Annotated in this window: 48 protein-coding genes (1 of these 48 cut by a window edge); 27 read left to right on the forward strand and 21 right to left on the reverse strand. The window is 70.5% G+C overall.

Going from position 1 to position 56,533, the window contains the following annotated elements; genetic code table 11:
• Positions 1–153: 153 nt before the first annotated feature.
• The 3 genes from ACH4U7_RS38000 to hmgA form a co-directional block, all read right to left on the reverse strand.
• Positions 154–1,392, reverse strand: a complete 1,239-nt coding sequence (locus ACH4U7_RS38000) for a type ISP restriction/modification enzyme (RefSeq protein ID WP_398532323.1) — start codon at positions 1,390–1,392, stop codon at positions 154–156.
• Between the two features lie 149 nt (positions 1,393–1,541).
• Positions 1,542–2,291 (reverse strand): GntR family transcriptional regulator, encoded by a 750-nt coding sequence (locus tag ACH4U7_RS38005; protein WP_398532324.1) that lies wholly within the window; start codon positions 2,289–2,291, stop codon positions 1,542–1,544.
• Positions 2,288–3,622 carry a homogentisate 1,2-dioxygenase gene (gene hmgA / locus ACH4U7_RS38010; RefSeq protein ID WP_398532325.1) on the reverse strand — a complete coding sequence of 445 codons (1,335 nt, stop codon included), beginning with the start codon at positions 3,620–3,622 and terminating at the stop codon, positions 2,288–2,290. Before hmgA ends, ACH4U7_RS38005 begins: the two co-directional genes overlap by 4 nt.
• An 85-nt stretch (positions 3,623–3,707) precedes the next feature.
• Between hmgA and ACH4U7_RS38015 the strand changes: the two genes are divergently transcribed.
• From ACH4U7_RS38015 to ACH4U7_RS38045, 7 genes are all read left to right on the forward strand, one after another.
• Positions 3,708–4,352 carry a TetR/AcrR family transcriptional regulator gene (locus ACH4U7_RS38015; protein ID WP_089513462.1) on the forward strand — a complete coding sequence of 215 codons (645 nt, stop codon included), beginning with the start codon at positions 3,708–3,710 and terminating at the stop codon, positions 4,350–4,352.
• Between the two features lie 87 nt (positions 4,353–4,439).
• Positions 4,440–6,683: a molybdopterin oxidoreductase family protein gene (locus tag ACH4U7_RS38020; protein WP_398532326.1), complete on the forward strand. Its 2,244-nt coding sequence runs from the start codon at positions 4,440–4,442 to the stop codon at positions 6,681–6,683.
• Between the two features lie 260 nt (positions 6,684–6,943).
• Positions 6,944–8,371, forward strand: coding sequence for a CitMHS family transporter (locus ACH4U7_RS38025; RefSeq protein ID WP_398532327.1), 1,428 nt, complete (start codon positions 6,944–6,946; stop codon positions 8,369–8,371).
• Positions 8,372–8,374: 3 nt separating this feature from the next.
• On the forward strand, positions 8,375–9,694 hold the full coding sequence (locus tag ACH4U7_RS38030; protein WP_398532328.1) for an MFS transporter: 1,320 nt from the start codon (positions 8,375–8,377) through the stop codon (positions 9,692–9,694).
• A gap of 70 nt (positions 9,695–9,764) precedes the next feature.
• Positions 9,765–10,391 carry a TetR/AcrR family transcriptional regulator gene (locus ACH4U7_RS38035; RefSeq protein ID WP_398532329.1) on the forward strand — a complete coding sequence of 209 codons (627 nt, stop codon included), beginning with the start codon at positions 9,765–9,767 and terminating at the stop codon, positions 10,389–10,391.
• Between the two features lie 43 nt (positions 10,392–10,434).
• A complete protein-coding gene (locus ACH4U7_RS38040) occupies positions 10,435–10,908 on the forward strand; it encodes a hypothetical protein (RefSeq protein WP_398532330.1) in 474 nt (157 codons plus the stop codon).
• A gap of 222 nt (positions 10,909–11,130) precedes the next feature.
• Entirely contained in the window at positions 11,131–12,204 is a 1,074-nt protein-coding gene (locus ACH4U7_RS38045; protein WP_398532331.1) for a protein kinase family protein, read from the forward strand.
• Positions 12,205–12,416: 212 nt separating this feature from the next.
• On the opposite strand, the gene ACH4U7_RS38050 is transcribed toward ACH4U7_RS38045, so the two are convergent.
• Positions 12,417–12,689 (reverse strand): hypothetical protein, encoded by a 273-nt coding sequence (locus tag ACH4U7_RS38050; protein WP_398532332.1) that lies wholly within the window; start codon positions 12,687–12,689, stop codon positions 12,417–12,419.
• A gap of 218 nt (positions 12,690–12,907) precedes the next feature.
• On the opposite strand from ACH4U7_RS38050, the gene ACH4U7_RS38055 reads away from it, so the two are divergent.
• Entirely contained in the window at positions 12,908–13,510 is a 603-nt protein-coding gene (locus ACH4U7_RS38055; RefSeq protein WP_398532333.1) for an ArsR/SmtB family transcription factor, read from the forward strand.
• Positions 13,511–13,763: 253 nt separating this feature from the next.
• Here the strand turns inward: ACH4U7_RS38055 and ACH4U7_RS38060 are convergent, their stop codons facing one another.
• Together ACH4U7_RS38060 and ACH4U7_RS38065 are read right to left on the reverse strand one after the other, a co-directional pair.
• Positions 13,764–14,495: a 5-formyltetrahydrofolate cyclo-ligase gene (locus ACH4U7_RS38060; protein ID WP_398532334.1), complete on the reverse strand. Its 732-nt coding sequence runs from the start codon at positions 14,493–14,495 to the stop codon at positions 13,764–13,766.
• Positions 14,496–14,511: 16 nt separating this feature from the next.
• The gene (locus ACH4U7_RS38065; RefSeq protein WP_398532335.1) at positions 14,512–15,828 is read right to left on the reverse strand and encodes a transcriptional regulator; all 1,317 of its coding nucleotides are present in this window, start codon (positions 15,826–15,828) and stop codon (positions 14,512–14,514) included.
• Positions 15,829–16,701: 873 nt separating this feature from the next.
• Here ACH4U7_RS38065 and ACH4U7_RS38070 point away from each other — a divergent pair.
• Positions 16,702–16,905 (forward strand): hypothetical protein, encoded by a 204-nt coding sequence (locus ACH4U7_RS38070; protein WP_398532336.1) that lies wholly within the window; start codon positions 16,702–16,704, stop codon positions 16,903–16,905.
• 159 nt (positions 16,906–17,064) lie between these two features.
• Here the strand turns inward: ACH4U7_RS38070 and ACH4U7_RS38075 are convergent, their stop codons facing one another.
• The gene (locus ACH4U7_RS38075) at positions 17,065–17,655 is read right to left on the reverse strand and encodes a class I SAM-dependent methyltransferase (RefSeq protein WP_398532428.1); all 591 of its coding nucleotides are present in this window, start codon (positions 17,653–17,655) and stop codon (positions 17,065–17,067) included.
• A gap of 504 nt (positions 17,656–18,159) precedes the next feature.
• Positions 18,160–18,432 (reverse strand): hypothetical protein, encoded by a 273-nt coding sequence (locus ACH4U7_RS38080; RefSeq protein WP_398532337.1) that lies wholly within the window; start codon positions 18,430–18,432, stop codon positions 18,160–18,162.
• Between the two features lie 344 nt (positions 18,433–18,776).
• Here ACH4U7_RS38080 and ACH4U7_RS38085 point away from each other — a divergent pair, with 344 nt between their 5' ends.
• The gene (locus ACH4U7_RS38085) at positions 18,777–19,757 is read left to right on the forward strand and encodes an ArsR family transcriptional regulator (RefSeq protein ID WP_398532338.1); all 981 of its coding nucleotides are present in this window, start codon (positions 18,777–18,779) and stop codon (positions 19,755–19,757) included.
• Here the strand turns inward: ACH4U7_RS38085 and ACH4U7_RS38090 are convergent.
• Together ACH4U7_RS38090 and ACH4U7_RS38095 are read right to left on the reverse strand one after the other, a co-directional pair.
• Positions 19,748–20,212, reverse strand: a complete 465-nt coding sequence (locus ACH4U7_RS38090; protein ID WP_398532339.1) for a MaoC family dehydratase — start codon at positions 20,210–20,212, stop codon at positions 19,748–19,750. The two genes, ACH4U7_RS38085 and ACH4U7_RS38090, sit on opposite strands and share 10 nt — an antisense overlap.
• Before the next feature lie 180 nt (positions 20,213–20,392).
• On the reverse strand, positions 20,393–21,067 hold the full coding sequence (locus ACH4U7_RS38095) for a hypothetical protein (protein WP_398532340.1): 675 nt from the start codon (positions 21,065–21,067) through the stop codon (positions 20,393–20,395).
• Between the two features lie 201 nt (positions 21,068–21,268).
• Here ACH4U7_RS38095 and ACH4U7_RS38100 point away from each other — a divergent pair, with 201 nt between their 5' ends.
• The 5 genes from ACH4U7_RS38100 (at position 21,269) to ACH4U7_RS38120 (ending at position 28,869) form a co-directional block, all read left to right on the forward strand.
• Positions 21,269–24,085: a penicillin acylase family protein gene (locus ACH4U7_RS38100; protein WP_398532341.1), complete on the forward strand. Its 2,817-nt coding sequence runs from the start codon at positions 21,269–21,271 to the stop codon at positions 24,083–24,085.
• 273 nt (positions 24,086–24,358) lie between these two features.
• Positions 24,359–25,429: a LysR family transcriptional regulator gene (locus ACH4U7_RS38105; protein ID WP_398532342.1), complete on the forward strand. Its 1,071-nt coding sequence runs from the start codon at positions 24,359–24,361 to the stop codon at positions 25,427–25,429.
• Between the two features lie 294 nt (positions 25,430–25,723).
• A complete protein-coding gene (locus tag ACH4U7_RS38110; RefSeq protein WP_398532343.1) occupies positions 25,724–26,518 on the forward strand; it encodes an SDR family oxidoreductase in 795 nt (264 codons plus the stop codon).
• Positions 26,519–26,574: 56 nt separating this feature from the next.
• Positions 26,575–28,239, forward strand: a complete 1,665-nt coding sequence (locus tag ACH4U7_RS38115; RefSeq protein ID WP_398532344.1) for an AMP-binding protein — start codon at positions 26,575–26,577, stop codon at positions 28,237–28,239.
• Positions 28,240–28,275: 36 nt separating this feature from the next.
• Complete coding sequence (locus ACH4U7_RS38120) at positions 28,276–28,869, forward strand: TetR/AcrR family transcriptional regulator (protein WP_398532345.1); 594 nt, start codon at positions 28,276–28,278, stop codon at positions 28,867–28,869.
• Positions 28,870–28,888: 19 nt separating this feature from the next.
• Here ACH4U7_RS38120 and ACH4U7_RS38125 read toward each other — a convergent pair whose 3' ends face one another.
• Both ACH4U7_RS38125 and ACH4U7_RS38130 read right to left on the reverse strand, forming a co-directional pair.
• Positions 28,889–30,103 carry an acyl-CoA dehydrogenase family protein gene (locus ACH4U7_RS38125; RefSeq protein ID WP_398532346.1) on the reverse strand — a complete coding sequence of 405 codons (1,215 nt, stop codon included), beginning with the start codon at positions 30,101–30,103 and terminating at the stop codon, positions 28,889–28,891.
• A gap of 7 nt (positions 30,104–30,110) precedes the next feature.
• Positions 30,111–31,142 carry a phosphotransferase family protein gene (locus ACH4U7_RS38130; RefSeq protein WP_398532347.1) on the reverse strand — a complete coding sequence of 344 codons (1,032 nt, stop codon included), beginning with the start codon at positions 31,140–31,142 and terminating at the stop codon, positions 30,111–30,113.
• 365 nt (positions 31,143–31,507) lie between these two features.
• Here ACH4U7_RS38130 and ACH4U7_RS38135 point away from each other — a divergent pair, with 365 nt between their 5' ends.
• The gene (locus ACH4U7_RS38135) at positions 31,508–32,434 is read left to right on the forward strand and encodes an NADP-dependent oxidoreductase (RefSeq protein WP_398532348.1); all 927 of its coding nucleotides are present in this window, start codon (positions 31,508–31,510) and stop codon (positions 32,432–32,434) included.
• Positions 32,435–32,523: 89 nt separating this feature from the next.
• On the opposite strand, the gene ACH4U7_RS38140 is transcribed toward ACH4U7_RS38135, so the two are convergent.
• The 4 genes from ACH4U7_RS38140 to ACH4U7_RS38155 all read right to left on the reverse strand — a co-directional run bounded on the left by ACH4U7_RS38140 (position 32,524) and on the right by ACH4U7_RS38155 (position 34,738).
• The gene (locus tag ACH4U7_RS38140; protein ID WP_398532349.1) at positions 32,524–32,937 is read right to left on the reverse strand and encodes a DUF202 domain-containing protein; all 414 of its coding nucleotides are present in this window, start codon (positions 32,935–32,937) and stop codon (positions 32,524–32,526) included.
• A 4-nt stretch (positions 32,938–32,941) separates the two neighbouring features.
• Positions 32,942–33,370 (reverse strand): YidH family protein, encoded by a 429-nt coding sequence (locus ACH4U7_RS38145; protein ID WP_398532350.1) that lies wholly within the window; start codon positions 33,368–33,370, stop codon positions 32,942–32,944.
• Between the two features lie 39 nt (positions 33,371–33,409).
• A complete protein-coding gene (locus tag ACH4U7_RS38150) occupies positions 33,410–33,967 on the reverse strand; it encodes an NUDIX hydrolase (protein WP_398532351.1) in 558 nt (185 codons plus the stop codon).
• A gap of 66 nt (positions 33,968–34,033) precedes the next feature.
• Complete coding sequence (locus ACH4U7_RS38155) at positions 34,034–34,738, reverse strand: hypothetical protein (protein WP_398532352.1); 705 nt, start codon at positions 34,736–34,738, stop codon at positions 34,034–34,036.
• Positions 34,739–35,009: 271 nt separating this feature from the next.
• Here ACH4U7_RS38155 and ACH4U7_RS38160 point away from each other — a divergent pair, with 271 nt between their 5' ends.
• The 4 genes from ACH4U7_RS38160 (at position 35,010) to ACH4U7_RS38175 (ending at position 39,556) form a co-directional block, all read left to right on the forward strand.
• Positions 35,010–36,665: an FAD-binding dehydrogenase gene (locus ACH4U7_RS38160; protein ID WP_398532353.1), complete on the forward strand. Its 1,656-nt coding sequence runs from the start codon at positions 35,010–35,012 to the stop codon at positions 36,663–36,665.
• Positions 36,666–36,768: 103 nt separating this feature from the next.
• Complete coding sequence (locus ACH4U7_RS38165) at positions 36,769–37,623, forward strand: molybdopterin-dependent oxidoreductase (protein WP_398532354.1); 855 nt, start codon at positions 36,769–36,771, stop codon at positions 37,621–37,623.
• Positions 37,607–38,293, forward strand: coding sequence for a cytochrome b/b6 domain-containing protein (locus ACH4U7_RS38170; protein WP_398532355.1), 687 nt, complete (start codon positions 37,607–37,609; stop codon positions 38,291–38,293). The genes ACH4U7_RS38165 and ACH4U7_RS38170 overlap by 17 nt, the downstream gene beginning before the upstream one ends.
• Before the next feature lie 201 nt (positions 38,294–38,494).
• Positions 38,495–39,556, forward strand: coding sequence for a glycoside hydrolase family 6 protein (locus tag ACH4U7_RS38175; RefSeq protein WP_398532356.1), 1,062 nt, complete (start codon positions 38,495–38,497; stop codon positions 39,554–39,556).
• A 9-nt stretch (positions 39,557–39,565) separates the two neighbouring features.
• On the opposite strand, the gene ACH4U7_RS38180 is transcribed toward ACH4U7_RS38175, so the two are convergent.
• Positions 39,566–41,401, reverse strand: coding sequence for a glycosyltransferase family 2 protein (locus tag ACH4U7_RS38180; protein WP_398532357.1), 1,836 nt, complete (start codon positions 41,399–41,401; stop codon positions 39,566–39,568).
• A gap of 283 nt (positions 41,402–41,684) precedes the next feature.
• On the opposite strand from ACH4U7_RS38180, the gene ACH4U7_RS38185 reads away from it, so the two are divergent.
• A complete protein-coding gene (locus tag ACH4U7_RS38185; protein ID WP_398532358.1) occupies positions 41,685–42,869 on the forward strand; it encodes a glycosyltransferase in 1,185 nt (394 codons plus the stop codon).
• Here ACH4U7_RS38185 and ACH4U7_RS38190 read toward each other — a convergent pair.
• Both ACH4U7_RS38190 and ACH4U7_RS38195 read right to left on the reverse strand, forming a co-directional pair.
• Positions 42,829–43,770 carry an AraC family transcriptional regulator gene (locus ACH4U7_RS38190; RefSeq protein ID WP_398532429.1) on the reverse strand — a complete coding sequence of 314 codons (942 nt, stop codon included), beginning with the start codon at positions 43,768–43,770 and terminating at the stop codon, positions 42,829–42,831. The two genes, ACH4U7_RS38185 and ACH4U7_RS38190, sit on opposite strands and share 41 nt — an antisense overlap.
• A gap of 8 nt (positions 43,771–43,778) precedes the next feature.
• On the reverse strand, positions 43,779–44,198 hold the full coding sequence (locus tag ACH4U7_RS38195) for a LacI family DNA-binding transcriptional regulator (RefSeq protein WP_398532359.1): 420 nt from the start codon (positions 44,196–44,198) through the stop codon (positions 43,779–43,781).
• Positions 44,199–44,903: 705 nt separating this feature from the next.
• On the opposite strand from ACH4U7_RS38195, the gene ACH4U7_RS38200 reads away from it, so the two are divergent.
• Positions 44,904–45,665, forward strand: coding sequence for an AfsR/SARP family transcriptional regulator (locus ACH4U7_RS38200; protein ID WP_319698525.1), 762 nt, complete (start codon positions 44,904–44,906; stop codon positions 45,663–45,665).
• A gap of 96 nt (positions 45,666–45,761) precedes the next feature.
• The gene (locus ACH4U7_RS38205) at positions 45,762–46,472 is read left to right on the forward strand and encodes an AfsR/SARP family transcriptional regulator (RefSeq protein WP_319698526.1); all 711 of its coding nucleotides are present in this window, start codon (positions 45,762–45,764) and stop codon (positions 46,470–46,472) included.
• Between the two features lie 75 nt (positions 46,473–46,547).
• Here ACH4U7_RS38205 and ACH4U7_RS38210 read toward each other — a convergent pair whose 3' ends face one another.
• Positions 46,548–46,763 (reverse strand): DUF5988 family protein, encoded by a 216-nt coding sequence (locus ACH4U7_RS38210; RefSeq protein WP_398532360.1) that lies wholly within the window; start codon positions 46,761–46,763, stop codon positions 46,548–46,550.
• Positions 46,764–47,053: 290 nt separating this feature from the next.
• Between ACH4U7_RS38210 and ACH4U7_RS38215 the strand changes: the two genes are divergently transcribed.
• Complete coding sequence (locus ACH4U7_RS38215; RefSeq protein WP_319698529.1) at positions 47,054–48,244, forward strand: ATP-binding protein; 1,191 nt, start codon at positions 47,054–47,056, stop codon at positions 48,242–48,244.
• The gene (locus ACH4U7_RS38220) at positions 48,237–49,436 is read left to right on the forward strand and encodes a hypothetical protein (RefSeq protein ID WP_398532361.1); all 1,200 of its coding nucleotides are present in this window, start codon (positions 48,237–48,239) and stop codon (positions 49,434–49,436) included. Before ACH4U7_RS38215 ends, ACH4U7_RS38220 begins: the two co-directional genes overlap by 8 nt.
• Here ACH4U7_RS38220 and ACH4U7_RS38225 read toward each other — a convergent pair.
• Positions 49,342–49,971 (reverse strand): DNA-binding response regulator, encoded by a 630-nt coding sequence (locus tag ACH4U7_RS38225; RefSeq protein WP_398532362.1) that lies wholly within the window; start codon positions 49,969–49,971, stop codon positions 49,342–49,344. The genes ACH4U7_RS38220 and ACH4U7_RS38225 overlap by 95 nt on opposite strands.
• Positions 49,972–50,972: 1,001 nt before the next feature.
• Here ACH4U7_RS38225 and ACH4U7_RS38230 point away from each other — a divergent pair.
• Entirely contained in the window at positions 50,973–53,759 is a 2,787-nt protein-coding gene (locus ACH4U7_RS38230) for an AAA family ATPase (RefSeq protein ID WP_398532363.1), read from the forward strand.
• A 351-nt stretch (positions 53,760–54,110) separates the two neighbouring features.
• Positions 54,111–56,533, forward strand: partial view of a KR domain-containing protein gene (locus ACH4U7_RS38235; RefSeq protein WP_398532364.1) — the 5' portion only. Its footprint extends 1,144 nt past the window's final position; 2,423 of the gene's 3,567 nt are visible here — the first part of the coding sequence; the start codon lies at positions 54,111–54,113; its stop codon lies beyond the right edge, outside the window.

The following is a 56,533-nucleotide window of genomic DNA, read 5'->3' on the forward strand; positions in this document are numbered from 1 at the left end:
TCCGGCCCCGCTCCAGCCGGTGAGCCCGTGCCAAGGTCGTTCTCCCGGGATGCGGACCGCGACGCGCTCGGCACCCCCACACGCACACGTCCTCGCCCCGGAGGCGTGTGCGTCGCCCTTAGCGCCCCGTCCGTACGACCCGCGCCTCCGGCTTCAGACCAGCGCGAACTGCCCGCCCGGACCCTCCTCGTGATGGTCCAGCACGGACGCCGGGCGCCGGGCCGCGGCAGGCACCGGCAGCACGCCCGCCTCGCCCAGCTCCGCCGGGCCCATACGCTCCACCGCCGCCAGCCGTTCGGCCAGCGCCCGCCGCGCCGGGCGCTCCTCGGCGAGCAGCGCCAGCACGGTGATCAGCTCCAGCAGCTCGGACGTCCAGTCGCGCGGCCAAGCCGCCGGGACGACGGCCTCCAGTGTGCCGGGCTCACCACGGGCCGTACGACGCTCGAACCAGGTCTCCAGGACCCGCACCCCGCCCGCATGGAACTCCCACGCACCGCGCGGCACCGGTGAGATGCGCCCCGCCCCGAGGAGCAGGGCCGCCTCGTCCGGGTCGTACGCCAGGGTCTCGGGCAGCCCGCGCTCGGGGAGCGCGGCGCGTACGTAGGGGCGCTGGCCGCCCGGCATGCGCGGGCGTTCGCTGCTGTGCGCCCCGCGGGTATGCAGCCACAGCGCCCTGCGACCCAGCTCCACCCCCGCCTCCCAGGTCTCGGGGTCGGCGGTCAGCGGTACCGCGCACCCCTCCGGGCGGTGACCGGCCACCGCGGCGACCCAGGCCAGGAAGTCCTCGGCCGCCACCGGCCGGGCCAGTTCGGCCGCAAGGTGGCCGAGCAGCCCCGGCGCCAGGTTGGGCTCGCGGCCGCCGGGACGGCGGTAGAGGGGCCGGATCCGCCCGGGGCGGCCCGCGGGGGAGTAGCCGTCCGGCAGCAGCGCCGAGAACGTCAGCGTCGGACCCGGGTCGGGACCGGCCCCCTCGACGGCGTGTATCTGCCGCTCGTCGGCCACCCGCCACAACTCGGGCCGGGCCGCGTCGATCAGCCGGTGGTCAGGGATCAGCCACTGCTGGTCGTACGGGCCGTGGGCGACCCGCACCGGCTCCGGGCAGGGCCCGCGCTCGCCCGCCAGCGGGGCGGTGGAGGTCCGCTGCCCGGGCAGCTGGGGCGCGGCGCTGTGCAGCGTACGGGAGCGGGTCGGCCGGAACAGCGCCGCCCGCCCCGCCTCGTCACCGGCCCCGACCAGCCGCTCCCAGCGCGCCTTGAGCACCGCCGGATCCGGACCCATCACCCACGCCCGCCCGAGCCGCAGCGGCCCCACGGACCAGGGCATCAGATCCGCCAGCAGCGGTGCGTCGGCCCATACGGCCCGGTCGGCCTCGGTGGCCTGTGTCGCCGTCACACCGCAGCCCTTCCCCCGGCACGTTCTCCCACTCCCACCCCGCATCGTATCCACGGCCCTGCCGCCCCGCGCCGCGCACTGAGCGCGCCCCCGGCGCGGGGCCGGCCGCCCACGCCCCGGCCGCCCCGGCGCCGCTCAGTCGGCGGCGGTCACTGCGCCTCGACGGTGACCGTGAACGAGAAGCGGTCCCCTCGGTAGCGGATGCGGGCGACGTCGACCGCCCGGCCCGTTTCGTCGTAGGTCACGCCCGTGTAGTGCAGGATCGGGCTGAGCAGCGGGACCCGTAGCAGCCGGGCGGTCTCCGGGTCGGCCAGCCGGGCCTCGACGGTGTCCGTGATGCGGCTGATGCGGACGCCCACCGCGTCCCGCAGCACCTTGGTCATCGGCCAGCGCGCCAGGTCGGCCACGTCGATGCGCTCGGCGAGCTCCGGGCGGACGAGGTTCTCGGCCCAGTTGGTCGGCTCGCCGCCCGCCGCGTCGCTCCGCAGCCGCCGGTAGGACGTGGCCTCGCGCAGGCCCGGGAAGTGCTCCGCGAGCTCCGCCGGTACGGGGACGGGCCCATGGCCGAGCACGGTGGTGCGCTCGCCGGACTGCTGGGCCACGATCGTGTCCACCGAGCCCAGCAGCCGTACCGGCGCGCCGCGCCGCGCGTTCGGCTCGATGAAGGTGCCGCGCCGGCGGTGGCGGCTGATGAGTCCTTCGGACTCCAGCTCCTTGAGGGCCTGCCGCATCGTCAGGACGCTGACCCCGTAGTGGGCGGCCAGGCGGTCCTCCGTGGGCAGGCGCAGCGGCTCGTGGGGGCCGCGGCCGAGTATGGAGGCCCGCAGGGACTGCGAGACCTGGTACCACAGCGGCAGCTTGCGGTTCAGGGTGAGGGAGTCGGGGGCGAAGGTGGTCACCGGAAGTGCCGCTCCAGGCCCTGCCAGACGTCGTCGTAGCCCTGCTGGAGGTGGTCCGCCTCCCGCGCCTGCCGGGTGGCCGTCACGGGCCAGCGGGTCTCGAACATGAAGGCCAGCCCGTCGTCGACCTTCCGCGGCGTCAGCTCCGCGCTGCTCGCCCGATCGAAGGTCTCCCGGTCGGGGCCGTGCGCGGACATCATGTTGTGCAGCGAGCCGCCCCCGGGGACGAAGCCCCCCTTGCCGGCGGTCTTGGCGTCGTACGCGCCCTCGATCAGGCCCATGTACTCGCTCATCACATTGCGGTGGAAGTACGGCGGCCGGAAGGTGTCCTCGCCGACCAGCCAGCGCGGCGCGAAGACGACGAAGTCGACGTTCGCCAGGCCGGGGGTGTCCGAGGGCGAGGTGAGGACCGTGAAGATCGACGGGTCCGGGTGGTCGTAGCTGATGGAGCCGAGCACGTTGAAGCGGCGCAGGTCGTACACGTAAGGGACGTGGTTGCCGTGCCAGGCGACGACGTCCAGCGGGGAGTGGTCGTACGTCGCGGACCAGAGGTTGCCGCAGAACTTGTTGATCACCTCCACCGGGCCCGGGGCGTCCTCGTACGCCGCGGCCGGGGCCAGGAAGTCGCGCGCGCCGGCCAGCCCGTTGGCGCCGATCGGGCCGAGGTCGGGGAGGACGAAGGGGCGGCCGTGGTTCTCGCAGACGTAGCCGCGTACGGCGGGGTCCAGTGGCTCGACCCGGAAGCGTACGCCGCGCGGCACCAGCGCCATATGCCCCGGTTCGGCGCGCAGCCGGCCGAACTCGGTGTGCAGCAGCAGCCCGCCCTCCTGGGGCACGATCAGCAGCTCGCCGTCGGCGTCGCTGAACACCCGGTCGACCATGGGCGCGTTCGCGGCGTAGAGGTGGATCGCCATACCGGAGCGGCGCGTGGCGTCGCCGTTGCCGCCGAGCGTCCACAGGCCGGCCAGGAAGTCGGTGCCGGGGGCGGGTTCGGGCAGCGGATCCCAGCGCAGCCGGTTGGGGTCCGGGGCGCACTCGGTGAAGGGCGCGCCGCGCAGTGCGCCATTGTCCACGCGGACGAAGGGCGGGTGCGCGGCGGACGGGCGGATGCGGTACAGCCAGGAGCGGCGGTTATGGGCGCGCGGCTCGGTGAAGGCGGTGCCGCTCAACTGCTCCGCGTACAGCCCGAGCGGGGCGCGCTGGGGGGAGTTGCGGCCGATGGGCAGCGCGCCGGCGACGGCCTCGCTGCTGTGCTCATTGCCGAATCCGGAGGAGTACACCAGCCCTTCGGCCGTCTTGCGCGCCCGCTCGATGTCCGTACCGCCGCTCATCGTCCGGCTCCCGCCACTTGGTCACTCGGTCACTCGGGGTTTTGATTCCTCTGTATGACCATAGGAATCGAAACCGGGTGCGTCAATGATCGGGCAGGATGGTGGCGTGCCCATACCGCCCCTCCGCCGCGCCCCCGTCCAACGCCGCAGCGCCGAGCGCCTCGGCCGGATCCTCGACGCCTGCGCCGAACTCCTCGACGAGACCGGCTATGAGGACCTGAGTACCCGCGCTGTCGCCGAGCGCGCCGGCGTGCCCATCGGCTCCGTCTACCGCTTCTTCTCCAACAAGCGGGCGATGGCCGAGGCCCTGGCCCACCGCAATCTCGACCAGTACGCCGCCCGCGTCACCGAGCGCCTGGCGAAGTCGGGTACGGACGGCGGGGGCTGGCGGGAGGCCATGGATGTGGTGGTCGACGAGTATCTGGCGATGAAGCGCGGGGCGCCGGGCTTCGCGCTGGTCGAGTTCGGCATGCCGGTGCCCGTGACCGCCCCGCCCGAGCAGCCCAACCACCTGGTCGCGGACCGGCTGCGCGGGCTCCTGGGCGAGCGGCTGGGTCTTGAGGAGTCCGGCGAGGCGGGGGAGCGGGTGCGGGTGGCGTTCCTGCTCGCCGTCGAGACGGCGGACGCGCTGCTGCGGCTGGCGTTCCGCGTCGACCCGGAGGGTGACCCGGTGATCGTGGCCGAGACCAAGGAGCTGCTGCGCTCGTATCTGGCGGGGGTGCTCGACTGAACGCTCACCCTCCCCCACATGCGTACCAGTCGGTAGGGTGAGGAGCCGTCGCGTCACCGTTGCCGCCGCCGTCCCCAGGAGGGACCGATGAGCCGTACCGCTCTGCGCATCTGCCCGCTGTGCGAGGCCACCTGCGGGCTGACCCTGACCATCGAGGAGGGGCGGGTCACCAGGGCGCGCGGGGACGGTGCCGATGTCTTCAGCCACGGCTTCATCTGCCCCAAGGGCGCGTCCTTCGGCCGGCTCGACGCGGACCCGGACCGGCTGCGCCGGCCGCTGGTGCGGCGCGGCGGGCGGTTGGAGCCGGCGGGCTGGGACGAGGCGTTCGCCGCGGTGGAGGCCGGGCTGCGGCCGCTGATCGAGCGGTACGGGCCGCAGGCGGCGGCCATATTCCTCGGCAACCCGAACGTCCACACCATGGCCGGCGGGCTGTATCCGCCGCTGCTGCTCGGCGCGCTCGGCACCCGAAACGTCTTCACCGCCAGCACCCTCGACCAGATGCCCAAGCATGTCTCCAGCGGGCTGCTCTTCGGCGACGCCAACGCCATCCCGGTGCCCGACCTGGACCGCACCGACCACCTGCTGATCATCGGCGCCAACCCGCTGGACTCGGGCGGCAGCCTGTGCACCGCCCCCGACTTCCCCGGGCGGCTGCGGGCCCTGCGGCGGCGCGGCGGGCGGCTGACCGTGGTCGACCCGCGCCGCACCCGTACGGCCGAGGCCGCCGACCGGCATCTGGCCATCCGGCCCGGTACGGACGCGCTGCTGCTGTTCGCGGTGGTGCGGGTGCTGTTCGCGGAGGACCTGGTGGCGCCGGAGCGGGACGGCGAGCTGGCGGCGGGCGTGACGGGCGTGGACGAGGTGCGGCGGCTCGCGGCGGACTTCACGCCCGAGGCGGTGGCCGCGGCCTGCGACGTGCCCGCCGAGGAGATCCGTACGCTCGCCCGCGAGCTCGCCGCCGCGCCGCGCGCCGTCGTCTACGGGCGGATCGGCTCCACCACCGTCGAGTTCGGCACCCTCACCAGCTGGCTGGTCGACGTGGTGAACACCCTCACCGGCAACCTCGACCGGCCCGGCGGGGCCATGTTCCCGCTCTCCGCCACCGGCAGGGCGCCGCGCCCGCCGCGCCCCGGGAAGGGGTTCGCGCTCGGCCGCTGGCGCAGCAGGGTGAGCGGGCACCCCGAGGCGAAGGGCGAGCTGCCCGCGGCCGCGCTGGCCGAGGAGATCGAGACGCCGGGGGAGGGGCAGGTCAGGGCGCTGATCGTGATAGCGGGCAACCCCGTGCTCTCCGCGCCGGACGGCGACCGGCTGGACCGGGCGCTGGCCGGGCTCGACTTCATGGTGAGCGTGGACCCGTATCTGAACGAGACCTCGCGCCATGCGCACGTCGTCCTGCCGCCGCCTCCGCCCAGCCAGAGCCCCCACTTCGACTTCGCCTTCAACACCCTCGCCGTCCGCAACCAGGTCCGCTACAGCCGCCCCGCCGTGCCGCTGGACGCGGACCGGCTGAGCGAGTCCGAGATCCTGGCGCGGCTGGTGCTGTGCGCGGGCGGGCACGGCGGCGCCGACCCGGCGGCCGTGGACGCCATGGCGATCGACGCGGCCCTCGGCAAGGCCGTGGCCGACCCCGGTTCGCCGGTGTACGGACGCGACCGGGGAGAGCTCGCCGCCCATCTCACCGGGGTCGGCGGCGACGAGCGGCGGCTGGACATGATGCTGCGGCTCGGCCCGTACGGCGACGGCTTCGGCGCCGACCCCGACGGGCTGACCCTGGCCAAGGTGCTGGCCCACCCCCACGGCATCGACCTGGGGCCGCTGCGCCCCCAACTGCCCGGCCTGCTCAGGACCCGCAGCGGCACCGTCGAGCTGTGCCCGGAGCCGATGGCCGCCGAGGTGGAGCGGCTGCGCCGGGCGCTGGGCGGGCGCGCCGACGGGCTGGTGCTGGTCGGCCGGCGCCATCTGCGCTCCAACAACAGCTGGATGCACAACATCCCCGCGCTGGTCGGCGGCAGCAACCGCTGCACCCTCCAGTTGCACCCCGAGGACGCGGCCCGGCTGGGCGTGGCCGACGGCGGTCTGGTGCGGGTCAAGGGGGACGGCGGGGAGCTGGAGGCGCCGGTGGAGGTGACGGACGCGGTACGGACCGGGGTGGTCAGTCTGCCGCACGGCTGGGGGCACGACCGGCCCGGCACCCGGATGTCGGTCGCGGCGGCGCATGCCGGGGTGAATGTCAATCAGCTCCTCGACGGCTCCCGGCTCGATCCGCTGTCCGGCACCGCGGTGCTCAACGGCTGCCCGGTGCAGCTGACGGTGGTCACCTCCGCGGGCTGACCCGACCCTCACCCCTTCTCCCGCTCAGTCTCGGCGCGCTTCTACGCGCGGGCTTCCCTCGTCACTGCTCGCTCCTTCGTCGCTGCGCGGCTCCTCAGTCCAGCCCGCACAGCGCGCCAAGACACGCTCACTCCGCTGACCTGGGGTTTTGCGCTTATTGCTCACGCGTCAAGACCTTGTTAACGGAAAGTTGCGCCACCTAACGTCACCTCGACCGCCAGTTCTGGGGGAGTTCAAAGGTGAACGTGAGGTAGCCAAATATGCTGACAATCCTCGGATTCGTCATGATCGCCACCTTCTTGGTGTTGATCATGATGAAGAAGATGACCCCGATGGGCGCGCTGGTGCTCATCCCGGCACTCTTCTGCGTCATCGTCGGGAAGGGGGCGCATCTGGGGGACTACGTCCTGAAGGGCGTCGGTGACCTCGCGCCCACCGCGGCCATGCTGATGTTCGCCATCATCTACTTCGGGGTGATGATCGACGTCGGCCTCTTCGACCCGATCGTCCGGGTCATCCTGCGGTTCTGCAAGGCCGACCCGATGCGGGTGGTCGTCGGCACCGCCATACTCGCCGCGATCGTCTCGCTCGACGGCGACGGCTCCACCACCTTCATGATCACCGTGTCGGCCATGGTGCCGCTGTACCGGCGGCTGAAGATGAGCCTGGTGGTCATGACCGGTGTCGCCGCCATGGCCAACGGCGTGATGAACACGCTCCCCTGGGGCGGCCCCACCGCCCGCGCCGCCGCCGCGCTCAAGCTGGACGCCAGCGACATCTTCGTGCCGATGATCCCGGCCCTCGCCGCCGGCCTGCTCTTCGTCTTCGCCCTCGCCTACGGCCTCGGCCTGCGCGAGCGCAAGCGCCTGGGGACGCTGACCCTCGAGGACGTCACCGCCGACCCCGAGACGGTGCTGGTCGGCGCCGGTTCCGGTGCCAAGGGCCGTAAGGGCAAGAAGGTCACCGGCGGTGCGGGCGGCGGCACCGACGCCGAGGCGCCCGAGACGCACGGGGCGGCCGGGGCGGCCGAGGACGGCGACGACGAGCACCAGGGGCTCGACCCCAACCGGGCCACCCTGCGCCCCAAGCTGTACTGGTTCAACGCGGCCCTCACCATCGCGCTGCTGACCATGATGATCCGCGAGGACCTGCCGATCCCGGTCCTGTTCCTGCTCGGCGCCGCCATCGCGCTCACCGTCAACTTCCCGAGCGTCGCCGACCAGAAGGCCCGTATCGCGGCCCACTCCGAGAACGTCGTCAACGTCTCCGGCATGGTCTTCGCCGCCGCCGTCTTCACCGGCGTGCTCACCGGCACCGGCATGGTCGAGCACATGGCCCGCTGGCTGGTCGACGGGATCCCGGACGGAATGGGCCCGCACATGGGCCTGGTCACCGGCATCCTGTCCATCCCGCTGACCTACTTCATGTCCAACGACGGCTTCTACTTCGGCATCGTGCCGATCCTCGCCGAGGCCGGCGCCGCCCACGGGGTCGACCCGGTCGAGATTGCCCGCGCCTCCCTGGTCGGACAGGCCCTGCACATGTCCAGCCCGCTGGTCCCGGCCGTCTACGTCCTGGTCGGCATGGCGAAGGTCGAGTTCGGCGACCACACCCGCTTCGTGGTGAAGTGGGCGGCGCTCACCTCGCTGGTGGTGCTCGGCGCGGGTCTGCTGTTCGGCATCATCTGACCCGTGAAGATACGAGAGCCCGGTAGGGGCTGGCTGCTGCGCCTGGTCATCGCCTTCGCCTTCGCACAGGGGGCGGTGAGCATGGCCCGGCCGGCCGTCTCCTACCGGGCTCTCGCGCTGGGTGCCGACGCCCGAGCGGTCGGCGTGATCGCCGGCGTCTACGCCCTGCTGCCGCTGTTCGCCGCCGTACCGCTGGGGCGCCGCACCGACCACGGGCGCTGCGCCCCGCTGCTGCCCACCGGGGTCGCGCTGATCGCGACCGGCTGCGCACTCAGCGGCCGGGCCGGGTCGCTGCTGGAGATGGCCATCTGGAGCGGGGTGATGGGCCTGGGCCATCTGTCCTTTGTGATCGGCGCCCAGTCCCTGGTGGCCCGGCAGAGCGCCCCGGAGGACCAGGACCGCAACTTCGGCCACTTCACCATCGGCGCCTCCCTCGGCCAGCTCATCGGCCCCATCGCCGCCGGGCAGGTGGTCTCCGAGCACGCGGACGCCCTGGCCAGGACCAGCGCGGCCGCGCTCTTCGTATCCGCCGTCGTCGCGGCCTTCGCGGTCACGTCCCTGTGGCGCATCGAGCACCGCACACCGGCGGCGGACCGTACGCGGGCCGGGGCATCCGACCGCTCCGAGGGTGGCGGGGCGCGCTCCGGCCGGGTCTCCGTGGTCGGCATCCTGCGCACCCGGGGCGTGGCCTCCGGCATCTTCATCAGCCTCGCCGTGCTGTCCGCCACCGACATCCTCACCGCCTACCTCCCCGTCGTCGGCGAACAGCGGTCCATCGCGCCCGCGGTCATCGGCCTGCTGCTGAGCGTGCGCGCCGCCGCCACCGTCGCCTGCCGGCTCGTGATGACCCCGATGATCCGGCTGATGGGCCGCACGGTCCTGATGGCCGTCAGCTGCCTGGGGGCCGGGTTGCTGTGCGCGGCGCTCGCCCTGCCGGTGCCCGCCTGGGGGCTCGGGATCCTGCTGGCCGCGCTCGGCTTCTGCCTCGGCGTCGGCCAGCCGCTGTCCATGACCACTGTCGTCCAGGCCGCCCCGGACGGGGCCCGCTCCACCGCCCTGGCGCTGCGGCTGACCGGCAACCGCCTCGGCCAGGTCGCCGCCCCCGCCGCCGCGGGCCTGCTGGCGGGGCTCGCGGGGACCGCCGCGCCCTTTGTGATGCTCGGCGTGCTGCTGCTCGCCTCCGCGGGCGTCGCGATACGCCCCACTGGGCGTGGCGCCGCGCCACCCGCCCCGGCCGGGGCGCCCGCGCCCCGTACGGAGCCGTCGGCCGAGCCCGCTGCCGAGCCTGCTGCCGAGCCACGCGGTGCGCGCCCGCCCGGCTGAGCCGCCCGAGTGAAGCCAAGCGTTTGCTATGAAGCTAAGCGCTTGCTCACCGGCATGTAGGGTGTCCGCCATGAGTGCGGAGGCGAAGAACACCGAGGGCACCCCCGAGGCGTGGCGCGACATCACCCCGGACGCAGCCCGGCGGCTGATGACCGCCGCGGTGCACGCCTTCGCCGAGCGCGGCTACCACGCCACCACCACCCGCGATATCGCGGGCCGCGCCGGTATGAGCCCCGCCGCGCTCTATATCCACTACAAGACCAAGGAAGAGCTGCTCTACCAGATCAGCAAGGTCGGCCACCGGTTCGCGCTCGACATCCTCGAGGAGGCCAGGGACGGCGCCGGCACCCCCGCCGAACGGCTCGCCCACGCCGTACGCGCCTTCGTCCGCTGGCACGCCGAGCACCACACCACCGCCCGCGTCGTCCAGTACGAGCTCGGCGCGCTCGCCGAGGACCACGCCGCCGAGATCACCGCGATGCGGCGGGCCTCGGACGGCGCGGTGCGCGCGATCGTCGAGGACGGGGTGAAGGCGGGCGACTTCGACGTCACCGATGCCCGCGGCACCACCGTCGCCGTCCTGTCGCTGTGCATCGACGTAGCCCGCTGGTTCAACCCCCGCGGCCGCAGCACCCCCGACGAGGTCGGCGAGCTCTACGCCGGGCTGGCGCTGCGCATGGTGGGCGCGGCGGGTTAGGTCCTGGCAGGCATGTCGGAAGCGGCCAGTAGCCTCAGGCACCATGGGCATTCAGATCGATGTAGTGGCGGGTTACCCGATCAACGATGAGATGGAGAGGGTGCTCGGGTTGGCCGAGGCGGTCGGTGAGCCCATCACGGTCACGTTCATGTGGGAGGGGCGTGAAGAGGCGGAACGCGCGGTGCTAGTGCCCGCGGCCACGCTGGCGCTCTGGGAACATTGGGCCCCCACCGCCTACCCGACGAGTGACGCTGGGGACGAGAACCAGGCTGTGGCGGAGGAGCCGGAGCTGGCCCACCCAGCGGAATTCGGCGCGTTCACGCTCTTTCGCCGTCGTGTAGGAGGGCGCACGGCGGTTGCTCGCAAAGGCGTGGTGGTCGCCGAGCTACTGGACCCCGACGAGGCGCACTGGCTCCAGGAGAAGGCCCGCAATGTCCGCCAAGGCTTCATGGATCCGAAGCAGAAGGCGGCGTTCGAGGAGTTCCTTGCCCGGCAGGGATCCCTGGATGAGCAGTGACGCGCCGACTCATGCTTCGTGGCTTTGTCATTGATCTGCGGGCTCTGGCCCACTTCAAGAAATGGGCCAGTTCACTGGGCGCTGCGGCAGCCGCCGGGGCCCCAGCAGCGGATCATCGCCCTCCACGTGAGAGGGTCGCGAACAGCTCCTGCCCGGGTGTTCGTTGAAGTGGTTGCACGAGAGGCGGGTGGCTGGCTGGAGGCATAGGTGAAGAGCCCTGACATGTCCCGCGGTGCTCGCCTGGCCGCCCACGGTGCCGTTTCCACATCGCTGGCGCTATGCAGTGATCGCAAACTGCACGAGCTCGTGGACGCCGCGACACCGATCGGTTCCGGCATCGGCGGGAAGACCGTACTGCTGGAGGTCGACGGAATCTCGGTCTTCGCCAAGCAGGTACCCCTAACCGACCTGGAGCGACGGCCGGAGAACGTTCACTCCACGGCGAATTTGTTCAAAGTGCCCTCCTTCTGTCAGTACGGTATCGGCGGCCCGGGCTTCGGCGCCTGGCGGGAGCCGGCCATGCACACCATGACGACGAACTGGGTGATCGCGGGAGACTCCGAGGGTTTCCCCCTGATGTACCACTGGCGCGTGCTACCAGGCCCTGGCCAGCCACTTCCCGAGGAACTGGCCGATGTGGAACGAGCTGTCGCCTACTGGGGAGGCGGATCGTGGGTACGCCGCCGGATCGAGGCTCTCCAGCAGTCCACGGCGAGCCTCACGCTGTTCCTGGAGTACATCCCGCAGAACCTGCACGACTGGTTGGGCGTCCAGATCGGAGCCGGTGACGAGGTGGCCGAGCGGGCCTGCGCCATGGTGGACAACGAGCTGCAAGCCGGCACCTCGTTCATGAGCGCCCGCGGGCTGCTGCACTTCGATGCCCACTTCAAGAACATCCTGACCGACGGCCGCCGCCTGTACTTCGCGGACTACGGCCTCGCGCTCTCTTCCCGCTTCGACCTGTCCCAGGACGAGGCCGCCTTCCACGACCGGCACCGGAGCCACGACCGCTGCTACACGGCCTCGTACCTGGTGTACTGGCTGGTCACCGCCCTGTACGGGTACGGGTGGGACGAGCGCTACGCGCTGGTGCGCGCGTGCGCCGAAGGCGAGCGCCCCACGGGAATCCCGGAGGCGGCCGCGGCGATCATCGCCCGCCATGCGCCGATCGCCGCGGTGATGTGGGACTTCTTCCGCAGGCTCCAGGAGGAGAGCCGGGAGACCCCCTACCCGCTGGAGGCGATCCGCCGGATCGGACAGCAGGACAGCCCGTCTGATGCGGCGACGGGATCGTAGAACCCCCTGGGGCAGCAGCACACTCCACCGTCCCACCGCAAGCCACGTCGTAGCCGGGTCGTCTGAGGATGTCCCATAAATCCCAGTGGCCGAGGGGCGGGTGGCATCCGGGTCGGGGCAGCCGCCACGGCGGACAAGTCCAGTTGCCCGGGCATCGCCGTCTGCTGTGAAGAAGCCGAGAGGAACGCTGAGCCGATCTTCTGGGCAGCGCGTCAATGGCGGCGAGCAGTCAGTAGCCAAGCCACGTCGACGAAGGCGATTGCGCCCCAAACCCAGCAGACGACCGTGACGCCGGTCGGCGCCCATGCTGTAGCGAAGGCGCCCAGACTGATCGTGCCCAGCACCACCCCTGCATTGCGCCTGGTGGCCAGTGCGGTACGGAGGGGACCCGGCTCGGCCAGGCGGTCCGCCAGATACGCGTCGAAGGCTTCGGCGACCTGGTCGTCGATGTCGTCGCGCATCCGGGCATTCAGCGAGTCAGACACGAGTGGCCCCCTCCGATGCGATAGCCGTCCAAGCGGTAGCTGCCACCTGCGGTATGTCTGCAGTCGCGAGCGCCCTCTTGATCATTTCCTTCTGCATCTCGCCCCCGAGTGTTCGGCCCATCCGTGGACCGCCATGCCTGCCACCGTAGCCCCTGCAGAGACTTTCTGCAAAAAATCTCTGCAATCACTGCAGAGACTCTCTGCAGTAGGGTGGCGACATGGCTGAGCGTCCCGAGACACGAGTTCTTACCGGCCCGGACCTCAAAGCATTCTCCAAGGCGCTGTCCAACCCGGTGCGCCGCGACATCCTGAGCTACCTCGGCGAGCATGGTGAAGCGAACTCCACCAGCGTCGCCAAGGCGCTCGGCGAGAGCACTGGCACGACCAGTTACCACCTGCGCAAGCTCGCCGATCTCAAGCTGATCGCCGAGATCGAGGAGCGGTCCAACGGCCGGGAACGCTGGTGGAAATCGCTTATGGCGGACATCTTCACGCCCCCGGGGCTGGCGATGACAGCCGACGAGCGCGAGGCCGCGCTGGAGATCGGCGCGCTCAAGATGACGCAGGACCTGAACCTGGTCGTCAAGGCATACGCCGGCTATGACACTTCGGCAGGGTGGAATCAGATCTACCGCTCTGGCCTCTGGATGACGAAGGACCAGGTGACGGCGTTCGTCGAGGAGTACCGGACCTTGCTGCACAAGTACGTGACGGAGCCAGGCAGCCGGCGCCCCGACTCTCGCCGCATGGCCGTACGCATGGTCATGCTTCCTGACGGGGGTTCTGGTTTCGCCCCGCCCGCGGAGGCGGACGGGCGTTAAGAGGGCGCTTGATCTAGGTTGATCGCCGCTTATGCTCCAAGGGCCGTGCAGTAACCGTCGGCTGCGCCGTGCAATTCCGGTTCAACTCCTCGCCTTATGCGTGCTGGATGCAATGCCATTGACTTTGCGGTGAGTTTGGGACACGGGCACGCCGACGTCACGGCGTGCCCGTGTCCCAAACTCACCGCAAACCCAGGCGTCGCCCGCGTAAGTCACTGGCGTTGGTGCTGGATGGCCATGAGGCGGGGAATCATCACTGCCCGCTGGTCCGCTTGCGCGTCGCAAGCGCCGGAATCGCCGCGACGGCGTCCGGAGCGAGATGTTTCCATATGATGCTGTGCTGACGGGGACGCGACGGGCATTCAATGGTTTCATCTGAGGTGATAATGAGGTCTACGCGAAAGTCGTGGTCGGCTTCTGGCAGTATCTCGTCCAATATTTGAAGGGGGTGGACGGTAGTCGCAATGATCGTGTCCGGGCCTATGAGACCGGATTCTTGAAGCAGGGCTACTTCGATATCGGAGTAGCCAGCGCCCTTGCCGAGTCGCACACCCTCGAGGTTAACGGCCACGCTCCCGCATACAATCAAGTCGACTGGCGGCATCTCATCCAAGTCCACGGGCCGTGCAACTTTTGCTGCAGTGCGGTGTGCGGCAGCCTCGTGCGGCGGTACTGTGAGTTTTTCGGGGGCCAGGAGGTAGAACGGCTTTTCGCTTGCGAGTTTGGGGGAGGCCATATAAAGCTGCTTGCCGTCTTGGAGGGCCCGGGCGCGCACAGGCAACTGGGCCAAATCCGGAACAGCCTTAATGACGCGCGCGGCCTGCCAGACGGGATGTTCGGCGAGACGTTGGGCGGCGGCGTCTGCGCCCGCGAAGTCTGGGATATGGCCTGCCACGCCTTCGGGTGCCGCGTCCTCGCGTTCCAGCAGTGCCCATACATGTTCACGGACGGCTTGTTTGGCCTCTTGGGTTTGTGCACTGTTCACCGTTACCTCTTTTGCTTTATGCGGCCGCGATGAGGCTCATAAGCCGGTCGTGGAGGTCATGTACCGCTGGGACGTCTCGCCACGGTTTTAGTGCACGGCCTGCCTGAAATGCGAGGTTGAGCCCGCCGCCGCCCCGGTGACACTCCACAATGTCAATTGCCGAATAGAGTGCGTCAATTGCTTCATCAATCTTGTGTTGATGAATGTAGGCGAGCGCCAGATTTCCCAGTGTGATGGCGTGAGCTTTCGAGCCATCACGCAAAATATTGGCGGTCTCCTCCAGAGCCGATTGGGCGCGGGTGGCGTCATTGAGGAACAGGAAGCATGAACCGGCCAATCCACCAAATTGACTGGAGGAAAACAGTGGTGCGGCGGCGTCACCGGCGACCACTTGGTCAAAATGTTGCTCAGCTTCGGTTAACGCTTTTTCGCAATCTCGCCGTTCTTGCAGCATGGCATGGGCTTCAGCTGCGTGCAATACGGCCAGGCCACTAAGTACGTGGCTGGCGCCTCTCGTTGTGGCAGCGGTTTTCTGTGCCAGCTCCAGGCCGTCACGAGGGTTCCGCTCCCCGTAGAGAGCAACGAAAGAGGTGCGCAGCAAGGCTAGCCCCTCAGCGACCGGGTCGCGTAACTGGCGCGCTGCTTCAATGGCTTGGGAGAAGTAGATGCGGGCAGTGGCATGGTCGGTCCTTCCGGAGGCATCCCACACCAATTGGCCCATCAAAGTTGATGCTTCAGCCTGGGCCGCCCATAGATCCCGGCAAATAGTGTAAGTAGTCGCATGGTTATGCCAGTGCGCGAGCTGCCCTAAATGCTGCCCAGTCGCGGCGATCAGTGCTGTAGACGGCTCCGTCACGTAGCGTTCGTCAAGGGTTCGCACCTGTTGCCGGAGTCCAGCCACCGCTATTAGGTCGAGACTTCCGGGATTTTCCTGCACATACTGATTCCGTGCTTTATCCTCGGACTCGCCCATGGCCCCAACGCCACTACGGATCTTGCTGGTTCCGCCAATTGTTTCCAGAGAAGCCTCCCATGGTCGCCTCGGCAGATCGAGCATTGCGCCAGGGATGCCGAAACCATCGGCGATACGTTCGATGACCGCCTGTCCTCGGATTCGCCTCACGCCTCGAATCACGTCACTGACGCGGGCGCTCGTCATCTTGCCGATAGCGGCTGCGATGTCCGCGTGACTCGAACCGGTGCGCCGGTTGACGAGACGGAAGATCTCCTGAAAGTCCCGGACGGCGCAGGCGCGCTGCACGGCCTCGCTCTGGAGCAGCGCATCGGGGATCGTCAGCGGATAGCCGTTGCGTCGGGTCTCGCGTTCGCCCATGGCCTACCTAGCAGGGACGGAAGTGGCCTCCCCAGCGTAGCCCCGGGCCCCGGGGCGGGGTTCCCCATTTGGGCCGCAACGGAGTTCCCCAAATGGGATTGCGGGGTTCCCCGTTCGCTGTTCCCGAAGGCTCGCGCGGCCTCGAAGCTCGTAAGGCGGCGCACACCCGCGCCAAGGAAAGGCCCCGGCGGCCGTCCCTATCGGCCCCGGGGCGCGGACCACCTGATCACGTGAGAGAGGCAGGCAGCCGTGAACAAGAGTAGCCACGGTCACCCGAACGTGGGCGCACTGGTGAGAGATACGGCCAACCTTGAATGCGAAGTCTCCGACTGCCCCCGCGCCGCTGACCTTGAGCAGCTTCAATCGGCTTACCTCATGCATCGGGGCGAGTGCCAGACATGCATGCTCCACCGGTCGTGTGAGATGGCGCGACGGCTGGAAGAGGCACGGCGTACGGCAGGGGTGGCATGACCACGAACTGCGCGGAATGCGCCCGCTTGGCGCGCGAGAAGGAGGCGGCGCGCAAGTCCGGAGACCTGAGCAAGGTCACCGACTGTTCCGTGTTGCTGAGGCGACACCCGGATCATGGCAAGAGGGGCGCTTACGCCGGGAAGGGGCGGGCATGACGCGCGCTACCTACCGGTTCCGTGAGTTCACGATCCGGCCCGATCTCCGGCCGGAATCAGAACCGATCACGTCCACTATGCGGTGCGCGACGTGCGATGAGAGCGGACCGACGACGGAGGAGTTCGAAGAGGGCACGGGGTGGGCCGGCAGGCACCTCAAGGCCAACCCGGATCACGTGGACTACCGGGAACACATCACGCGCCCGTACCGGTTCGAGCCGGGAGCGTGGCAGTGAGGGGAAGGTCGATGGAGCGGCAGGGCGCGAAGGGCGACGGGCCGCGTCACGCCCTCGTCGGCAACGTGCCGCCCGACTGGATTCCCGGCACGGCCGGGGACGACGTGATGACCGTGCACAAGGTGCGCGATGGACGCCCGGTCTGCGGTGCCACCGGAGAGGTGGACGAGTGGCGGCGGGCGATCACCTGCCCCGCCTGCCTCACCACCGAGTAACCCAACCCCGCCCCGCCCCGGAACCACTGCGAAGTAGACCGGCCGGGGCGAGTGTCCCCCATCCTGGTCCAGCCCTCCTGGTAACACCGGCCCTCTGAAGCGGCCCCCGTCGTCCCCGATTGGTTCCCTGAGTCGGACGACGGGGGCTTTCCCAGGGCCCTACCCCGCGCGGCGCGCGGTGGCGAGCCACAGCGCGGCCCCCAGCCGGACGCCGTTCGGGGACGCGTACGGTTCCAGCGCCTCGGCGAGTACCTGCCGGGCGCGCTCGCGAGCCGGGCGGTCGGCCGAGGCCAGCGCCGCGCGCAGGGCGCCCGTGCCGGCCATGAACTCCGCCGCGTCCCCGGGCTTGTTCCCCATCAGCAGCCGCACCTCCACCGCATCGACCGTCACCCGCGCGAAACTCGCCCCGGCCAGCAGCGCACGCACCCGGGCGGGGTCGCTCAGCGAGAACGCCTGCCCCTCGCCCGAGGGCTCCGTACCGCGCAGCGCCAGGGCCGGGACCCGCGCGAACTCGCTGCGCCCAGGGTGCTGCCAGCTGAGGAAGGCCAGCCGGGCGCCGGGGCGCAGGGCGGCGGCCAGATTGCCGAACGCCGCGGGCGGATCGGCGAAGACATGCATACCGAGTCGGCTGACCAGGGCGTCGTGGGAGGCGGGCGGGAAGGCGTACGTCTGCGCGTCGGCCCGCAGGAACCTCGCGTTCCGTACGCCCTCGGCTGACGGCCCCGCTGCTCGACGCCGCCGCCCCCGCAGAAGCGCACGCCTGGTCGGCGTGCTGAGCTGTGCCCACGCCGACCTGCCCGAGTGCCTCCAGGAGCATGTGCGGGACTATCTCGCCGCGCGGGGCTGACCCCGCCCGGCGCGGGGGCGTCCCATGCCACGGCATCAATCCCACACGTAGAGTTCCCACCAGCCGCTGGACGTAGACCACGCGCAAAGCCATTCTTCGTAGCCGAGGTTTTCCGCGGTCTCCTGGCAGTCGCGAAGGGTCCTGCACTGGTAGATGGGCCCGCCCGGTCGGCTCAGCACAGGGCTGCAGGAGGCTGCCGCGCTTTCTGAGGGTTCGGGCGCTGCCTGCGCGGTGGTGGTGGCTCCGCCGGCCAGCACGGCGGCTCCCATCGCCACACTGGTGAGCCAGACTCGTGTACGCATGGAACGGTTCCTTTCAGATGGCGGGGCCGCAGCCCCGGCAGCGGGGTGTGGCTGCCGGGGCTGCGGTGATCAGTCCGTTCAGGTGGCTTTCAGGGCGTCACGTGCTTACGATTCGTTGTCCACGTACAGTCCCCAGGCGCCGCGGCTGGAGCTCCACTCGCAGTACCAGTAGCTATAGACGGAGTTCTCTCCGTCGCCCTCGCACCGTGCCAAGGTGGAGTACCAGCCGACGCGGACGATGCTGAAGGCAGTGGTCGGTGCGGCTGCCGTCGTGTTGCTGTCGACGGGCGCGGGAGCGGCCTGCGCGGGAGCGGCCAGGCCCCCCAGCACAAGCGCGGACCCAAGGGCCGCGCCAGCGAGGACATTGCGCATACGCATAACTCATCCTTCTCTCTCGACGGATGGACTCGTAGTGCTCGTACCCGAGTGCCGCTCTACAGAAGTGCACGTCACACCCGTGCCCAGCCCCGAGTACCTAACCGATAGCCCCCGAAGCCAAGTTCTGAGTAGCCATCGGGCCCTATGCATTGTTTCCATGGACCTCGTTGCTGCGTGGATGTGTGAGTTTCCGTGGCCGGTTAGCAGCTTCCACGGCCCCACGCGCACGGCTCACACTCTGAACCGCAGCCCCACTATCGGGTTCGAGTGCGGTTCACGCATTCGATTCGGTTCTGACCGAACTGTGAGGAGCCCAGAGAGGCTTGCCAGGGCAAGGGGGAGTCATGCTGCGGGTGTGCTTCACGGCTGAGGACCTGCTGTGTGTCACCTTCGCCGACGAGCCAGCACCCATGGTGGAGCTGACGCTCGCCATCGCGGCGCTGCAGCGGTCCGACCCGATCTTCACGCTCTGGCGGCGGCGGATGAGTCACACCCTGCCGCGCTCCGCGGGTCCACTGCTGGAACTGATCCCGGCCACGGCCAAAGGGCCACTGTTCCTGGACCCGCCAAGCCAGGGATTCGACGACGGAGTCGAGCAGGTTCTGTCGGCCACCACCTCGTTTGTCCGCACCGAGCTGCGGCGCGTGCATATTCCCGGCTACCCCCCGGCCCCCTGGACTCGTCTGCTGGGCGACCGGGATCGGGAAGCCTGGCATATCCTCGAAAAGGCCGTACGGGCAGGACACGAAGACGTCCTGGCTGGCTCTTGGGACCGCATCCGTGCCGGTTTCGACGCCGAACGTGCCTGGCGCATCCAACTCCTGGCCGGTCAGGGCATCCGTGCGACGCTGGCCAGCCTCTCCCGAGGGGCACGCTGGCGCGGCACCACTCTGGAGTTCGACAGCCCCGACGACGTCGAGATCACGCTCGACGGCCAGGGCGTCACCCTGCTGCCGTCGGTTTTCTGGACCGGTCGGCCCCTGGTCGGCCGGTACGCCCAGGGAACGTTTCTGATCTACCCGGCCGTAACGCCTCTGCCCCTGCTGGACGACCCCACCACCACCAGCGCGCTGGCGGCGCTGCTGGGACGCACCCGCGCCGCCCTCCTGGAACAGCTAACCCGTCCGCGCACCACCACTGATCTCGCCCGCGATCTCGGCGTGGCCAAGTCCTCGGTGTCCGAACACACTAAAACCCTCCGCGACGCCCACCTCATTACCGCCCAACGAGACGGCAAGACGGTCTGGCACTCTTGCACCCCTTTGGGCCTCAGCCTCGTTACCAACTCCTGGCATCGCAAGCCGCCCAGCGCTCATCAGAGGTAGTAGCGGGCCACGGACTCCGCCACACACACCGGCTTCTGCCCGCCCTCGCGCTCCACGGTCACCACCAGCGTCACTTGCACACCGCCGTCGGCCACCTCGGTCACCTCCGCCAGCCGCCCCGTGGCGCGCAGCCGCGAGTCGACCGGGACGGGGGAGGGGAAGCGGACCTTGTTCACACCGTAGTTGATCCCCATGCGTACGCCTTCGACCGACAGCAGCTGCGGGGTGAACGAGGGCAGCAGCGAGAGCGTCAGATAGCCGTGGGCGATCGTGGTCCCGAAGGGGCCCGCGGCCGCCTTCTCCGGGTCCACATGGATCCACTGATGGTCGCCGGTCGCCTCGGCGAACAGGTCGATCCGCTTCTGGTCGATCTCCAGCCAGTCGCTGGGGCCGAGGTCTTCCCCGACCGCCGAACGCAGCTCTTCGGGTGAGGTGAAGATCCTTGGCTCTGCCATGTCACGGCCTCCCTGGCATCCGACCACTAAGCGACTGCTCAGCATGGACGGGCGGGCGCCGCCTGTCAACGAGCCACGGCCATGGCGCCCGACGCGAACGGGCTACGGCCATGGCGCCCGACGCGGCGGCGCGCCCGCCGGTTTCCGACGGGCGCGCCCCGGGCCTTGGCCATGGCTCCCTCACACGGTGGCGTACCGCCTGTGGGGCCGGGCGGACGCGGTGGCCGAGGTGGATGCGGCGGAGTGGCCGGACTTGGGGGCGCGGCCGGACCTGGTGTGGCGGGCGGCGGCCAGGGCCTCAGGGGTGAGCACCGGTGCGGGGACGACGATGCCGCAGGTGCCGCACATCGGCCCCTCCCAGGGGTAGCGGCCCAGGTTGTCGTGCCAGGTCAGCCGGTCCTGTGTGCAGACCGGGCAGGTCGAGGCCGGCCCCGACTCCATCGCGAGGATCAGCCGGCGCAGCACCTCCGCCAGCCGGTCGTCGGGGTGGGCCGATGGGCTTTCGCAGGGCATGATGTGGTTTCCGCCCCAGGTGTGCAGATGCCACTCGTCCACGGGGCTCGGCTGGCGGATGCCGTGGTGCTTCTCCTGCCGGCGCCGGGCCGCGAAGTCCGCCTCGTACGCGAGCCACAGGGCCCGCGCCTCCTCCAACTCCTCCAGCGCGGTGATCAGTAGTGCCGGTTCGGGGTGACGGTCCTCCAGGGCGATCCCCGCCCGGGAGCACAGATGGTGCCACGTCGCTCGATGCCCGTACGGCGCGAACCGTTCGAGGCATTTGCGCAGCGAGGTACGGCGCGCAGTGATGTGCCTGCGTGGGTTGCGGACGTCTCGTGCGAGTGCTCTGAAACCGGCCATCTCTTTCCACCTCCGCGGGTGCGGACCCGACTCGTTGTGGAATGGACGTAACGGAGCGCGATCCGGATCCCTTCGATTCGGGAAATCCGCAAAGAAGCCGAAGGAAGTTGAGCCTTCCGCAAAAGGTGACGGCTGCTCATCTTCCGGGCCGGTCATACCGCCGGTAACCTCCCGTCCCAACGGCACCCGGGAGGAGCGTATATGCGACGACGAACCGGCAAGCTCACCTGTACCGCGATCGCCACTACGGCCGTACTGGCCCTCGGCGCCGCGCTCGCGGGGCCGCTCCCGCAGCGGGCGCAGGCGGCGCCGGCCGCCGCGGCCGTCACCGACTACTGCCAGGACCAGTGCTCGGACATCCTGCCGCCGGGCCAGAACGGCAACGCCACGCTCGCCGAGATCCTCGCCAACCGCGCGTTCGGCACCCACCCCGAGCACAGCACCGACCAGCTCGGCCCCTACAACAACCTGGTCGCCGGGTATCCGACGCTCACCGATGACAAGCTGACCGACTTCTTCAACGACTCGTCGTTCGGGGTGCCAGCCGACCAGGTGGCCTCGGTGACCAAGCCGCGCGACGATGTGACGATCACCCGCGACAAGAAGACCGGGGTGCCCCATATCCAGGGCACCACCCGCGAGGGCACCGAGTTCGGCGCCGGATACGCCGCCGGCCAGGACCGGCTGTGGCTGATGGACCTCTTCCGGCATGTCGGCCGCGGCGAGCTGACCTCCTTCGCCGGCGGCGCCGAGGCCAACCAGGGCCTGGAGCAGAGCTTCTTCGGCCAGGCGCCGTACAAGGAGGAGGACTACCAGGCCCAGATCGACTACATCCTCGCCACCCAGGGCGAGCGCGGCAAACAGGCGCTGGCCGACGCCCAGTCGTACGTGGACGGCATCAACGCCTACCGCAAACAGGCCAAGGACGGCCGCTACTTCCCCGGCGAGTACGTCCTCACCGGCAAAATCGACGCGATCACCAACGTGGGCGAGATCGAGCCGTTCAAGCTCACCGACCTGATCGCCCTCGCCTCCGTCGTCGGCGCCCTGTTCGGCAACGGCGGCGGGGGAGAGGTGGAGTCGGCGCTGTCGCTGCTCGCCGCCCAGCAGAAGTACGGCCTCGCCGAAGGCACCAAGGTGTGGGAGTCCTTCCGGGAGCGCGACGACCCCGAGGCCGCGCTGACCGTGCACGACGGCACCAGCTTCCCGTACGCGGGCAAACCGGCGAACGCCAAGGGCACCGCCCTGCCCGACCCCGGCTCGCTCACCCCCGAGCAGCTGGTCTACGACAAGACCGGCAGCGCCAGGACCGGCGCCACAGAGCGGGTGAAGGCCCCGAAGAAACTGGAAGCCCTGCGCGGTGTCTACGACGACGGCGTGCTGCCCCGCGATCTGTTCAGCCGTAAGCACGGCATGTCCAACGCGCTCCTGGTCTCCGGCAAATACACCGCCAGCGGCAATCCCGTCGCCGTCTTCGGCCCGCAGACCGGCTACTTCGCCCCGCAGCTGCTGATGCTCCAGGAGCTCCAGGGCCCGGGCATCAGCGCCCGCGGCGCCTCCTTCGCGGGCGTGGGCATGTACATCCAGCTGGGCCGCGGCCAGGACTACGCCTGGAGCGCCACCACCTCCGCCCAGGACGTCACCGACACCTTCGCCGTCGAGCTGTGCACACCGGACGGCTCCACCCCGACGAAGGACTCGACGTACTACCGTTACCACGGCTCCTGCCTGCCGATGGAGAAGATCGAGCGCCGTAACGCCTGGAAGCCGACCCTCGCCGACTCCACCGCCGAAGGCTCGTACCGGATGCAGGTCTACCGCACCAAGTACGGTCTGGTGACCCACCGCGCGACGGTCGACGGCAAACCCGTCGCCTACACCCTGCTGCGCGCCAGCTACCGCCACGAGGCCGACTCGATCGTCGGCTTCCAGATGCTCAACGACCCCGGCTATGTGAAGGACGCCAAGTCCTTCCAGAGCGCCGCGCAGCACATCAACTACACCTTCAACTGGTTCTACGCCGACTCCCGGCAGACCGCCTACTACAACAGCGGGCTGAACCTGGTCCGGGCGGCGGACGTGGACCCCTCGCTTCCGATCAAGGGCGAGGCGGCGTACGAGTGGCGGGACTTCGACCCGACGGTCAACACCGCCGCCTATACCCCGCCCGCCCAGCACCCCCAGTCCATCGACCAGGACTACTACGTCAGCTGGAACAACCGGCAGGCCAAGGGCTACACCGCGGCCGGCTTCGGCAACGGCTCGGTGCACCGCGGCAACCTCCTCGACGACCGGGTGCGGGCGTTGGTGAAGAAGGGCGGGGTGACCCGCGCCGCGCTCACCCGCGCCATGGCCGAGGCGGCCGTCGCCGATCTGCGCGGCGAGGACGTGCTGCCGGAGCTGCTGAAGGTCCTGCGCAGCGCGCCGGTCACCGATCCGCAGGCGGCCAAGGCCGTACAGCAGCTGGAGTCCTGGCAGACGGCGGGCGCCCAGCGCCGCGAGACATCCGCCGGCTCGCACACCTATGGACACTCCGACGCCGTACGGATCATGGACGCGTGGTGGCCGCTTCTGGTTGAGGCAGAGTTCAAACCTCAGCTGGGCACCGATCTGTACGATGCGCTGCGCGCCAATCTGACCGTCGACGAGGCGCCCTCGGCCGGCCACGGCCCCACTGGCTCGCACGCCGGATCCTCCTTCCAGTACGGCTGGTGGTCCTACGTCGACAAGGACCTGCGCGCGGTTCTCGGCGAGGACGTCCAGGGCCCGCTCGCCAAGAAGTACTGCGGCGCCGGCGATCTGTCCGCATGCCGTGACGCCCTCCTGACCAGCCTCAAGCAGGCCGCGGCCAAGCCCGCCACGGAGGTCTACCCCGGCGACGCCAACTGCTCGGCGGGCGACCAGTGGTGCGCCGACTCGATCATCCAGCGCCCGCTGGGCGGCATCACCCACGACAAGGTGCACTGGCAGAACCGGCCGACGTACCAGCAGGTCGTGGAGTTCCCCACGCACCGCTGACGGCCTCGCGCCCCAACCTCGCGCCGCGGCGGGCCGGCACAACGGCCCGCCGCGGCGCCGGTGCGTCGGCCGTGTCCGATCCGCCCCGTCCTTGCCTGCTGTCGTCGTCGGCGGCAGCTGCGGGAATTGCCGAATCCCCCGGCGAAATGCGGTCGGCCGAATTCCCGAATACAAATCTCAAGAAAATTGCCGCTGTTCTCCGGATCAGTTTGCCGGAGCCCATTGGACTATGCTGCGAAGCCGGAATTCGTAAGCTCGGAGCGGAAGGCCGGCATGCCCTTAAACCCCCGGTGGCAGTACCCCACGGCACTGCTCGACACCACGATGGACCAGCTCCGCACGCTGCTCGCGGTCCACGAGGCGGGTACCGCACTGGGCGCGGCCCGGCTGCTGGGGCGGGAACAGTCCAGCGTTCAGAAACAACTCGACACCATGAACCGGAACTTCGGCGCGCTGTGCGGTGAACCGCTCGTACTCAAGCGCGGCCGGAGCCGTAACGTGCTCTTCACCCCCACAGGGGAAGCCCTGGCCAAACTCGCGCGCGGCACGCTGCAGGACTGGCTGGACTCGGTGCACGGCTGCCGCCGCCGGCTCGGCAGCCGGCTGAACGTGGGCTCCACCCGCTACACCCTCGGCTTTCTGCTCAACGCCGTGGAACTGGTCACCGAAGACTTCGAGAGCCGTGGCGTGGAGCTCAAGGTCGAGCATGTGCGCACCCGCGATCTGCTGGACCGGCTCGGCTCCAAGGAACTCGACCTGGTCTGCGGCTCCGTGCTGACCACCGGGGACGGGGACAGCCGGCTGGACGGCTTCGAGGTGATGGAGTGGCGGCGCAGCGGGCTCTCCCTGGTGACCAACCTCTCCGAGGACGAGCTGCCGGGCCCCGGACTCTCGGTCCGCGAACTCCCCGGGCTGCCGCTCGCGGTCTCCGCCGACGGCCTGATACCCGGCTTCCTGCGCGGCTGGTTCGGCGCCCGCTACCGCCAGGAGCTGCGTATCGCGGCCGAGATCGACACCGTGCAGTACGGCCTGGAACTGCTCTCCTCCGGCGTGCTGCGCGGCTGTGTGCTGGTGACCCAGGGGATCGGCGAAGCGGTCGCCGACGGGCGGCTGCAGAGCGGCGCGGGGCTGCGGACGCTCCAGCTGGCGGATGACCTCGGGCCGGATCTGGCCGTGCTGGTCGGGGTGTTTGTACGCGGCGGGGAGCGCACCGCGTGGGACGCCGCCCATCCGCTCAACGTCCTGTGGGACGCCCTGGCGGGCGAGAACGCCCGCTGGCGGAGCGTGATGAAGAACCCGGGCGGGGCCGGGGAGGGCGCGGGCGGCGGGGAGCGCGGCAGCTAGGCCCTGCCCGCCCGGCCGCCCTGTCTGCCCAGCCGTGCGTTTGCCCGTCTGCCCGCGTGCCCGTCTGCCCGCGTGCCCGCGTGCCTGTCTGCCCGCGTGCCCGCGTGCCCGTCTGTCCGGCCGCCCGTCTGCCCTGGCCGCGCGGTACCCCGGCGCTTCCCTTCCGTACCCCCGGCGCTTCCCTTCCGTACCCCGTCGTGCCCCTTCCGTTTACACATACCGACTGGTTAGTCTGCCGAGCAGCTGAGCGACGCGGCTGAGTGACGCAGTCGACCCCCGGCCGAAGGAGCATGCGTGGACACCGTGCGAGGAGACGCCGTGCGTGGGAACGCCGTGCGTGGCGCGCGAACCGTGGTGACCGGGGCGGGAGGCGGTATCGGCGCCGCCCTGGCCCGCCGGTTCGCCGCCGAGGGCGCAAGCGTCGTGGTCAACGACCTCGACGCCGACAAGGCGAAGGCCGTCGCCGACGAGATCGGCGCGGTGGCCGTGCCGGGCGACGCCTCCCGCGTGGTGCCCGAGGCGCGGGCGGCGCTCGGCGGGGGCATCGACATCTACTGCGCCAACGCCGGCGTCGCCCCCGTCGGCGGCCCCGAGGCCGACGAGCTGCTGTGGGCGGACGCCTGGGACGTCAACGTCATGGCGCATGTCCGGGCGGCCCGTGAGCTGCTGCCCGAGTGGCTGGAGCGCGGCAGCGGCCGCTTTGTCTCCACCGTCTCCGCCGCCGGTCTGCTGACCATGGTCGGCTCGGCCCCGTACAGCGTGTCCAAGCACGCCGCGCTCGCCTTCGCCGAATGGCTGTCCACGACCTACCGCCACCGCGGCGTCAGCGTCCACGCGATCTGCCCGCAGGGCGTCCGCACCGATATGCTGCGCGCCACCGGGGCCACCGGCGACCTCATCCTCGTGCCGACGGCGATCGAGCCCGAGCAGGTCGCCGACGCCCTCTTCGACGGGATCGCGCAGGAGCGCTTCCTGATCCTTCCGCACCCCGAGGTCGCCGAGTACTACGCGGCCCGCGCCACCGACACCGACCGCTGGCTCGCGCATATGAACCACCTCCAGCGCAAGGTCGAAGAGGCCACCGGCTGATACCCCCACCCCCATCCCCCGAGCAGACAGTCCCCCGAGCAGACAGGGCCGCCCTCATGACCTCGTACCAGGACCAGCCATGGCTCGCTCAGCTCAACGAGGTGCAGCGCCAACCGATCCGGCCCCGGCCCAGCGTGCTGCACGCCTTCCGGGACGCCGTGCGGACCAGGCCCGACCGGGCCGCGCTCGCCTACTTCGACGGGCAGGTGACCTACCGGGAGGCCGACGAGCTCTCCGACGGCATCGCCGGCCATCTCGCCGCGCGGGGCTTCAGGCCCGGCGACCGGCTCGCGATCATGCTGCAGAACACCCCGCACTTCGTGCTCGCCCTGCTCGGCGCGTGGAAGGCGGGCGGCACGGTGGTGCCGGTCAACCCCATGTACAAGGGGGGCGAGCTCGGCCACATCCTGGCCGACGCCGAGGTGAGCGCCCTGGTGTGCTCGGGCCACGCCTGGGAGGAGTACGCGCGCGAAACCGTCGCCGCCTCCTCCTCCGTACGCATCGCGCTCACCGCCGACGCGTACGACTTCCAGACCCGCGACGACGTCCGCGTCCTCACCCATCGGCGCATCCCCGCGCCCGAGGACACCGACGATCTGCTCGCGGCCGCCCGCGGCGGCGCGGCGCGGCCGGATGTGCCGGAGCCCGGCCTCGACGACATCGCGCTGATCAGCTACACCTCGGGGACCAGCGGCACCCCCAAGGGCGCCCTGAACACCCACGGCAACATCTCCTACAACGCCGACCGGCAGCATGTCGGCCACGAGATGCCCGACGGCTCCACGATCTTCGTGCTCGCGCCGCTGTTCCACATCACCGGCATGGTCTGCGAGCTGGCCGCCTCCATCGCGGACGGCGGGACCCTCGCCATGGCCTACCGCTTCGAGCCGGGCGTCGTCCTCGACGCCTTCGCCGAGCACCGCCCCGCGTACACCGTCGGTCCTTCCACCGCCTTCATGGCGCTGATGGCCCACCCGAAGGTGACCCGCGACCACTTCGCGTCCTTCCTGCTCGCCTCCTCGGGCGGGGCCCCGCTGCCGCCCGCGCTGGTCGAGCGGTTCGAGGCCGACTTCGGGCTCTATCTCAAGAACGGCTACGGCCTGACCGAGTGCACCGCCCCCTGCGCCAGCGTCCCGCCCGGCACCCGGGCCCCCGTCGACCCGGTCTCGGGCACCCTGGCGGTCGGCCTGCCCGGACCGGACTCGGTGGTGCGCATCATCGACGACGAGGGCCGGGACGTGCCGTTCGGCGAGCCGGGCGAGATCGCGGTGCGCGGTCCCATGGTGGTGCCCGGCTACTGGCGGGCACCGGAGGCGAGCGCGGCGTCTCTGCCCGACGGGGAGCTGCGCACCGGGGACATCGGTTTCATGGACCCGGACGGCTGGCTGTACGTCGTCGACCGCAAGAAGGACATGATCAACGCCTCGGGCTTCAAGGTGTGGCCGCGCGAGGTCGAGGACGTGCTGTACACCCACCCCGCCGTGCGCGAGGCGGCCGTCGTCGGCGTCCCCGACCCGTACCGCGGGGAGACGGTCAAGGCGTACATCAGCCTGCGGCCGGGCGCCGAAGTGGCGCCGGAGGAGCTGACCTCGTACTGCGCGCAGCGGCTCGCGGCGTACAAGTATCCGCGCCGGATAGAGATCCTGCCCGAGCTGCCCAAGACGGCCAGTGGCAAGATCCTCAGACGGGAGCTGCGGGAGTCGCGGAGCCCCCGGGAGTAGCGAACCCGGCACCAACGAGAGGCAGGTGGCGACCAGATGGCCAGAATGAGGGACGGCGACGGGAAACCGGTGCCACAGCGCTTGCTGGCCGCGGCCACCCGCCTCTTCGCCGAGCGCGGCTACGACCGGACCTCCGTCCAGGAGATCGTCGAGGCGGCCGGGGTCACCAAGGGCGCCCTCTACCACTACTTCGGCTCCAAGGACGATCTGCTGCACGAGATCTACGGGCGGGTGCTGCGGCTGCAACAGGAGCGCCTGGACGCCTTCGCGGACGCGGACGCGCCCGTCGAGCAGCGGCTGCGCGACGCGGCGGCCGACGTCGTCGTCACCACCATCGACAACCTCGACGACGCGACGATCTTCTTCCGGTCCATGCACCATCTCGGCCCGGAGAAGCACAAGCAGGTACGGGCGGAGCGGCGGCGCTACCACGAGCGGTTCCGCGCCCTGGTGGAGGAGGGCCAGCGGGCCGGGGTGTTCAGCTCGGACACCCCGGCCGACCTGGTGGTGGACTACCACTTCGGCTCGGTCCACCACCTGGGCACCTGGTACCGCCCCGACGGACCGCTCACCCCGCAGCAGGTCGCCGACCACCTCGCCGACCTGCTGCTGCGTGCCCTGCGGCCCTGACAGCGGGTTTTAGAGGGTTTCAGAGGTATTTCTTCAGCTCCCGTCGTGCCAGCGACCGCTGATGCACCTCGTCCGGCCCGTCCGCGAGCCGCAGCGTCCGCGCCGCGGCCCACAGCTCGGCCAGCGGGAAGTCCTGGCTGACCCCGCCCGCGCCGTGCAGCTGCACCGCCTGGTCCAGGATGTCGACGACCGTGCGCGGGGTGGCGATCTTGATGGCCTGGATCTCGGTGTGCGCCGCCCGGTTGCCGACGGTGTCCATCAGCCAGGCCGTCTTGAGCACCAGCAGCCGCAGCTGCTCGACGGCCACCCGCGCATCCGCGATCCACGCGTGGACCTGGCCCTGTCGGGCGAGCGGTTTACCGAAGGCCGTACGGGACACCGCCCGGCGGCACATCAGCTCGATCGCGCGCTCGGCCATGCCGATCAGCCGCATGCAGTGGTGGATACGGCCGGGGCCGAGCCGGGCCTGGGCGATGGCGAAGCCGCCGCCCTCCTCCCCGATCAGATTGGCGGCCGGGACGCGCACACCGTGGAAGACCACCTCGGCGTGGCCGCCGTGGTAGTGGTCCTCGTAGCCGTAGACCCGCATGGCCCGGCGCACCTCGACGCCCTCGGTCTCCCGTGGCACCAGCACCATCGACTGCTGACGGCGCAGGTCGGAGCCGTCCGGATCGGTCTTGCCCATGACGATGAATATCTTGCAGTCCGGGTTCATCGCCCCGGAGATGTACCACTTGCGGCCGGTGATGACGTAGTCGTCGCCGTCCCGCTCGATCCGGGTCTCGATGTTGGTCGCGTCGGACGAGGCGACCTCGGGCTCGGTCATCGCGAACGCGGAGCGGATCTCGCCCGCGAGCAGCGGCTCCAGCCACTGCTTGCGCTGCTGCTCCCTGCCGAACTGGGCCAGCACCTCCATGTTCCCGGTGTCCGGGGCGGCGCAGTTCAGGGCGGTGGGGGCCAGCTGGGGGCTGTGGCCGGTGATCTCGGCGAGCGGGGCGTACTGGAGATTGGTCAGCCCCGCGCCCAGCTCGGCGTCTGGCAGAAACAGGTTCCACAGGCCCTGCTTACGCGCCTCCGCCTTGAGCTCCTGGACGACCGGCGGGGTCAGCCAGGGGGAGTCCAGCCGGGCGCGCTGCTCCTCGGCCACCGCCTCGGCCGGATGGACATGCTCCGCCATGAAGGCGAGCAGCCTGGCTCGCAGCTCCTCGGTACGGGCGTCGAATGCGAAGTCCATGGCTGTCTCAGCCCTTCCGTAGCGTGGTGAGGCCGCTCTCGACGAACACCGGGACGACTTCGCCGATCCGGTCGAAGCCGGCGCCGACGGTCTGGCCGAGGGTGAACCGGTAGTGGATGCCTTCGAGAATCACGGCGAGCTTGAAGTAGGCGAACGCCGTGTACCAGGCGACGCCGCCGACATCGCGGCCCGAGCCGGCCGCGTACCGCTCGATCAGCTCGCTCGGCGCGGGGTGGCCGGGGGCGCCGCTGGTCGTGGTGATCGGCGAGTCGGACGAATCCTCCTGCTCGCTGTACATCACCAGCAGGCCCAGGTCGGTCAGCGGATCGCCGAGCGTGGACATCTCCCAGTCGAGAATCGCCTTGATCCGGTCATCGGCGCCCACGAGCACGTTGTCCAGCCGGTAGTCCCCGTGTACGACGGTGGGGGTGCCAGAAGAAGCGGCGACGGGCAGGGCCTTGCCGAGCGCTTCGTGCAGCTCGTCGATCCCGGGCAGCTCACGGTTGCGGGAGGCGGCCAGCTGCTTGCCCCAGCGGCGCAGCTGCCGCTCCAGGAACCCGTCCGGGCGCCCGAAGTCGGCGAGGCCGACGGCGGCCGGGTCGACGGCGTGCAGCTCGACCAGGGTGTCCACCAGGCCGAGCACGACACGGCGGGTGCGCTCCGGGCCGAGGGGAGTGAGCTGTTCGGCCGTGCGGTACGGCGTGCCCTCGACGAACTCCATGACGTAGAAGGGCGATCCGAGGACCGAGTCGTCCTCGCACAGCAGCACCGGCTCCGGCACGGGCACCCTGGTCGGGTGCAGCGCGCCGATCACCCGGTGCTCGCGCCGCATGTCGTGGGCGGTGGCGAGCACATGGCCCAGCGGCGGGCGGCGCACGACCCAGCGGGCGGCGCCGTCGTCAACCGTATAGGTGAGATTCGACCGCCCGCCCTCGATCAGCTCGGCACGCAGCGGCCCACGCACCAGCCCCGGCCGCTCACGGTCCAGATGGGCGCGGAGCCGTTCGAGGTCGAGTCCTGGCGGATTGCCTGAGTTCATCGGTCTCTGCCTCCGTTGGGGGGTGCTGCGGGCGGTCGCGGGGCGGGTGATCGGACGGTCCCGCATCATGATGCCGACCAGTCGGTATGGAGTCCAGTGCTGGGCCGTTCGAGGTACGCGGCCGTGTCGTTGTCCCCCTACTGCGACAGCAGAGGCGGACCAGAGCCGAACCTGGTGCCCATCGACCGCAGCTTCCAGATGACCACTGGCAGCTCCGGCTGCCGCAACGTCAGCCAGGGGTGGCCGGCTCCGTTTGCGCCGGGTCGGCGGGCGCGGGAGCGTCGAAGACGGGAGCGCGGGCTCCGGCCGCGCTCGCCGTCCGGCCCGTACACCGCGCGGGAACGCAGGAACGCAAGGAGCGCCCCATGAAGGCCATCACCTACCGCCGCTACGGCGGCCCCGAGGTCCTGGAGTACGGGGACGTCCGCGAGCCCAAGGTCGGCCCCGACACCGTCCTGGTCAAGGTCACGGCCGCGGCCGTCAACCCGGTCGACTGGAAGGCCCGGGCGGGCTATCTGGATTCCGTCCTGGAGGCCGTCTTCCCGGTCATCCCGGGCTGGGACGTCGCGGGCGTCGTCGAGCGGACCGGCCCGGCGGTGACCGAGTTCGCGGCGGGCGACGAGGTGATCGGATACGTCCGCGAGGACTTCCTGTCCCGGGGCACCTTCGCCGAATACGTCGCCGCCCCCTTGCGGACGCTCGCCCGCAAGCCGCGGAACCTCACGTTCACGCAGGCCGCGGGCATTCCGCTGGCGGGCCTTACGGCGTACCAGACGCTGGTCAAGGCGCTGAAGGTGGCCGAGGGCGACACCGTTTTGGTGCACGCCGCCGCGGGCGGCGTCGGTTCCCTGGCCGTCCAGCTGGCCAGGCACCTCGGCGCCCGCGTCATCGGCACCGCCAGCGAGCGCAACCACGAATACCTGCGCTCGCTGGGCGCCGAGCCGATCACCTACGGGGACGGGCTCCGCGATCGGGTACGGACGCTGGCCCCCGGAGGGGTGCACGCCGTCTTCGACAGCGTCGGCGGCGAAGCGCTCACCGAATCCGTCCCGCTGCTGGCCCCGGGCGGGCGGCTGGCCTCCATCGCCGACCAGGCGGTCCTCGCCCTCGGCGGCCGCTATGTCTTCTGCCGGCCCGACCCGAACGACCTCCAGGACCTCACCGATATCGCCGAGCGCGGCGCCCTCGGCGTGGAGGTCTCGTCCGTGTTCCCCCTGGAGAAGACCGCCGACGCGCACCGCCTCAACGAGGAGGGCCACACCCGCGGCAAGATCGTCGTCACGGTCGGCTAGGGACGAGTTTCGGCGGATCAGGCCGTCGGCGGATCAGCGCGTCATCGGGGCAGCGCGTCACGGGGGCAGCGTGTCACCGGATCAGCGCGTCATCGGGTCAGCGCGGCGCCGAAGGCCACGAGCGCCAGGGTGCAGCCTGCCGCCGCCGCGGCCGCCCGCGGGGACAGTGCGGGCGGACGCGGCGCGGACATCGCCCGGATGCGGCGGCCCGCCACACCCAGGAAGCCGAGCCAGGCCAGTGCGGCCAGCGCCGCGCCGAGCACGGACACCGGCCCGGTCCCGTTGTGCAGGGCCTGCCGTGCGGCCAGCGACGCGGCGACAGCGCAGGCCAGCGTCGTACGCCGCCAGGCCAGCCGGGTCCGCTCGGGCTGCAGCCCGGGATCCCGCTTCCAGGAACCACCCTCGGATCCGTGATCGGGTGGCTCGGAGGACTGGGGATCGGGTGACTGGGGATCGTGTCGCTCGGGGCGCTGCGGCCCCGTGGGCGAGTCGGGCCCGGCCATCGGCTCAGCCGCCCCAGCGGACCGCGACGAGGCCCACCATCACCAGGGCGATCACCCCGACGGCCAGCCCCAGCACGACCGGGAAGCGGGAGACCGGCAGGTCGTCGCCGCGCCGCATCGCCCGCTCACAGCGGACCCAGTGGTTGAGCGCCCGCACCGCGCACACCGCGCCCCCGGCCAGCAGCGTGAGGGCCGCCGCGAGCCGCAGCGTGCTGTTCGTGTCCGGAAGGAACTGATCAACCGCGAAGCCGCCGCCCACCAGCGCCATCGCGGTGCGCAGCCAGGCCAGGAAGGTGCGTTCGTTGGCGAGGGAGAAGCGGTAGTCGGGGGTCTCCCCCTCGGCGCGCAGCCGCTCGGGCGCGAACCACAGCCGCACATCCGCGACGGCGGAGGCGAGCCTGCCCCGGGTCGGCGTGCGGTTGGCGTCGATCATGGGACAAGCGTACTAGGGCTCGTCCGGACCCTCCGGACCCTACGGACCTGCCGGAGACCGGCCCTGGTGGCGCCACTCCTGCAGCCGCCGATATGCCTCGGCGCCGTCCGGCACCCACTCCCACTGCGCCAGCCGCCGCCCCAGCTCGTCCTCGTCCAGGAAGGCGTGCCAGGCGATCTCCTCGGCCTGTGGGACGACCGGCAGCTCGCAGCGGACCTCGTAGATCCGCGACCACCAGGTGTGCTCGGGCGTGTCGTAGAGGAAGGAGAACAGCGGCGTCGGCGCGGGCAGCCCGGACACCCCCAGCTCCTCCTCGGCCTCGCGCAGCGCCGCCGTGTCGTACGACTCGCCCGCGCCGACGACACCGCCGACGAACATGTCGTACAGGGAAGGGAAGACGAGTTTGTTGGCGGTGCGGCGGTGGACGAAGATCCGGTCCGCGCCGTCCCGGGTCAGCACGAAGACGGTCCGGTGGCGCAGTCGGCGGGCCATGGCGTCGGCGCGCCGGGCCTGGCCCACCACCCGGTCTCGCTCGTCCACGATGTCCAGCAGCTCATCGGCGGAACGCGGCTCCTGAGACGGTTCCTCGTCAGACATGCCGCCATCCAAGCAGAAGGGGGGCTCATGCAGTACAGGGGCTCATACAGCAAGGGGGCGCGGCGGTCAGCGCCGCTGTCCTCCGCCCGGGTACCCCGGGTAGCCCGACCCGCCGTGGTGGCGCCCCCCGCGGCCGGACCCGTCGTAGCCGGAGCCGTCGTAGCCGGAGCCGTACCGGTCCGCCCACTCCTTCGCCCAGCGGGCCGCCTCCTCCCGGTCCCGCTGCCAGTCCTCGGCGGTCCGACCCTGGCCGCCCCAGTGGGACGGCCAGGAGGGGCGCGTCGGCTGCTGGGTGCGGGCCGGGGGCTGGGTGGGCTCCGTGGACGGGGCCTTGGGCTGTGCGGTCGGGACACTGGGGGCCGCCGCGGGCTCGGCGGTGCGCGAGGCGCCCGGCAGCGGCTTGGCGCCGGCCACCGCGTCGGCCACCGGGACGGCGTCGTCCGCGCTCGCGTCGGGCGCCGACGACGGAGCATCGTGTGCGGGCGCGGCGGCGGCCTGGCGGCCGTCCTTGCCCAGCATCAGGAAGAGCGCGGTGGCGGCGCCGGTGGCGGAGAGCAGAATCGCCCCGGCCGCGGCCTTGCGCCGGTCGCTGACGGGGCGTCGGCGGGCGTGCCGGGGGCCGACCACCTCACCCCGCAACACCTGCGGCCCCTCCTCGGCGCAGGACCCGGAGAGCTCGACGGGCTGCGGGCCGGGAGTGACCAGCGTAGGACTCACCACGCGCTTGTCCGCGCTGTGCGGTCGCGAGGGAGAAGGATGGTGGTCAGCCATGGTGCTTGATGATGCCCGCCCGCCGAACCCGCTGTCCATCTCGGCGATCGATTGTCCCCTTTATTGGCGTTACGTCGCACAAGGCGGCGCGGGGCGGGAGTTGGGGTCCGCGGCCGGGCGCCGTGAAGCTCGTGGCTGGGCGCCGCCCGCCCGGCGGGTTGACGCCATACCGGCCGGTAGGCAGGATCGACCGACACCACCGGTGCCCGGGCACCACGGCCCGGCCGCCGGCTCTCCTGCGCGCTCCTGACAGAACGGGACACCAGAAACCATGGCGTACGACGCGGATGTGATCGTGGTCGGGGCGGGGCTCGCGGGCCTGGCGGCCACCGCCGAACTCGCCGACGCGGGCCGCAAGGTGATCCTGCTGGACCAGGAGCCCGAACAGTCCCTCGGCGGCCAGGCCCACTGGTCCTTCGGCGGCCTCTTCCTCGTCGACTCGCCCGAGCAGCGCCGGCTGCGCATCCGCGACAGCCGCGAACTGGCCTGGCAGGACTGGCTGGGCACGGCCGGGTTCGACCGCGAGGAGGACCACTGGCCGCGCCGCTGGGCCGAGGCGTACGTGGACTTCGCGGCCGGGGAGAAGCGGGCCTGGCTGCACGCCCAGGGGCTGCGGCTGTTCCCGCTCGTCGGCTGGGCCGAGCGCGGTGGCTACGACGCGACCGGGCACGGCAACTCCGTCCCCCGCTTCCATATCACCTGGGGCACCGGCCCCGGCGTCGTCGCGCCCTTCGAGCGGCGGGTGCGGGCCGCGGCCGCCCGCGGCCTGGTCCAGCTGCGCTTCCGGCACCGGGTGACGGGGCTGTCCCGCAGCGCGGGCGCCGTCGACACCGTCACCGGCGAGATCCTGGAGGCCAGCGACGCCGAGCGGGGCGCCCCCAGCAGCCGCGAGGTCACCGGCGCCTTCGAACTGCGCGCCCAAGCGGTGATCATCACCTCGGGCGGGATCGGCGGCAACCACGAACTCGTCCGCCAGAACTGGCCCGAGCGTCTTGGCACCCCGCCCGAGCGGATGCTCTCCGGCGTCCCCGCGCATGTGGACGGCAAGATGCTGGGCGTCGCGGAGGCGGCGGGCGGGCGGCTGATCAACCGCGACCGGATGTGGCACTACACCGAGGGCATCGAGAACTGGAACCCCATCTGGCCCCGGCACGCCATCCGTATCCTGCCCGGCCCCTCCTCGCTGTGGTTCGACGCCCGCGGCAAGCGGCTCCCCGTGCCGCTGTTCCCCGGCTTCGACACCCTCGGCACGCTCGAACACATCATGCGGACCGGCTACGACTACACCTGGTTCGTCCTCACCCGGAAGATCATCGAGAAGGAGTTCGCGCTCTCCGGCTCCGAGCAGAACCCGGACCTGACCGGCAAGAGCGTCCGCGATGTGCTGAACCGCGGGCGGGGCGGGGCCCCGGGCCCGGTCCGGGCGTTCATGGACCACGGCGCGGACTTCATCGTCGAGAAGTCGCTGACGGGCCTCGTACGGCGGATGAACGAGCTCACCAAGGAGCCGCTGATCGACGAGGCCGAGCTGCGCCGCCACATCGTCGCCCGCGACCGGGAGATCGCCAACCCCTACACCAAGGACCTCCAGATCACGGCCCTGCGCGGCACCCGCAAATACGTCGCCGACCGCCTCATCCGCACCGCCGCCCCGCACCGCATCCTCGACCCCAAGGCGGGCCCGCTGATCGCCGTGCGCCTCAACATCCTGACCCGTAAGACGCTGGGCGGCCTGGAGACCGACCTGTCCGCGCGGGTGCTGACCGAGGGCGGGGAGCCGCTGCCCGGCGTGTACGCGGCGGGCGAGGCGGCCGGGTTCGGCGGGGGCGGCGTCCACGGCTACCGCTCCCTGGAGGGCACCTTCCTCGGCGGCTGTCTCTTCTCCGGCCGTACGGCGGGCCGCGCGGCGGCGAAGGCGGTGGGGTAGGGCGGCCGGTGGGGCAGGGCGGGTGCGCCGACTTCTGACGGAAGTCTGACGAAAGGCCGAAGAGCCTGGCGTCCGGCGCCCCCGGAGTGCTCTCATCAAGGACATGGACCGCAATCCCGGCGCCGCGGAGCACCCCGCCGCCGACCCGGACACCACCGACCCGGGCGCCCCAGAACCAGGCCCCACCGCCGGCCCGGACACCGCCGAACCGGACACGACCGACTTGGACACCGCCGAACCGGACACCGCCGCCGACCGCGGCGCCCCCGTCGGCCGGCGCGTCATCCTCGGCATGCTCGCCCTGGGCGCGGGCGGTATGGCCGCCGCCCCCTGGCTGCAGCGCCGCCTGGAGAAGTTCCTGGCCGTGGCGGCGGAGAACGACCCCACCGGGGTGACCGGGCTGCTCCCCAACGGCGGCGGATTCCGCTACTACTCGGTGACCTCCTCCGTCCCCCACAAGAACGCCGAGAACTACCGCCTCACCGTCGGTGGACTTGTCGACAAACCCGCCGGCTACCGGCTCGCCGACCTCCGCGCGCTGCCCCAGCACCGCATCGTCCACGATGTCCAGTGCGTCACCGGCTGGCGCGTGCCGCAGACCCCCTTCGAAGGTGTACGCCTGGCTACGCTGCTGGACGCCGCCGGGGTCCGCCCGGGGGCCGGGGCCGTCCGCTTCACCTGCTTCGACGGGACGTACAGCGAGAGCCTGACCCTCGAACAGGCCCGCCGGGACGACGTCCTGGTCGCCCTGCGGATGCGGGACGAGCCGCTGAGCCACTCCCACGGCGGCCCGGTGCGGCTGTACGTCGCCCCCATGTACTTCTACAAGTCGGCGAAGTGGCTCTCCGGTATCGAGGTCACCCGCGAGGTACGGCCCGGCTATTGGGAGGACCGCGGCTATGACGTGGACGGCTGGGTCGGCAAGTCGAACGGACGCGACGATGCCCCCACCACCTGACGCGCACCGCGGTGGCCCGGCCCCCGTACGCCCCGCCGCACGCACCCGCACCGGGCCCCGCCCCCGCGTGGCCCGGTTCACCCCGGCCGAGCGGTGGATCCACCGCACCACCGCCGCCCTCCTGGGTGCCTGTGTGGTGAGCGCGGCCTGTCTGTATCTGCCGCAGCTCGCCGAACTCGTGGGTCGCCGCGCCCTGGTGGTCACGGTGCACGAGTGGACCGGCATCCTCACCCCGGTCCCGACGCTGCTCGGCCTGGTCTCCCGAGCCTTCCGCGCCGACCTCTCCCGCCTCAACCGCTTCGGCCCGCACGACCGCCGCTGGCTGCGCGCGGTGCTGCGGCGCGACGCGCGCGAGGGGGCGCGCCCGGCGGGCAAGTTCAACGCCGGGCAGAAGCTGTACGCCGCCTATATCAGCGGCGCCGTACTGGTGATGGCGGGCACCGGGCTGCTGATGTGGTTCACCGATCTGGCCCCGCTGGTCTGGCGCACCAGCGCCACCTTCGTCCACGACTGGCTGGCGCTGGCCGTCGGCATCGTGCTGCTCGGGCACATCGGCATGGCGCTCGGCGACCCGGAGGCCCGGCGCGGTATGCGCACCGGAACGGTCGACCGGAGGTGGGCGGCCCGCGAACACCCGCTGTGGCGGGCCGGTGAGGACCGCGACGGGTAACGACCTGGGGTTGGGGTGCGGTAGGGATCGGCGTCGCGACCACCCCAGGTCGTAAGTCTCACGGCCCTTTCCGAAATTCGCCCCGATGGCGGCGGGGCAACACAAGCGTGAATTGAAAGCCGCCGCCTGTTCCCGATGCCATGATGCGACACGTGCCGTCAATTCCGACGCCGGGAAACTCCGGGGAAAAGGTGTGCTCGAATGGCCGAGAAAGGGCTCAGGAGAGCCATCGCGCGACACTGGGCGCCGCTTGCGGGAAGTGCCGCCGTGCTCCTCGCGCTGAGCGGATGTCTCGGTACGTCAGACGGGTCGGACGGGCAGAGCGGGCTCTGGGTGAACCCGGACAACCCGGCCGCCCGGCAGGCCCGTGAGCAGCGGCGCGCGGGCCGTTACGCGGAGGCGCAGCTCATGCGGCGGATCGCCGACGAGCCGATCGCCGAATGGCTCGGCCCGCATCCGCGCGAACGGGTCCGGTTCCTCACCGAATCCGCCGCGCGGGAGCACCGTACGCCGGTGCTGGTCGCCTATCACATTCCGTACCGGGACTGCGGAAGATACTCCCGGGGCGGGGCGGAAAGCGACGCCGAATATCTGGACTGGATCCGTGAGATCGTCTCCGGAATCGGCGAGAGAAAGGCGATTGTCGTATTGGAGCCCGATGCGATTGCTCAGGTGGTCGACGGCTGCATCCCCAAGCCGCTGCGTGCGCCGCGGCTGGCCCTGCTGCGCGACGCGGTCGCCATGCTCTCCGCGATGCCCGCCACCCGGATCTATCTGGACGCCGGGAACCCGGGGTGGATCAAGGACACCGAGCGGCTGGTGGAACCGCTGATGAAAAGCGGCATCGACCAGGCCGACGGCTTCGCCCTGAACGTCTCGAACTTCCAGCCGACGCCGGTGACCCGGGCCTACGGCCGTCGGCTGTCCCGCCAGCTCGGCCGGGTCCACTTCATCATCGACACCAGCCGCAACGGCAACGGCCCGCTCACCTCCGTCAGGGGCGAGGGCGACGACGGCAAGAGCGGTGACATGGGCGCCGTGCGCTCCGCCACCGACGGCCAGGAGAGCTGGTGCAACCCCCCGGGGCGGGCTCTGGGAGATCCCCCGAGCACCCGTACGGGCGACCCCGCCATCGACGCGTATCTGTGGATCAAGCGCCCGGGCGAGTCCGACGGGACCTGCAACGGCGGTCCGCCCGCGGGCCGTTGGTGGACGGAGTACGCGCTCGACCTGGCCCGTAACGCCAACCTGCGCGAAAGGTGACCACAGGCGTCAGTGGGCCTCGGCGCGGGCCGTCGGCACCGCCGGGGCGGTGCGCCGGCCGCGCCGCGTGAGCAGCAGCCCGCCGGACCAGATGGCCATCGGCGCCAGACACAGCGCCAGCGCCAGCATCGCCCAGGTGCGCATCGCGGCGTGGGTGTGGCCCAGGAACAGCGAGGCGACCAGCGAACCGCCGAAGACCGCGGCCCACACCAGATGAATGCGGAAGGTGGACAGCCGGTCGGCGCTGGAGGAGTCGCCCTTGGGCGTGACCACGAACCGGCTCTTGCGCCGCAGCAGCGCGTCGCACAGCGACTTGGCGTAGATCGGGGCGGACAGCGCGGAGAGCAGCATCCCCGCCACCCCGCCGGAGCCCTCCGGCTCGTGCGGGGAGACGTTGTGCCGCCGGTTCCAGATGTACAGGCCGATCTGGAGCGCCGCGGCGTCGCTGTAGAGCATCATCCACATCTCCGCCGGGATATGGATCCCGGACGCGCCGAGCACCAGGAACAGCGCGCAGGACAGGGCCGACAGCATCCAGTTGAGCGCGGTCATCGGGTAGTACGCGATCATCAGCGAGTAGTTGAGCAGCTTCCCCGGCGACAGCGTGAACGGCGCCTTCCAGAACTGCTTGAGCACCGTCTCGTAGGTGCCGCGGCTCCAGCGCAGCTGCTGGGTGAAGAAGTCCGTCCAGGTGCTCGGGCCCTCCCCGACGGCCAGTACGTCCGGGGTGTAGACCGAGCGCCACTTCTTCCTGGTGACGGGGTTGCGGCGGCGGTGCAGCTCGAAGCCGGTGGCCATGTCCTCGGTGATCGAGTCGTACAGCCCGCCGATGCTCCGCAGCGCGGCGATGCGCACCGCGTTGTTGGTGCCGACGAACATCGGGCCGCCATAGGCGTTTCCGGCCCGCTGGATCAGCGCGTGGAAGAGGAACTGCTGGCTCTCGGCCGCCTTGGTGACGGCCGTATCGTAATTTCCGTACACCTGCGGACCGACCACGAAGGCGACATCGGGATCGCGGAAGTAACCCATCATGCGCTCCAGGAAGTTGGGCAGCGGAACATGATCGGTGTCCACACAGGCCATGAATTCATAGTCGTCGCCATGGGCGTCCAGCCAGGCGTTGTAATTTCCGTGCTTGGTCCTGGCACGGAAGGATCCCTTGGGCTGATTCCATTTCTCGATGCCCTTGCGGGAGAAATGCCGCACGCCCAGCCGGGCGCACAGCTCCTTGGCCTCCTCGTCGTTTCCCTCGTCGAGCAGCCACACGTCGAGCCCCCCGGCGTGTCTGACCTGCATCGCCCCCTCCAGCGTCGCCCGGACCATGTCGATCGGCTCCTTGCCGGGGACGAAGCTGGTCAAGAACGCCACCCGGGTCCCGGGCTCGGCGGTCACCGGCACCGGGTCACGGGCCACCAGCGTGGCGTGCGCATTGGAGACCACGGTGAACAGGCGGAACGCCTCGATCAGCGCGATCGAGAACAGCATCGTCCGGTCCGCGGCCGTCTCCCAGCCCGTCACACCGTCGCGGTGCACCCAGTGCTGGGGCTGCAGCAGCCACAGCAGCAGCAGCGCCGAGCACACCGGCGCCGCGCACAGCAGCAGCGCCGCCCGGACGCGGTGCGGCTCCTGCGCCAGCAGGCTCCGGCAGCGCACCCGGTACGGGCGGCCGGACGGGGGCTGGGTCAGCGGGCCCGCCAGCTGGCTGTATCGCTTGTACTCATAACTCCCGTTCGGCCCCTGGCGGCAGGGGGCCATCTCGTGGTGCGCGGGCCGCGCGGGAGGGGGAGCGGTGCTGGGCGCGGCGCCCTTCTCGGCCGTGTCTCTGACGGGGGTAGGTGCGGACATCTGGGCACTCCCGCGGGTCGTCGGGACGCAATATCGCGCGGCGATGACCCGGACGGCCTACATTCGTCATGTCATCGCGCGAGATGAGAAGGTAACAATCCGCTGGGGAATGGCTGTGCAAATCGGATTTTCGGCGCGCCCTCTCGCGCCTCGCCAATGTGCCGATCGGGTCGCCACTCCGACGGCCTATCGCCGCGCGTCTTACGTGATTTACATCCCGCCGTCTGTCATGGTCGGATCTGATTCAGCGTGCGATATACGGAAGATGGGGCCCGGTCGCCCGATGAGAGTGCTGCACATCATCTCGCGCCTCGGCGCGGGTGGCGCCGAACAGCAACTGCGGCTGCTGCTGCGCCACTTGCCCGCCCGCTGTGATGTGCTCACCCTGACCGCACCCGGGGCCGCCGGCCATGGCATCCGGGCGGACGGCGTGCCCGTCACCCATCTGCCGATGGGCGTCCGCGACCCGATGGGGACGGCCCGGCTGGCGCGGTTCATCCGCGGCGGCGGCTACGACCTGGTGCACACCCATCTCTACCAGGCCTGTGTCCACGGCCGGATCGCCGCCCGGCTGGCGGGTGTCGGCGCCGTGATCGCCACCGAGCACAGTCTGGGCGAGCGCCGCATCGACGGCCGCCCGCTCACCGTCGGCACCCGCGCCCGCTATCTCGCCACCGAACGCCTGGGCTCGGCGACCGTCGCCGTCTCAGCCGCCGTCGCCGACCGGCTGCGTGGCTGGGGCGTCGCCAACCACCGCATCCACCTGGTGCCCAACGGCCTGGACGCCCGCCACTTCCACTTCACCCCGGCCGCCCGCGCCGCCGCCCGCGCCCGCCTCGGCATCCCCCCACACGCCTTCGTCGTCGGCGGCGTCGGCCGGCTGGTGGCGGCCAAGCGCTTCGATGTGGCGCTGCGGGCCGTCGCCGAGCTGCCCCAGGCCCGGCTGCTGCTGGTCGGGGAAGGACCCGAGCGCACCGCGCTGCACGACCTGGCCGCCTGGCTCGGGGTGGCCGACCGTATCCGGCTGCTCGGCGAGCGCGACGGGGCGGTGGCCGGGACCGGGGACCGGCCCGCGGACATCCCCGGGCTGCTGGCCGCCATGGACGTGTTCGTCGCGCCTTCCGCGGAGGAGGCGTTCGGGCTCGCCGCCGTGGAGGCCCTGGCGGCCGGGCTCCCGGTGCTCCACGGCGTCTGCCCGGCCCTCGACGAACTGCCGCCCGGCGCGGCCCCCGGCGCCCGCCGCGTCGGGCCCGGCGTCGCCGCCCTGGCCGACGCCCTGCGCGAGCGGGCCGCCGCCGGCCCCGTACGGTACCCGGTGCCCGCCGCCGTCGAGCGCTACGACATCGTCCGCACCGCCCGCCGCCTGGCCCTGCTGTACGAACGCTCCGTCAGCTGCGGGCCCGACGGCTGCGCCCGCGGCCCCGCCGTCACCCTGCGCTGGCCGCGGAGCGGTGCTCCCGCGGGCTGACCCCGCGCACCCGCTTGAAGGCGGCGCTCAGCGCGAAGGGGCTGCCGTAGCCGACCCGCCGGGCCACCGCCCCGAGGGTGGCATCCGGCTCCCGCAGCAGATCTGCGGCCAGATCCAGCCGCCAGCCGGTCAGATACGCCATCGGCGGCTCGCCGACCAGCTCGGTGAACCGGCGGGCCAGCACCGCGCGGGAGATCCCGGTCTCCGCCGCCAGCAGCGCCACCGTCCACGGATGGCCCGGGTTGTTCTGCAGCAGCCGCAGGGCGCGGCCGACCACCGGGTCGCCCAGCGCCCGGTACCAGGCCGGGGCCCGTGCCTCAGGCCGCGCGAACCACGCCCGCAGCACCGAGATCAGCAGCAGATCCAGCAGCCGGTCCAGAACGGCCGTCTGGCCCGCCTCCTCCTTGACGATCTCCTCGCCGAGCCACGGCAGCAGCGGCGAATCGCACGCCTCACGCCCCAGCACCAGCAGCGGGGGCAGCGCGTCCAGCAGCCGCCGGCTGATCTCCCCGTCCATCCGGTACGTGCCGACCAGCATCGTCGCCGCGCCCTGCTCGCTGTTGCCCCAGGTGCGCACGCCCAGCGCCATCCGCTCCGCCAGATCCTCGCCCTCGGCGGTGCGGCACACCTCGCCCGGCAGGATCCACGCCTGGGGCTCGGTGGCCGGATCGCCGGCCACCGTGTACGGATCGGGGCCACGCGCGACCGCGACATCCCCCGGACCCAGACGCCGTGCCTCGCCCCGGTCCGGGACCACCCACGCCTCACCGCGTGCCACGGTCATCACACACAGCGGGGCCCGGTCCTCGATCCGTACCGACCAGGGCGGGTCCATGACCATCCGAAGCAGAAACGCCCCCCGGGCCCTCGGCCCGTCCAGGAGACCGGCGAGTGGATCCATCACGCCCGCTACCGCCGGTCGAGGGCGGCCGTCGAGCCCCGTACCACCGGATGGGTGGGCAGCACCCGCTGCGGGGGCTGCTCGCCCTCGGCGGCCCCGGTCGCCCCGCCGTCGAAATGCGGCGCCACGCTTCCCACCTGGAACCCGGGCTCTTTGCGGTGCAGCAGCACGATCGGCTTGTCGGTGAAGTCCCCGGGCGACCCCAGCTTCCTGCCGCTCAGATCCGGGACGATCACGCCCAGATGGCCCGTACGGCCGGTGATCAGCCCGCGCGCCGCCTGGTTGGGCTGGTGGCCGAGTCGGTCGGCGGCGGCCCGCACCCGCTCGCGCGTCACAGGGCTCACCGCCCCGCCGGGCGCCAGGGCCCGCGACACGGTGGACGGGGACACTCCCGACGCCTGCGCGACGTCCCGAATCGTCACCTGCACGCCCCGAGGTTGACACCCCGTTCCACCGGCGTCAATCGCCGTCAGCCGCGGTCGACACTTTCCTAAAGTTGATCTAATCGAAAGTGCTTGCGAGGTGGTGCCGAGTACGCCGAGCCGGAGTTCGCCGAAGATTGCGGGGCCGATCGATGGCGCGTGGCGACGCGGCGGATGACGGCCAGGTTGCGGCTATGGGTCACTGGTCGACGAATCACCCTAAATACCTGTTTGGTTGTGGGTCTATCGACCCTCACACTGGCGCGCGTCTCGCGGTTAGGATGCGTTCGATGCTGCCCCTTCACGAGCACCGTTGCCGATTGTTCTCCCATTTGAGGCGACCGGTGTCCGTGGTGCCGGTCGCAGCGCAGCGGCATGAGTCAGCGTGACCGCCGACCGCAGGGCACGCCGTTCGATCTCCGTGGAAAGACGACCCTCACCTGACGGAATATCGACCTGGGGGACATGTTGTATTCGTGTGTCGAAAGTGTAGAGGCGGCTTGGTTCCGTCTAAGATGTCGTCGGCACGGGTACAATTCACCGCTGGGGTCTGAAGCGCGACCATAAAGCTTCGGCGCTCACTGCGTGTAGGCCACTTATTCGAAAGCACGTTCAAAATCGGGGTGAATGTCGAATGCTGGCCATTTTCGATGGCAAAAGAAAATCCCCTTGCTCTGAGGAGGTCCCGGCGACAGCGGGAGGTCACCTGGTATGAGGTATGAGATTCTTTGCCCATTACGCGTCGTCGATGGTTCGTCGATCACCTCACTCAGCGCCCGGAAGATCGAGGTGCTGCTCGCGGCCTTGCTGGTGCGTGCGGACGAGGCGGTGAGCAGCGAAGACCTCGTGAAGGAGATCTGGGGCACTCGCGCACCGCGCCAGGCCATCGCGACGCTCCACGTCTACGTGTCCCAGCTCCGCAAGTTCCTGAAACGGCCCGACCGGGCCGAGAGCCCCATCGTGACCGCGCGCGGTGGGTATGTCCTGCGACTGGGCACGGACGAGCTGGACTTTCACATCTTTGAGGATCTGATGCGCCAGGGGCGGGCCGCGCAGCGGGCCGGCCGCACCCAGGAGGCGTGCGAGGCTTACGAAGAGGGGCTCGCCCTCTGGCGCGGTCCGGTCCTTGAGGACCTGCGCGACGGGGCGATCATCAACGGCTTCGTGTGCTGGGCCGAGCAGGCCTGGCTGGAGTGCGTCGAGGCGTTTGTGGACGCCGGCCTGGAACTCGGCCGTCACCGGGAGTTCGTCAGCTTCCTCTACGGGCGGATCGAGGAGCTCCCGCTGCACGAGGCGTTCTACCGTCAGCTCATGCTGGCGCTCTACCGTTCGGGGTGCAGAGCCGACGCCCTGAGCGTCTATCAGTCGGCACGGACCGTGCTGAGCGAGGAGCTCGGGCTGGAGCCGTCGGTCACTCTCAAGCGGCTGCATCAAGCCGTTCTCGTCGACGCCCCGGAGCTCGAAGCGGCCTAGTCGGCGAATGTACCGGGGTGGGGACAGGGCTAATTCGGTACCGACCGAGTACAGGGGGAAAATTCAGTGCGGTACGAGATATTAGGGCCTCTCCGGGTGGTGGACGAGAAGGGCAGCTCGCTGCTCAGAGCGCAGAAACTCGCCACCGCCCTGGCGGTACTGCTGATCCGATCGGACCAGGTCGTGATGGCGGAACAGATCAGCAGGGAGATCTGGGGGAAGTTGGCTCCGCAGCGCACCACCGCAGGTATCTATGTCTGCATTTCACGGCTTCGTAAGTTCTTGAGCCGGCCGGGCCAGCAGAACCCCATCATCACGCGCCCCGGCGGATACATGTTGCGCCGGGCGTCGAGCGAATGTGACTTCGATGTCTTCCAGCGGCTGGTCACGGACGGCCGCAGACTCAGCAGGTGTGGTGAGCCCGCGAAGGCGGCGGGCTGCTTCGAGCAGGCGCTGGCACTCTGGCGCGGCCCGGTGCTCGGCAACGTCCAGATCGGGCCGATCGTGGCGGGTTTCCTGAAGCGGCTGGACGAGATGCGCATCGAGTGCGCGGAAATGTCTGCGGAGGTGTATCTCGAACTCGGCCGCCATCAGGAACTCGTCGGCCGACTGCGGTCTCTCGTCGACGAGTTCCCGCTCCAAGAGACGTTCTACCGGCAGCTGATGCTGGCCCTCTACCGATCGGACCGGAAGTCCGAGGCGCTCGGCATCTACGAGTCCGCCCGGCGGGTCCTGGACCGGGAGCTGGGTCTCGAGCCCGGTAGGAAGCTCAGGGAGCTGCGCCACACGGTTCTCGCCTCGACCTGACGGACAGGCGTGCTCGCCGGGGGCTTTCTCGCGCGCGGCGCGAGAAAGCCCCCGGCGAGCATTTAGCCCCCCTGGTTACTCGGCGACGTAGGTCCGGCGGATCCATTCGAACACCCGCAGGCTCCGCCCTTGGTGTTTCACGACCTGGCCTGTGGGCTGAAAGTGTTCGTAGGCATTGCCGACGAGAAGTTTCAGGGTCGATTCGGTGTCATTGACATACCGCGTGCACGACTCGTCGGCCGGCTGTATGGGGCCGCCGCGCAGGATGACGTTGGGCGCAGATGCGGACATAGGAGACTGCATTCCCTTCACTATGCATTCAAGAGAAGGTTGGCATGAGGCGAAAGTGTGTCGAAGCTGCCTCGTACTCGCAAAGGGCTTCCAGAGGGCCCGACATGGATGGGATTCCAGATCATCCCGATCCGCTCGCTCCAAGCCGCCGCGACTGGTCCAGCTTAGACGCGCCGGGTCGTGCGGTGTGAGGGTCGTTCGACCGACAAAAGACATTCGCTTTTCCTCACGGATCGTGAGGTTTCCGCTATCGCCGTGTCACACCGATGGTCGCCGAGGATGGATGATCGATGCCGATTCCCACACTGCCGCCCGGCATCGACCTGCCGGGTTCAGCGCGCCTTCCTGCTCCGGCGGGGCCCTGGGCGCGCGAATACGTGGCGTTCAACCGGCGGTTGGCCCTCTATGGCCGGGCCGGAGTGATAAGCGCCTGTGCCGTGCTGGCCGTCGTGGCCATGCCGGTGGGAGAGATGGCGCCCGCGGCGGTGGCCGCGGCCACCACGCTTGCCTGGAGCTGGCTTCACCTGCGCCTCACCACCGACTCGAGGATGCGGCCCCGGCCGCTTTTCGCCCTGGATCTGGCGGTTATGACGGCCCTGTGCCTGAGTCAGCGGTTCACGGTCCCCGACGCGGGGACCGATCACGCCGGCACCTGGATCCTGGTGGCGCTCAACTTCACGGCCGTGGCCTACCAGCTCTCCCAGACGCCCCTGATCGGGATTCTGGCGACGTTGTGGCTGTGCTGCGCGGATCTGGCGGGTGCCGCGTTGCACCCGGAGCTGGAGTGGTCCGACGCTCTGCACAGCGTGGTCTGGGTGGTGGTGAACAGCGCCCTGGCTCAGCTCGTGGTTCGGCTGGTGTTCAGCGAGAGCCGGGCGGCCGACGAGGCCGCCGACCGGGCCGCGCGGGCCCGGCGGCAGGGGGAGGCGGCGGAGGCTCGTTGTGCCGCGGAACGGGAGCACCTGGCCGCGCTCCACGACACCGCCTGCGCGACCCTGCTGATCGCGTCGGCGCCATGGGCGTCGATGCGACCGGAGACCCTGCGGGCCCAGGCCGCGCGGGACCTCGTCCGATTGCGCGCCGAGCAGGCGGTCGTCGGGGAAGTGGACCTGGCCGCCGAGCTGGCCGAGGAGATCGCCGCCCATCCCCTCCGCGTCACCGCACGGTTCGACGAGGACCTCGGCACGGTCTGGCACCCTGCCGCGGCGGCGCTGCGCGGCGGCCTCGGTGAGGCGCTGCGCAACGTGGCCCGCTACGCGGGCGTCACCGTGGTGCGGGTGAGGGCGGAGCGCGTGCGGCACCGCGTCGTCGTGACCGTCGTCGACAGGGGGGTGGGGTTCCATGCCGAACGCATCCCCGCCCATCGGATCGGAATCAAGCGTTCCATCTGCGGGCGGATGCGGAACATCGGGGGCCGCGCGACCGTGAAGTCACGGCCCGGGTACGGCACGACGGTGCGTCTGGAGTGGCCGCGTGTCTGAGGACCTCCGTCAGCTGATCACCCGCCACCAGCTCCGCGGTATCCGTACCGGGGCACTGGCCATCGTGATCACCGTCCACGTCGGGTCCGCGCTGCCCGCGCTCCTGGCCGGCCTGGACGAGTACCGGCACTCCTGGGTCCCGCTGACCGCCTACGGCCTGCTCACGCTGATCCTGGGCGGCAGTGTTCTCGTCGGCATCGGCGGACGCCCGTGGCCGCGCGGTTGGGTGCCGCTGGCACTGGTCTGCGCCTTCGCGGCCTCTGTGGCCACTACCACCCAAGTGCCGGCGGACCAGTACTTCGTCGGCCGCGCCCACTGGTCCTTCTCGCTCGTCGGCTGGTTCGCCGTCGTCCTGCTCGGCCACCGGGGGCTGGCGGCGTTCGGCGCCTTCACCGGGTGCCATCTGGCCGTCATCGTGGCCCAGTTGCTGGCGGCCGAGGTTCCCCCGCGGGCCATCGCGGCGAGCATGGCCCTGCGGGCCCTGTCCGCCTGTTGCCTCCAGATGACCATCGCCGCCGGCGCCAAGCTTCTGCTCAACAGCAGCACGGCCATCGGCGAGGCCCTGCGGGCGCAAGAGCGCGTGTGCACCCGCATCGCCGTCGGCGCACAGATCCAGGCGGACCAGCGCCAGCGGTACGCCGAGCTGAACACCACCGTGATCCCCCTGCTCACCGGGCTCGCCGACGGTTCCCTCGACCCGCAGGACGACGAGGTGCGGCGGGCCTGCGCGCTGGAAGCCGCCCGGCTGAGAAGGCTGTTCGCGGAGAGCGACTTTACGTTCGACCCGCTGGTCCACGAGATGCGGGCCTGCATCGACGCCGCCGAGCGCAACGGGACCACCGTGCTGCTCGCCGTGCGCGGCGACCCCCTCGACTTGCCGTTGCAGCTGCGCCGCGCGCTCCTGGACCCGGTCATCGCCACACTGGCCGCCGCCGGGGAGACGGCCCGGGTCACTGTGGTCCGCGGCGAGGACCAGGTGCGGGTGGGCATCGTGGTGGACGCGCTGCGGGACCGGCTGCCCGAGGCGGCGGCGAGCGGGATCCGGGTGCGTACGGTCCAGGGCGAGCACCACTGCCTGGTCGAGGCCGCGTGCCGGATCACAGCTCGTCCAGCGCGATCAGACCGTCCTGAACCGCCCTGGCCACAAGCTTGGCCTTCGTGGTCGCCGGGCGGCCGACGTTGGCGTACTTGATGCGCACCCGGTCCAGGTAGGTGTTCACCGTGCGCTCCGATATCCCCAGGCTCTGGGCGACCATCGCCTTGGACTCGGACTGGAACCACTCCACCAGCACCTCCACTTCCCGGACGGACAGCACGGGGCGGCTCTGCCGCGTGTCACTGCCGAACGCTCCGGCCAGCGACGGGGGTGTGTAGGGAATGTCGTCGGCAGCGGCCTGGATTGCCTTGACCAGGTGCCGCTGCCCCTCCCCCTTGGTGATATAGGTGGCCGAGCCCAGGTCCATGCAGGTCAACGCCGCCTCCTGGCTGTCCCGCATCGTGTAGACGACGACCTTGCGCTCCTGTGCGACCAGCTCCTGCAACTCGCCGTACGCGGGTTGCCCGTCCCGCAGCAGCAGGTCCAGGACGACGACGTCCGCGCTCCGGCCCGGTCCGCAGAGGGCCACTGATACATCTGCCCCCTCGGCCACCACCTTGATCGGCACGTCGGCGGCGGCACACCACGCCGCGATGCCCGCGCGTACCACGGGGTGATCATCGATCAACACGACACTGAGCGGAATCCCTAACTCCACACGCACCTACCCCAATCGCCAGGCAACTTGTCAAAATGTAGACAAATTGATGTAGTTCGAGCCCTGGGATTGGGCTCGCTTGATGTGATGCTCCACGTAATGCCTGCGGTTCCGCCTCAATCGGGACGGGGCCTGTCAAAAGGTTTCCCGGGTTTCGTGTGGCGGATGCGAAGGCGGGGCCAGGAGTTGTTGCCGCCCGGGATCGTGGAGGCGTCGAAGGTGTGACTGCGTGTGGTCCGGGGGCCGCTTCCGCGATGTTCGGCTGAGTACGGATGCGGACCGTTGGCCTCTTCGAGGAAGACGTGGAAGTCCCACGCGTCGCCCGGCGCAGATGCCCGCCCGGCCCGCCGCCGAACGCGACGAGGACGCGATCACCGTATGGTGGGAGGCGGTCTGGCAGGCGGTAAAACCCTCCGGGCGGCGACCGGCGCGTTTATCTGCTTCGAGGGCGAAGCGGGCGTGACCGGCCGGCCGCCCAAGGTACCGGCACGGCATCCTCGGCGGATTCCTCGCCGGGACGGGGCTCGCTCTCGACGGACCGGACGGACCCTGATGTGCCGAAGTCAGTAATTTCCGACGGCCGGTGCGAGGGCTCAATTCGCAGGCACGCAGGGTGTCCCCATGGTGGCTCTGCGTGTTGATCCGGTGCATATCGCGGCCCGATTGCTGCAAAAATGAAGAGATATGACCGCTTTTACTTTGCTTGTTATCTGGCCTTTGGATTCCCCTGTTATCTTGCCGTGATCGTGGAAGATCGTGTGAAAAGTGGGGCAGTTGACAGTGATGCTGCTGTCAAGGTTTCATCAAAGAAAGCTGCTGAGTAGTGGGTGTGTCCACCGCTGTGTGATGAAGTGACCCAGCATCTCGCGGTGTTGCGCTGCCTTATTTGTAAGGCGGTGAGTGCATGCCCTTTCCGTATCCTGAGGGGGCGACTTTGTTAAGGTCGCGTCAGAATTACGGGGGTAAGATTCTGTATGCTGGTCGGTCGGCGAGCGGAACTCCTTGAACTGGGTACCTTTCTCGCGGAATGCGCATCGAATAAAGCGAGAACTGTAATCCTTGAAGCACCCGTAGGGTGTGGAAAGAGCGAACTCCTGGAAATAGTGGCCACCAACGCCGCCGAAAAAGGGGCAGTGGTCCTCCGTGCCACCGCCATGCGGTCGGAAAGCGCTCTGCCTCTGGGAGTGATGCGACAGCTGATGGACAGCCCGTCGCTGCCTGCGGAGGCGGGGCGGCGCCTGCGGACGCTGCTGGACGAGGACGAGGCCACGGTCGACCTGAACGCAGCCGACCGGACGGCCCCGGCGCGGGCGGCCAGGATGCAGAAGGTGTGCGCCGCGCTTCACGAAGTGGTGCGGACCAGGCTCGTACTGATCGGCGTCGATGACCTCCAGCACGTGGACGCCACCTCGTTGCAGTATCTCCTCTATCTGAGCGGCAGGTCGCGGTCCACCCGGTTGATGATGATCTTCACGGAGACTCTCCACTACCAACAAGGAGTGCCGACGTACCGCACCGAGTTTCTCCGGCAGCCCCACGTCCAGCGCATGCGCCTGCACTGCCTCGACCGTCGGGCCACCGCTGAACTGCTCACCCCGGCACTGGCCGAGGCCACGCTCGACTACTACTTCTCCGTCACCGGCGGCAACCCCCTCCTGCTGCGCGCCCTTCAGGAGGACCACCTGCTGACGCCTGCCTCGACGGCGCAGTCCGAAGTGGCGGACCCCGTGGCCGGGGATGCCTTCGCCCATGCCGTGCTGACCTGTGTGGACCGCAGCGGACCTGCGGCCGCCGAGGTCGCGGACGGTCTCGCAATCCTCGGCGAGGCGAGCACGGTCGAAGCGCTGAGCAGGCTGTGCGAACTGCCGCGCGCCGAGGCGGTGCGGGGGGTACGGGCGCTGCGCGCCGCGGGCCTGGTCGATGACCTGTCGTTCCGCCACCCGGCAGCGCGAGCCAAGGTGCTGGACGGCATGGGCCCGGCCCACCGGCGGGACCTGCATCACCGCGCCGCCTCCCTCCTGCACGGTGACGGCGCCCAGGCATCCGTGATCGCCCCGCACCTTCGGGCCGCACGGAGCGTCGACCAGCCCTGGGGTGTGCAGGTGCTCCAGGACGCGGCCGAGGAGGTGCTCGCCGACGACGAGGTGCGGCTGGCGATCGCGTACCTGGAACTGGCCCACCGCTGCTGTGCCGACGCCCAGCACTGCGCCGCGATCAGGATCAGGATCGCTGTGCTGATGCGCCGGCGAAACCCCTCCGGGGCGGAGAAGATCGCCGAGGAACTGCTGCACGCCTTACGACTGGGGCGGCTGGCGCCCCGGCACTGCGTGCCGCTGGTGAATCTCTTCCTCGCCCACGGGCGCATCGAGGAGGCGAACGAGGTTCTGGAAGCACTGCGGAAGAGGCCCGCGGGGGCCCTTCCGCTCGCCACCGTCCAGGTGGGCGCTCAGCTGACCTACATGGCGGAGCTCTGCCTGCCTTGGACCGACAGCCACCCGTACGGCCACGGGCAGGACCACGAGACGGAAGCGGCCCAGTCGCCGTACACCATCGACGGCCAGGTGCGGCCGAACGGCCTGCCGTGGAGAATCCACATCGCCTCCGACGGAGACGACCCGATCGTCGCGGCCGAGGAGATGCTCCGGCGCTCGGTACTGACCGACTCCACCATCGAACCGATCATGACCACCATGCTGCTGCTGTCCGAAAGGGGAGTGGAGCGGGCCCGGCACTGGTGTGAGCTGTTCATGAAGGAGGCGAACCACCGGGACGCGTCGGGGTGGTACGCGCTGTTCGCGGGCCTGCGCGCCGAGATCGCCATGCAGCAGGGCAACTTGGAGGACGCCGAGACGTTCACCCAGGCCGGGCTGAGCCGCCTGCCCGAGCGGACGGGCAGCGTGCTGGCCGGCGGCCTCATAGCGACCCGGGTGCTGGCCCAGACCTTCATGGGCAAGTACGAGGCGGCCGCCCGTACGCTCAACCAGCCCGTCTCGAAGTCGCTGTTCCGCAGCGGTTACGGACTGCTCTACCTACGTGCGCGCGGTCGCTACAACCTGGCCACCAACCGGCCCCAGGCCGCGCTTGGCGACATCCTGGCCATGGGGCAGATGGCCCGTAACTGGCAGGCGGACCACCCGACATGGGTGCCGTGGCGCGGTGACATGGCCGAGGCGCTGCTCCAGCTCGGGAAGCGCGACAAGGCGGAACGGCTGGTGACCGACCAACTGTCCAGAACCCGGGAGACCGACACCAGAATCCGGGGAATCTCGTTGCGTCTGCTCGGGACCGTCGCCCAGCCGAACACGCGCCTGTCGTTGCTCAACCGGGCGGTCGGACAACTCCAGATCGCGGGCGACCGACTCGAACTGGCCCGTGCCCTGTACGACCTCAGCAAAGCGCACCGGCAGCGAGGCGACGGTGCCCAAGCCGCTGCGGCGTCACGGCGGGCGTGGCAGTTGGCCCAGGAATGCGGTGCCGAGCCGCTGTGCGCGCGGTTGCGACTGGAGAGCGATAAGCAGGTCTGGGACAGTCGGCCCGACAAGCCCGCCGTGCGCACCGACGAGGCGAATCTCAGCGACTCGGAAAAGCGGGTGGCCGTACTGGCCGCCTGCGGCTATTCCAACCGCGATATATCGACCCGTCTCTACATTACTGTGAGCACGGTCGAGCAGCACCTGACCCAGGTGTACCGGAAACTGAAGATCGGAGGTCGGCAACAACTGCCCGTCGATCTTCAATTCGAGGTCGGCGAGATCGTCTGACGGTGTCGCCGAGTGGCCTGGCTGCCAGGCCGGCGGTGCAGAACGCCTGGACCAGGGGTATCCCGACGTGGCCGGCAAGTGTCGTGCACCCCGGACCCCTACCGGTCTGTAGGGGGAGGCAGGCGCCTGGTAGGGGATCGGGCAGTGGTGCTGCGAGTCGGTCACGTGGTCGTAGGGGGTGGGCAGTCTTGTTCGTGCCTTGCCGGTCTGGATAGTTTTGCGAACGCGCTGTCCAAGCCATCAGATATGCAAGGTCACCGAAAAGGACCCTGACTCGGTACTTGGCATATTTTGCTCGAAGGACCCATGGCTGGTGGGTGACCGATTGGCGACAGTACAGGGGGACTCCCGATGCGATATGAGATTCTGGGCAAGGTGCGAGTTGAGCATGCCGGGGAATGCCGATATGTCAATGCGCCGAAAGTGGAATTGCTGCTGCGGGTGCTGCTGATCGAGGCGGACAAGTATCTGACCAGCAGCCAGTTGATCAACGAGATCTGGGGCGAGCAGGTCCCGCGCCGAGCCAAGGCCGGACTGCACGTGTACATCTCCCAGATCCGCAAATTCCTGGAGCAGCAGCCGAGGGAGACCGAGAGTCCGCTGCGGACGCAGAACGCTCCGCCGGGCTACTGTCTGCGGCTGCACGACGGTGAGGTCGACTACCGGGTCTGGAACGGCCATCTACGTTCCGCCTGGGGCGCGTTCGCGGCCCGTGACCATCAGCGGGCTTCGCAGTACTGTGCCCGCGCGCTGGCCCTGTGGCGGGAGCTTCCCGAGGCCCCTGCCTCCCACGGGCCGATCTGGGTGCGGAACCTGCGCGAGCGGGTTCGGTTCGCCGACACCGTAGAGGCGTTGCTGGCCGACGGGCACCGTATCTTCATCGAGGCAAGTCCCCATCCGGTGCTGACTTTGGGGCTTGAGGAGTGTTTCGAGGCCTTTGGTGTCGAGGCGGTGACCGTACCCACGCTGCGCCGTGATGCCGGTGGCCAAGAGCAGGTGGCATTGGCGGCTGGTCAGGCGTTCGCCGCGGGGGCACCGGTGGACTGGCCGGGCTGGTTCCCGGACGGCCCCCGCCAGGCGGTCGACCTGCCCACGTACGCCTTCCAGCGCCAACGCTACTGGCTGGCGCCTCAGACCGGCACCGGCGCTCTGAGCGCGGCCGGGCTGCGTGGCAGCGGCCACCCGTTGCTGCCGGGCGCGGTGCACTTGCCCGATGGCGCTCTCGTCCTCACCGGCCGTATACCGGCCGGTGTCCACGGCTGGCTGGGCGAGCACGCCGTGGCCGGCACGGCCATGGTGCCGGGCACGGTGCTCGTGGAGTGGGCGCTACACGCCGCCCACCAGGCCGGGTGCGGTGGTATCGAAGAGCTGATGCTGCGGCAGCCGATAGCCCGGCCTACGGTCGGCGACCTGCAGATCCGGGTCTTCGCGGGCGCGCCCGCCCAGGACGGCACCCGTGAGGTGCGGGTGGATTCCCGCACCGAACAGGACGGGTTCGACGACCGGTGGACCTGCCACGCCTCGGGCCTCCTCGCTCCCCACGCGTCCGCCCAGCAGGCCACCGGACCGGACACCGCGGGCCTGGGAACTGAAGGGGCATGGCCGCCCCCTGGCGCCGAACCCCTCGAAGTGGCGGAGTTCTATGCCCAGGCCGAGGCGGCCGGTTACTCCTACGGTGAGGCGTACCACGGGCTGCGGGCGCTGTGGCGCCACGGCGACGAGCTGCTGGCCGAGGTCGTGCTGCCCGAGGGCGCCGGAGACGAAGAGGACGGGTTCGGCATCCACCCGGTGCTGCTGGACGCCGCCCTTCACCCCGCTCTGGGTGCCGTCGGGACGCCCCCGGCGCACGGTCGGCTGTGGATGCCGTTCGCCTGGTCCGGGGTGTCGCTGTGGGCGGACGGGGCCCGAACCGTACGGGTGAGGCTGACACCACGCCACAGCGAGGACGAGTCGGGCGACCAGCGGGAGCTGCGCGTCGCGGTGGCCGACGCACGGGGCGCCCCGGTTCTCAACGCCGACTCGGTCGTGCTGCGCCCGGCGGACGCCGCCCGGATCCGGGCGGCCGCGCAGGGCAGCGGGCGGCTGTTCACCCTGGCGTGGACTCCCCTGCCGCTCGCCGACGCGCCCACCGTCGCACACACACGGGCGGGCTGGGTGACGCTCGCCGACCAGGGGCCGCGGGCGGTGGCCGAGGCGATGGACGGCGGAGCCGTGGTGGCCGTGGCGGATGTGCACACCGGGAGCGGCTCGGGCCTGGTGGAGGTGGAGCGGGCCTCGGCGTTGGTACGCACGTGGCTGGCCGAGCCCCGCCCGCCCGGTGCGCGTCTGGTGCTGCTCACCCGGGGTGCCTGGTCGGTGGGCTTGCCCAACGGTCCGGCCGCGCCGCACCCGGCGGAGACCGGGATCCGGGGACGGCTGCGGCAGATGCTCTCCGCCCACCAAGGCCGTGTCGTCCTGCTCGACGTCGAGCCCGCGGCCGACGTCGGCCGAGCGGGTGCCGGCGGGCAGGCTCCCGACCCGGCACCGGTGCCGCTGGACGCGGAGCCGGCGGCCGCGGTGCAGGCCGCGTTGGACAGCGGCGAGCAGGTGGTCGCGCTGCGCGCCGGCCGCCTCCTGGCGCCCCGCTGGATCCCCGACACCGCCCCGGCGGCCGCGCATGAACCGGCCGCGGACAGCGGAGGCACGGTGCTGGTCAGCGGAGGCACCGGCTCCTGGGGCGCCCGGGTGGCCGAGCACCTGGCGCGCACCGGGCGGGCGGCCCATCTGGTGCTGGT

It is taken from the genome of Streptomyces sp. NPDC020845 (assembly GCF_044334165.1).
GTDB lineage: Bacteria > Actinomycetota > Actinomycetes > Streptomycetales > Streptomycetaceae > Streptomyces.

What these genes read in the sequence shown, in the direction of transcription:
- hmgA (WP_398532325.1), bottom strand. Translation starts at nt 3,622, where the DNA reads ATGAGCGGCGGTACGGACATCGAGCGGGCGCGCAAGACGGCCGAAGGG.
- ACH4U7_RS38015 (WP_089513462.1), top strand. Translation starts at nt 3,708, where the DNA reads ATGATCGGGCAGGATGGTGGCGTGCCCATACCGCCCCTCCGCCGCGCC.
- ACH4U7_RS38020 (WP_398532326.1), top strand. Translation starts at nt 4,440, where the DNA reads ATGAGCCGTACCGCTCTGCGCATCTGCCCGCTGTGCGAGGCCACCTGC.
- ACH4U7_RS38025 (WP_398532327.1), top strand. Translation starts at nt 6,944, where the DNA reads ATGCTGACAATCCTCGGATTCGTCATGATCGCCACCTTCTTGGTGTTG.
- ACH4U7_RS38035 (WP_398532329.1), top strand. Translation starts at nt 9,765, where the DNA reads ATGAGTGCGGAGGCGAAGAACACCGAGGGCACCCCCGAGGCGTGGCGC.
- ACH4U7_RS38040 (WP_398532330.1), top strand. Translation starts at nt 10,435, where the DNA reads ATGGGCATTCAGATCGATGTAGTGGCGGGTTACCCGATCAACGATGAG.
- ACH4U7_RS38045 (WP_398532331.1), top strand. Translation starts at nt 11,131, where the DNA reads ATGTCCCGCGGTGCTCGCCTGGCCGCCCACGGTGCCGTTTCCACATCG.
- ACH4U7_RS38055 (WP_398532333.1), top strand. Translation starts at nt 12,908, where the DNA reads ATGGCTGAGCGTCCCGAGACACGAGTTCTTACCGGCCCGGACCTCAAA.
- ACH4U7_RS38065 (WP_398532335.1), bottom strand. Translation starts at nt 15,828, where the DNA reads ATGGGCGAACGCGAGACCCGACGCAACGGCTATCCGCTGACGATCCCC.
- ACH4U7_RS38070 (WP_398532336.1), top strand. Translation starts at nt 16,702, where the DNA reads ATGGAGCGGCAGGGCGCGAAGGGCGACGGGCCGCGTCACGCCCTCGTC.
- ACH4U7_RS38080 (WP_398532337.1), bottom strand. Translation starts at nt 18,432, where the DNA reads ATGCGTATGCGCAATGTCCTCGCTGGCGCGGCCCTTGGGTCCGCGCTT.
- ACH4U7_RS38085 (WP_398532338.1), top strand. Translation starts at nt 18,777, where the DNA reads ATGCTGCGGGTGTGCTTCACGGCTGAGGACCTGCTGTGTGTCACCTTC.
- ACH4U7_RS38090 (WP_398532339.1), bottom strand. Translation starts at nt 20,212, where the DNA reads ATGGCAGAGCCAAGGATCTTCACCTCACCCGAAGAGCTGCGTTCGGCG.
- ACH4U7_RS38095 (WP_398532340.1), bottom strand. Translation starts at nt 21,067, where the DNA reads ATGGCCGGTTTCAGAGCACTCGCACGAGACGTCCGCAACCCACGCAGG.
- ACH4U7_RS38100 (WP_398532341.1), top strand. Translation starts at nt 21,269, where the DNA reads ATGCGACGACGAACCGGCAAGCTCACCTGTACCGCGATCGCCACTACG.
- ACH4U7_RS38105 (WP_398532342.1), top strand. Translation starts at nt 24,359, where the DNA reads ATGCCCTTAAACCCCCGGTGGCAGTACCCCACGGCACTGCTCGACACC.
- ACH4U7_RS38115 (WP_398532344.1), top strand. Translation starts at nt 26,575, where the DNA reads ATGACCTCGTACCAGGACCAGCCATGGCTCGCTCAGCTCAACGAGGTG.
- ACH4U7_RS38120 (WP_398532345.1), top strand. Translation starts at nt 28,276, where the DNA reads ATGGCCAGAATGAGGGACGGCGACGGGAAACCGGTGCCACAGCGCTTG.
- ACH4U7_RS38125 (WP_398532346.1), bottom strand. Translation starts at nt 30,103, where the DNA reads ATGGACTTCGCATTCGACGCCCGTACCGAGGAGCTGCGAGCCAGGCTG.
- ACH4U7_RS38130 (WP_398532347.1), bottom strand. Translation starts at nt 31,142, where the DNA reads ATGAACTCAGGCAATCCGCCAGGACTCGACCTCGAACGGCTCCGCGCC.
- ACH4U7_RS38135 (WP_398532348.1), top strand. Translation starts at nt 31,508, where the DNA reads ATGAAGGCCATCACCTACCGCCGCTACGGCGGCCCCGAGGTCCTGGAG.
- ACH4U7_RS38140 (WP_398532349.1), bottom strand. Translation starts at nt 32,937, where the DNA reads ATGGCCGGGCCCGACTCGCCCACGGGGCCGCAGCGCCCCGAGCGACAC.
- ACH4U7_RS38145 (WP_398532350.1), bottom strand. Translation starts at nt 33,370, where the DNA reads ATGATCGACGCCAACCGCACGCCGACCCGGGGCAGGCTCGCCTCCGCC.
- ACH4U7_RS38150 (WP_398532351.1), bottom strand. Translation starts at nt 33,967, where the DNA reads ATGTCTGACGAGGAACCGTCTCAGGAGCCGCGTTCCGCCGATGAGCTG.
- ACH4U7_RS38155 (WP_398532352.1), bottom strand. Translation starts at nt 34,738, where the DNA reads ATGGCTGACCACCATCCTTCTCCCTCGCGACCGCACAGCGCGGACAAG.
- ACH4U7_RS38160 (WP_398532353.1), top strand. Translation starts at nt 35,010, where the DNA reads ATGGCGTACGACGCGGATGTGATCGTGGTCGGGGCGGGGCTCGCGGGC.
- ACH4U7_RS38165 (WP_398532354.1), top strand. Translation starts at nt 36,769, where the DNA reads ATGGACCGCAATCCCGGCGCCGCGGAGCACCCCGCCGCCGACCCGGAC.
- ACH4U7_RS38170 (WP_398532355.1), top strand. Translation starts at nt 37,607, where the DNA reads ATGCCCCCACCACCTGACGCGCACCGCGGTGGCCCGGCCCCCGTACGC.
- ACH4U7_RS38175 (WP_398532356.1), top strand. Translation starts at nt 38,495, where the DNA reads ATGGCCGAGAAAGGGCTCAGGAGAGCCATCGCGCGACACTGGGCGCCG.
- ACH4U7_RS38180 (WP_398532357.1), bottom strand. Translation starts at nt 41,401, where the DNA reads ATGTCCGCACCTACCCCCGTCAGAGACACGGCCGAGAAGGGCGCCGCG.
- ACH4U7_RS38185 (WP_398532358.1), top strand. Translation starts at nt 41,685, where the DNA reads ATGAGAGTGCTGCACATCATCTCGCGCCTCGGCGCGGGTGGCGCCGAA.
- ACH4U7_RS38190 (WP_398532429.1), bottom strand. Translation starts at nt 43,770, where the DNA reads ATGGATCCACTCGCCGGTCTCCTGGACGGGCCGAGGGCCCGGGGGGCG.
- ACH4U7_RS38200 (WP_319698525.1), top strand. Translation starts at nt 44,904, where the DNA reads ATGAGGTATGAGATTCTTTGCCCATTACGCGTCGTCGATGGTTCGTCG.
- ACH4U7_RS38210 (WP_398532360.1), bottom strand. Translation starts at nt 46,763, where the DNA reads ATGTCCGCATCTGCGCCCAACGTCATCCTGCGCGGCGGCCCCATACAG.
- ACH4U7_RS38215 (WP_319698529.1), top strand. Translation starts at nt 47,054, where the DNA reads ATGCCGATTCCCACACTGCCGCCCGGCATCGACCTGCCGGGTTCAGCG.
- ACH4U7_RS38230 (WP_398532363.1), top strand. Translation starts at nt 50,973, where the DNA reads ATGCTGGTCGGTCGGCGAGCGGAACTCCTTGAACTGGGTACCTTTCTC.